Raw genomic sequence first — 57671 nt, 5'->3', positions numbered from 1 at the left:
CTGTTAACGGCTGCCTGACTGTCGGTAAAGGTCAGCGTATCGGTTTGTTTGCCGGTTCAGGTGTCGGTAAATCGGTGACACTGGGTATGATGACCCGTGGTACTACAGCACAGGTGGTTGTGGTTGGCCTGATTGGTGAGCGTGGCCGAGAAGTTAAAGAATTCATTGATGAGATCCTTGGTGAAGAAGGCCGTAAACGCGCTGTGGTTGTGGCAGCACCGGCTGATGCCTCGCCGTTGATGCGCCTGAAAGGCTGTCAGACATCTCTGACTATTGCTGAATACTTCCGTGATCAGGGGCTGGATGTGCTGCTGTTAATGGATTCACTTACCCGATTTGCTCAGGCCCAGCGTGAAATTGCTTTGTCGGTGGGTGAGCCGCCGGCAACTAAAGGCTACCCGCCGTCTGTATTCGCCAAACTACCGGCTCTGGTGGAACGTGCCGGTAACGGGGGAGAGCATCAGGGTTCGATTACCGCTTTTTTCACCGTTCTGACCGAAGGTGATGATCTCCAGGATCCGATTGCTGATGCATCGCGGGCAATTCTTGACGGACACATTGTACTCTCCCGTGAAATGGCGGATGCCGGTCACTATCCGGCGATTGATGTTGAGCGTTCTGTCAGTCGTGTAATGCCGGCGATTGTCAGTGAAGAACATATGCTGATGTCTAAGGCGGTTCGTCAGTTGTTGTCGATCTGCCGTAAGAACCAAGATCTGGTATCGATCGGTGCATATAAACCGGGAACAGATCCGAATATTGATCAGGCTTTTAACCTTAAACCTAAGCTGGATGCTTTCCTGCAACAGTCGATGAAAGAATCTGTACCGTATGACATGTGTGTCAACATGCTGCGTTCAGTGTTGAGTGGTAATTAAGAATGTCAGACAGTGCATTGGAGCTGATTTTAGAGCGGGCCAAAGATGACGAACATAAAGCATCCCTTGCCTTGAATAATGCCAGGATCGAACTGGATAACTATTATCAGCAGTTACAACAAATTGAGCAATATCGCCTGGATTACTGTAAGCAGTTGACAGCTCGCGGACTGGATGGTTTGACGGCCAGTTCTTATAGCCACCTTCAGCAATTCCTCGGCTCCCTTGATGAAACGCTGGCTAAGCAAAAAGCCGCCGGTGCGCAGTTTGAAGAGCAGGTCGAGAAGTGCAGCGAATACTGGAATGAAATGCGTAAGAAGCGCCAGTCGATAGAATGGCTTCTGGAGAAGAAACAGGCTGAGCGCCAGGCCCAGCTTGATAAGCAGGAGCAAAAAATGATGGATGAGTTTGCTACCCTGCAGTTTGCCCGCCAGGCTCGTCGGTAGCCTAATATAATATATTGTATGGTACGGTTTTTGCATTCGTTGTTCTAATCGTATTCAACATGTGAAGAGCCTTTATGTTTTCATCCAGTTTATTGACAGCAAAGCCAGCATCTCCGGCTCCCGCTCAAACCGGAAGTGCTAAAGCCACCCCTGCCTCTTCTTCTGAAAGTATCGATTCATCTGTCGACCGAAATAACAGCAGAAGTGAAGACCGCTTTGACAAAGAGCTTCAGTCGGCATCAAACAGTGATAAAAAAGTCGACAGAAAATCGGTAGACAATAAGCAGGATGCTAATAAAGTCGATGAAGAACAAAAGGTTAAGAAAAAATCACAAGCTCAAGCCGATGATGTGAAGGAAAAGGGGCCGGCATCGGATTCTAAGGTTGTCGATAAGTCTGCACCTCCGGAATCTGAAGCGCATGTTGAAGATGCTGAAACTGGTAAGCGTTTGACTGAAAAGGGTGAAAAAGTATCAGCCCAGCTTCTTGATGAGCAGAATGGACAGAACTCCGCCAGCCAGACAGATGAAGAGATATCTGAGCTTGATTCAGGAAAAAAGCAAAAGATAATGAATGATGGTGAAGAGCTGCTTAACCGCCTTTCAGCATCGAACAAACAATTGACGCAACAGGCTGCCGCGTCTCAGGAAGGCAAAGAATTGCCGCAGGCAGTTTCAGAGTCCGGGCAGGTGCAAAATTTGACTTTGCAAGGACAAACAAAACAGGCAGTAAAATCCGAGCCTGAATTAAAAACTGGTAAATTGACCAGTGTCGAAATGGACGGCGAGTATACTGACGAGCAGGCTGAAGGTTTAAGTCAGGAACAACTGGCTCAAGTGTTTGCAGCTCCTTTAGCTGGACAGGCTGCGGCAAACCAGGATGGCAGTGCTGAGAATACTGATGTTCAGGCTGGGCTTGCTGAACAAAGCGCAGCTGACAGCGGTGAAGGAAGCGATGCCGAACCGGCTTTTGCCTTGGGCTCAACGGCCGCGGCGGTCGCAGCTGAAGTTAAAAATATGCAGCAGCCTGGTGATGCGATACAAGCCGGCTCAAAACTGGCTGAAGTGAATTCCGCTGAGTTGAGCGCCGGAACTCAGGCATCTGCGGATATCCCAGCAGACTTGAAAGCCAAACTCGATAGTGTTTTTGCTACAGGAAGTCAGCAGGCTGCAAATCCAGTTTCCGGTTCTGTATTGGGTGAGGCGGCTGCTACTCCATTGGGAGCCCCTTTAACTCAGGCTCAAACTGCTGCACAGAACCAGGCGGTTCAATCTCAGGCAATGAATGCGTTGACGGCGGGAATGATGGCAGCAGAAGGCGCAAATGTTGATGGTGAAGCCGCTGCGAACGGTATGGCAGCAGGTACAGCGGCACTGGCTGCCGCTGTTGATACGGCAGCTCCTGATAACGGAGCTACTGACGCAAAAGCGGAGTTACAGCATTCCGTATCGGGACTGACTACATCTCACGCACAAGCCGCCAAAGCTGAAGCCGCTCAGGCTGCTCAGGCACAGAGTCCGTTGCAACTGAGTAAGGAGCAGGCCGGGGATCAGTTGGCTGAGCGGGTGCAGATGATGATGTCAAAAAATTTGAAGCACGTTGATATTCGCCTTGATCCACCCGAGCTTGGTAAGTTACAGATTAAGTTGTCATTGAATCAGGATCAGGCTTCGGTGCAGTTTACCGTTGGGAACCAGCAGACTCGTGATTTAGTCGAACATGCGATGCCTAGACTGCGGGAATTGTTAAGTCAACAGGGATTGCAGCTTGCCCAGAGTTCAGTACAACAGGATAATTCAAGGCAGCAGTTTGCCGGGCAGTCAAATCAGGATGCCCAGGGGCAGCAGAGCGGTAACGGTGGTCAGCAAGGTGGAGGTTCATCTCGTCATGGTGACTCAGGAACCGGCAATGCTGAACCTTTAGATATGTACGTGAGTCAGTCATCTGACCGCGTCGATTATTATGCATAAAGACAATGGCTCAACCTCGATTGTCTACAACAATAAAGAAAGGAACATACGTTTATGGCTGAGGGCGCAGAAAATTCAGGCGGAAAGAAAAAACTCTTTATTATCATCGCTGTAGTCCTAGTTCTGTTGATCGGTGGTGGTGCTGGCGCATGGTTTATGATGGGGGACAGCTCCTCGTCAGATGAGGAGGTCGCAGAGACTGTGGAGACCGCAGTACCGGCAAAACTTGAGCCAGCATATTATGTGATTCTGCCACAGCCATTTATCTTTAATGTGACAGGTGATAAACGTGATCGCCTTGTTCAGGTAAAAGTGCAGCTGATGGTGCGTGGTGATAGCAATGAGTCGACAGCTAAACAGCACATTCCTCTGATTGAAAGTACTTTGCTGCAAACATTTGGTGCTGCGACGGTTGAGCAGCTGAGAACGATGAATGGCCGAACCGAACTAAGCAAGCAGGCATTGTCTGCGGTACAGGATGCTTTGAATAAAGTGTCCGGCCAGAAAGTCGTTGAGCGCGTGCTCTTTACTGGTTTTGTAATGCAATAGGCTTAATGTGAGTGACTTACTGACCCAAGACGAAATCGATGCCCTGTTACATGGTGTCGATGATGTTGAAGATGATGAGGATTCCGGCCAGGAGAGTGGTGCCGGGGTCGTCCAATTTGACTTCTCATCGCAAGACCGGATTGTTCGTGGGCGGATGCCCACCCTTGAGCTGATCAACGAACGTTTTGCCCGCCATATGCGGGTGAGCTTGTTTAACATGCTTCGTAAAACGGCGGAAGTGTCGATTAACGGCGTGCAGATGATTAAGTTCGGGGAGTACCAGAATACGCTTTATGTTCCGACCAGTTTGAACATGGTTCGTTTCCGCCCGCTCAAAGGTACGGCGCTGATCACAATGGAAGCTCGATTGGTCTTCATTCTGGTAGAAAACTTCTTCGGCGGTGACGGCCGGTTCCACGCCAAGATCGAGGGTCGTGAATTTACCCCGACTGAGCGTCGTATTGTTCAGATGCTGCTGAAATTGGTGTTTGAAGATTACCGTGAAGCCTGGTCGCCGGTTATGGGCGTCGAGTTTGAATATCTGGACTCGGAAGTAAACCCGACAATGGCAAATATTGTCAGCCCGACAGAAGTGATTGTCGTCAGCTCTTTCCATATTGAAGTGGATGGTGGTGGTGGTGACTTCCATGTGGTGATGCCATATTCCATGGTTGAACCGATCCGTGAACTGTTGGATGCCGGTGTCCAGAGTGACAAGATGGATACGGATGTGCGCTGGAGTAAGGCGCTTCGTGATGAGATCATGGATGTGCCAGTCAATATCCGCGCTAAGTTGCTGGATACTGAGCTGTCTCTACGTGACTTGATGGAGTTGCGTCCGGGAGACGTGATTCCGATTGATATGCCGGAAGCGGCCACTGTCTTCGTTGAAGACTTGCCGACCTATCGGGCCAAGATGGGTCAATCAGGCGATAATGTGGCGCTGAAGATAACTGAGAAACTGAAGCGGCCGGATATGGTGAAAACTGACCTGGCCTTCCTCGATCGTGATGAACTGGGAACGGCATTGCTAGGCTTGCATGACGATAACGACGATTAACTAACAGGTGTAATTTATGTCTCAAAATGATCAACAAATTGCTGACGATTGGGCAGCTGCACTCGCTGAGCAAGCCATTGATGAAAGCGTCCAGCCTGCGCCGTTGGAAGAGCTTACCGATGACAGTGCACCTATTACGGATGACGAACGTCGTAAGCTGGATACGATTTTGGATATTCCGGTGACGATTTCAATGGAAGTCGGCCGAACTCAAATCAGTATTCGTAACCTGCTGCAATTGAACCAGGGCTCGGTTGTTGAGCTGGATCGGGTAGCTGGTGAGTCGCTGGATGTCATGGTAAACGGTACGCTGATTGCCCACGGTGAAGTCGTTGTGGTCAATGATAAGTTTGGTATTCGTCTGACTGATGTGATCAGCCAGACTGAGCGAATTAAAAAGCTGCGTTAAGGTTGGTCATGAAAACTCGTTTTTTGCACAACCTTTCAGCCGCAGTTGTTCTGGCCACGGCAGGTATGCCGGCATGGGCCGCTCCTGCTGATGAAATGAATATTGCTACCACGTTGGCGGCACTTATTTTAGTCGTGCTGCTGATTTTATTCCTTGCCTGGCTGTTAAAGCGAATGAAGCTACCGGGTATTCAGGGAGCAGATGGTTCGATGAAAATCATCCGTCAGCTACCAGTCGGTCAGCGTGAGCGGATTGTGCTGCTCCAGGTCGGAGATGAACAACTTTTAGTGGGGGTGACTCAGCAAAATATTTCCTTGCTGAGCAAGCTTGAACAGCCGTTGTCCATGGAAGAGACTCAAAGTGGTGGTGAGTTTGCCGCCCATCTGAACAAGTTACTGAAAAAGAATGATAAGAAATAGTTTCTTTGCCGCCGTTCTGGCGGTTTTTAGCATCTTACTGACTTTCCCTGCGATGGCTGAAACGGCAGATCCTGGCTTATCTTCGGCTGCCGGCAGTAGTGTTACTGTCAGTGAGATGCAGAATGAATCGGGAGCGACGCGCCTGATGACCACTGGTGGAAAGGGGGGGATCCCTGCTTTCTCGGTGACGGTAAACCCGGATGGTAGTGAAGACTACTCGGTGACATTGCAGATCCTGGCGTTAATGACAGCGCTGGGCTTCCTGCCTGCGATTGTGATCCTGATGACATCCTTCACCCGGATTGTGGTGGTGATGTCGATTCTGCGCCAGGCAATGGGTTTGCAACAGACGCCATCGAATCAGGTCATCATAGGTATTGCGATGTTCTTAACCTTTTTCATTATGTCTCCGGTCATTGACCGGATTAATAATGAAGCGGTTCAGCCTTACCTGAATGAGCAGATGACAGCCCCGCAGGCATTGGAAGCAGCCCAGCTACCGTTACGACAGTTCATGCTAAAGCAAACCAGGGTTAAGGACTTGGAAAGCTTCGTAAATATGTCCGGTTCCGATGCGACAGATCCGCAGGAAGTGCCGATGACTGTATTAATTCCGGCTTTCATCACCTCGGAGCTGAAAACCGCATTCCAGATTGGCTTCATGCTGTTCCTGCCATTCCTGGTTATTGACCTTGTTGTAGCTTCGGTTCTGATGGCGATGGGTATGATGATGCTGTCGCCTATGATTGTTTCCCTGCCGTTTAAACTGATGCTGTTTGTATTGGTTGATGGTTGGAACCTGATCCTGTCGACGTTGGCCGGCAGTTTCGGCTCGTAGTGCTGAAGGGGAATTGCTATGACACCTGAAGCGTTTGTCGAAATTTTCCAGGATGCCCTCTACATGGTACTGCTGATGGTGTGTGCCATTGTTGTGCCGGGCTTATTGATTGGTCTGGTTGTTGCGATTTTCCAGGCAGCAACCTCTATCAATGAGCAGACGTTGAGTTTCCTGCCTCGTTTGATTGTCACCTTGTTGGCTCTGATGTTTTTCGGCCACATGATGACTCAGATGCTGATGGATTATTTCTATCGCATTATCGAGCAGATCCCGCAGTTGCTCTATTAGCACTGTTTATTGAAATCAGAGAGTAAGCTCATGTCATACCCGTCAGCCCTATTACTGGAGTGGATTGCCAATTACTTTTGGCCGCTGACCCGTATCTCATCGATGCTGATGGTGATGACCTTTTTCGGAGCCCGTTTTGTGTCAGCCCGGATCCGCTTCTACCTTTCTCTGACTATTACGTTTGCGGTTATGCCGGTGCTGCCTCAGGTACCGCAGCAGTATGAAATTTTATCTGTCGGTGGTTTCCTGATCACTGCCCAGCAGGTCATTATCGGTATTTCGATGGGGCTGGTAACCCAATTCGTCACTCAGACCTTTGTTTTGTTAGGCCAGATTTTGGGTATGCAGTCGAGTTTGGGTTTTGCCTCTATGGTCGATCCGGCTAACGGTCAGAATACTCCGGTACTGGGTCAGTTTTACCTGTTTCTGGCCATCATGCTGTTTCTTGCCACTGACGGTCATTTGACCATGCTTAATATGGTGGTGATGAGCTTTAAAACCCTGCCGATCGGTGAGGCGATGTTTCAGCAGGTGGATTATCATCAGCTGGCTGGCTGGTTCGGTCACATGTTTAAAGCTGGTTTGAATATGGCTCTGGCCGGAATTATTGCCTTGTTGACAGTGAACCTGTCATTCGGCGTGATGACCCGTGCGGCACCGCAGCTAAATATTTTCTCTCTGGGCTTTTCTTTTGCTTTGTTGCTGGGACTGGTGATTAGCTGGTTCCTGGTTGCGGCTATGGTTCCCCAGTACGAATACAACTGGGATATCGGATTTAGCCAGATTTGTAGTTTGATTAGGGTGGATTGCTGATATGTCAGAAGCTGACGGTCAGGAACGTACTGAAGACGCCACGCCCCGAAGGCTTCAGCAGGCGCGGGAAAAGGGGCAAGTACCGCGCTCAAGAGAATTAGCTTCCGTTGTTGTGCTGGTGGCAGGTGCTGTCAGCCTTATGTGGTTTGGCGAAACCCTGGGTAAAGGGTTGGCTGAAGTTATGATGAATATGTTTTCGCTGACCCGTGAAGAGATATTTGATCTTAACAAACTGTTTTCGGTTATTACGTCCTCAGTCTGGCATATCATGTTGCCGTTGTTAATCGTGCTGGCGTTTTTGTATCTGGCAGCGATTATCGGGGCTGTCGGACTCGGGGGGATCAGTTTTTCGGTTGAGGCTGCCAGTCCTAAATTTTCTAAGATAAATCCGGCCAGTGGTATTAAGCGTATGTTCGGCAAGCAGAGTATTGTCGAACTAATTAAATCGATCCTGAAAGTTTCACTGGTGGCTGGTGTTGCGTTTTACCTGATGCGGGCCAGCCTGGAAGATTTTTTCCAGCTCAGTGTCGAAATTTACCCGCAGAACCTGTTTCATGCCTTGGATATTCTGTCTGGTTTTATCCTGTTGATCTGTTGTTCTTTGCTTATTGTTGTGGCGATTGATGTGCCTTATCAGATCTGGCAACACAACGAACAGTTGAAGATGACCAAGCAGGAAGTGAAGGACGAATTCAAAGATACGGAAGGTAAGCCTGAGGTAAAAGGGCGGATCCGTATGTTGCAGCGTGAAATGGCTCAGCGTCGAATGATGGCTGATGTTCCCCAGGCCGATGTTGTGATTACCAACCCGGAGCACTTCTCGGTGGCCTTGCGTTATGATCCGAAAATTGACGCAGCACCGATTGTTATCGCTAAAGGGGTTGATCATATCGCACTCAAGATTCGTGAAATTGCCAATAAGCATGAGATTGATATTGTTCCGGCTCCGCCATTGGCTCGTGCTCTGTACCATACCACTGAGCTGGAACAACAGATCCCTGACGGTCTGTTTACCGCGGTGGCACAGGTGCTGGCATATATCTTCCAATTGAAGCAATACCGCAAAGGTCGTGGGCAGAAGCCGACATTGTCTAAAGAAGCTGGCAATATTCCGCCAGAGTTACGTTACTAACTTCTCTACATCTGCTTTTGAGTAATTAGCTTGTGGTGTCAAAAACATGGCGTCACAAGAGGAACGATTATTGCTACGAAGGTTCCTGTTTGGAGGCGAAAGGGCTAAAATGCCCGGTACTTCCATTGGTATAACCAACTCGACAATAATTAATTGAATGAAGCTTTCGATACCATTTGCGGATAAGCTGCCGCTTTCTCGCTTACAGTCTATGCCATCTCTCGGCGCTCCTGTCATGGTTCTGGCAACCCTGGCTATGGTGGTGTTGCCGATGCCGCCGTTATTGCTGGATATGGCGTTCTCTTTCAATATCGCGCTGGCGCTGGTGGTACTATTGGTTACCGTTTATACCCGCCGCCCGCTCGATTTTGCTGCATTCCCGACCGTCCTGTTAATCGCGACCCTTTTACGCCTTGCGCTGAACGTTGCTTCTACCCGTGTGGTATTACTTTATGGTCATGAAGGTTCTGATGCTGCCGGTCAGGTTATTGACGCGTTCGGTTCGGTGGTGATTGGCGGTAACTATGCCGTTGGTCTGGTAGTGTTCCTGATCCTGATGATTATTAACTTCATGGTTGTTACCAAAGGTGCAGGTCGTATCTCGGAAGTAAGTGCGCGCTTCACCTTGGATGCCTTGCCGGGTAAGCAGATGGCGATTGATGCCGACCTCAATGCTGGCCTGATTGACCAGGAACAGGCGCGAACCCGTCGTTTTGAAGTAACCAAGGAAGCCGACTTCTACGGTTCAATGGATGGTGCCTCTAAGTTCGTAAAAGGTGATGCGATCGCCGGTATCATGATCCTCTGTATTAACATCATAGGTGGTCTGGTCATTGGTATGGGCCAGCATAATCTGGGATTTGGTGAAGCCATCGAAATCTACAGTCTGCTGACTATCGGTGATGGTCTTGTTGCTCAGATCCCGTCATTATTGCTGTCTATTGCCGCTGCCATGATGGTGACTCGTCAAAATACTGACGAGGATATGGGCCAGCAGATGATCTTCCAGATGTTCAATAATCCTCAGGCCTTGATTATCACTGGTGTGATCTTGTTTGTGATGGGAATTGTGCCGGGCATGCCGCATATTCCGTTTCTGCTGCTGGCCGCTTCAATCGGCGGGATTGCATACTGGCGTATGAAGCGAGAAAAAGCTGCTGCAGAGGCCGAGGCAGAAGAGCCGTCAACAGAACTTGCTGTTCAGCCAAGTCAGAAAGAGTTGTCCTGGGATGATGTCCAGCCTGTTGATATTATTGGACTAGAGGTCGGTTATCGTCTAATACCGATGGTAGATAAAGAGCAAGGCGGTGAGTTGCTTGAGCGAGTTAAGGGTGTGCGTAAGAAGCTTTCCCAGGACTTTGGTTTCCTTATTCCGCCGGTCCATATTCGTGACAATCTGGAGTTACCGCCGAATACTTATCGTATAAGCCTGATGGGCGTTGCCTGCGGTGAAGCGAATATCCATCCAAATATGGAGCTGGCGATTAACCCGGGGCAGGTGTTTGGCTCAATTGATGGTGAAGCGACAACAGATCCAGCCTTTGGTCTTGATGCTGTGTGGATTATGGAATCGCAGCGTGAACATGCTCAGGCGCTGGGTTATACCGTAGTTGATTCTGCGACCGTACTGGCAACGCACTTGAGTCAGCTGCTGACCAATAACGCATCGCAGCTGCTTGGTCATGAAGAAGTGCAGAACCTGCTTGAGATGCTTGGCCAGACGACACCGAAACTGGTTGAGGCGTTTGTTCCTGATCAGTTGTCACTGGGTGTGGTGGTGAAAGTGCTGCAGAACCTGCTGCATGAAGGTATTCCAATCCGTGATATTAGGACAATTGTACAGACGTTGTCTGAATACTCCTCGAAGAGTCAAGATCCTGACATCCTGACTGCCGCTGCCCGAATTGGATTGAAGCGCCTGATTTGTCAGGAAATCAATGGCATAGAGCCGGAGTTACCAGTAATAACATTGGTGCCGGAATTGGAACAGTTATTGCATAAAACTATGCAGGCGGCCGGAGGTGAATCTTCCGGTATTGAACCTGGATTGGCAGAGCGCCTGCAGCGTTCATTGACCGAGGCCACTCAGCAGCAAGAGCTGAAAGGGGAGCCTGCCGTACTACTGACTTCCGGTGTATTACGGTCAACGCTTGCTAAGTTTGTCAAAAACACGATTCCGACACTACGCGTACTTTCTTACCAGGAAGTGCCTGATGAAAAACAAATTCGTATTGTCAGCGCCGTGGGTAATTAACAGTGCTTTAAGCACATCAGCAACACAAATCGATATGACCGGCCTGGCAAGGTGATGCCGTAAGCATGAGCGTAATTAAACGGGAAGACGAGATTGAAAATTAAGCGATTTTTTGCCAAGGACATGCGAACCGCACTGAATGAAGTCAAAGAAGAACTCGGTGCTGATGCGGTTATCATGTCGAATAAAAAAGTGACCGGCGGTGTCGAAATCGTTGCTGCGGTCGATTCCGATGGCGGTGCTAGCGAACAGCCGGCAAAAGGCTCTCAGCCGACCCGTGACGCGCTTGCGGCAAGATTGGGTCAGGCTAAACGCAAGCTTGCTGACGATCAGGTTCAGCTCAAGCAGTCAGCTTCAAGCCGCTTTGCTAATGTGCTGCAAAACTATACCGGTGGCGGTCGTCAGCAGGAGGATGCTGAAGAAACCGAAATCGATTCTCTGTCGGCATTACTCCAGCGTCAGGCTAAGCAGCAGGGGCAAGATTCTGCCCCTCGTGGCTATGAAGGTCCGGATCGTCGTAATGCACCGAGTGATTACTCTCAGCCTGGTCGTGGCTATGGCAGCGGTAGTGCGCTGCGTAAAGAACGTCGCCCGGCTGGCGGAAATAATGACCATGCACCGTCGCGCTCTGGTATGCGCCAGCCTCGTCATGAACTGGATATTGGTGATTATCGTCGACCTCAGGCGAAAAATCAGGAAACGCGCTCGGAGTATTCACGTGGTAACAGCCAAGGGAATGCTCGCGGCGGCAATCGTCTCGACCCGACGCGTTACGATCCTAAGGCCGGAAATCATTCCAGTGACGAAATGGATATGATGCGCAACGAAATGGCCTCAATTCGCCGCCTGCTTGAACACCAGCTTTCCGGTTTGATGTGGCAGGAAGTAGAGCGTCGTGAACCGATGCGGGCGATGATGATTAAACGCCTGGAAAAAATGGGATTATCCCCAGAGTTATCTGATCAGCTGGCATGCTATATTCCTGAAGACGTACCGGCTCATGAAGCTTGGCCGGCCTTGCTGGATTTGCTGTCTGATCAAATTATGACAACCAATGACTGCATCCTGGAAACAGGTGGTGTGGTTGCTCTGCTTGGTCCGACTGGTGTGGGTAAAACCACTACAATCGCCAAGCTGGCAGCTCGTGCTGCAATGGAGTTCGGCCCTGATGAAATTGCCCTGGTGACGACTGATACCTACCGTATCGGTGCGCATGAGCAGCTTTCGACATATGGCCGAATTATGGGTTGTCCGGTAAGAGTGGCTAAAGATGCCGAAGAACTTGCCGATATACTTCATCAGTTAAGACACAGACGTCTGGTTTTGCTTGATACCGCCGGTATGGGACAGCGCGATATTCGCCTGTCAGAGCAGCTTGACACCCTGATGCAAAACAGTGGTTCGCAAATTCGCAGTTACTTGGTACTGCCTGCAACATCACAACGCCGTGTTCTTCACGAGACCATCGAACACTTCCGCCGCATTCCACTATCGGGGTGTGTGCTGACCAAACTGGATGAATCCCTGAGTCTTGGTGAAGTGATTTGTGTCTCGATTCAGAGCGCGCTGCCTATTGCCTACCTGGCTGACGGTCAGCGAGTACCTGAGGACATCAAAGTAGCAACCGGTGACTATCTTGTTGCACGTGCGAATGAATTACTAGAACAAGAATTAAGCCAGCAATCTCATTTCTGGAGTAGCGATAGTTCAGAACATCAGGCGGCAGACTTTTATGATTGAGAACCCAATGTACGATCAAGCGAGCGGTTTACGCCGTATGACAAAATTATCATCAACTAAGGTCATTACTGTCACTGGCGGTAAAGGCGGGGTGGGTAAAACCAACGTAACCCTGAACATGGCGATATCCATGGCCAAGCAGGGTAAGCGTGTGATGGTGCTTGATGCCGACCTCGGCCTTGCCAATGTCGATGTTATGTTGGGGCTGCGAGCCGGGCGAAATCTTTCCCACGTCCTGGCCGGTGTCTGTGATCTGCAGGATATCATTGTTGAAGGCCCGTATGGTGTGAAGATTATTCCGGCATCATCGGGGACTCAGGGGATGGCAGAGCTGTCGCCAAGCCAGCATATGGGGCTGATTCGTGCCTTCAGCAGCCTTGAAGAGGACATTGATGTTCTGTTGGTCGATACAGCTGCGGGTATTTCTGATATGGTACTCAGTTTCTCCCGTGCAGCTCAGGATGTGCTGGTAGTGGTTTGCGATGAGCCGACCTCAATTACGGATGCTTATGCGCTGATTAAGGTGCTGAGTCGTGAATACGATGTTCAGCGATTTAAGATTGTGGCCAACATGGTTCGAAGCTACAGAGAAGGGCGTGAACTGTTTGCCAAACTGACCCGAGTGACTGAACGCTTTTTGCATGCCAACCTTGAGCTGGTGGCCTGTGTGCCGCTGGACGACAGGGTTCGTCAGTCTGTAAGGCGTCAGAAAATTGTGGTTGATGCTTTCCCGCGTAGCCCGGCAGCATTGGCCTTCACGTCCCTTGCGACTAAGGCTCTGACCTGGCCGGTACCGACAAGTGCTGGTGGTCATCTTGAATTCTTCGTCGAGAAGTTATTAGTCAAGCGAGCACCACCAGAAGAGGTTTCTATTGGTGAATAAAGCACTGACATACGGACGTTACCAGGAAAGTCCGCATGCCTTTATTGAGCGTTATTCGTCATTGGTAAAGCGCATTGCCCATCACCTGATGGGAAGACTTCCGCCTAATGTCCTGTTAGAAGATTTAATCCAGGCTGGTATGATCGGCCTCCTGGAAGCACAGCAGAATTATGATCCCGGTAAAGGTGCCAGTTTCGAGACCTTTGCCGGAATCCGGATCCGGGGTGCAATGCTCGATGATATCCGGCGCGGGGACTGGGTACCCCGTTCGGTATACAAGAACAGCCGACGGATCACTGAAGCGATTTCTTTCTTGGAAAATGAGTTGGGCCGAGACCCGAATGATCAGGAAATTGCCGAACATCTCGAAATGACACTCGAACAGTACCACCAGGCCTTAAATGATGTTAATTGTGGTCGCTTAATAGGTATGGATGATCTGGGTGTATCGGAAGATGCAGTCGCAAGTGAGCAATCTCTTGACGAAAATCTTCCATTTCAGGGTGTAGTGGATGATAATTTCCGCCATTCATTGGCTGAAGCCATTAAAACTCTGCCTGAAAGAGAGGCGTTGGTTCTGTCTCTTTACTACGATGAAGAGCTCAATCTCAAAGAGATCGGTGCTGTTATCGGAGTAAGTGAATCCCGGGTATGCCAGATTCATAGTCAGGCAATGCAACGTTTGCGTTCCAAGCTCAAAGCCTGGACCGCATAAATACACATTAGATTAGATAAAAACACTGTGACCTCAGTGGAGGCAACTTTGAACAAAAACATGAAAATCCTCATTGTTGATGACTTCTCAACAATGCGCCGTATCGTTAAAAACTTGCTACGTGATCTGGGTTTTAACAACACCCAGGAGGCGGATGATGGATTGACTGCGCTACCGATGCTGAAAAAAGGCGGTTTTGACTTTGTTGTAACCGACTGGAACATGCCAGGTATGCAGGGTATTGATTTGTTGAAGCACATCCGTGCTGACGATGAATTGAAGCACCTGCCGGTTCTGATGATTACCGCTGAAGCAAAACGTGAGCAGATTATTGAAGCAGCGCAGGCGGGCGTTAACGGTTATATCGTTAAGCCGTTTACAGCCGCAACGCTGAAAGAAAAATTAGACAAAATCTTCGAGCGTATGCAGTAATTTCAAGCGTCAGGCGCGAAGAGGGTAATAACTATAATGATTTCACTCGATCAGGCTAAACAGCTTGTAAGCTTGCTTGAAAGCGGGAAGCAGGATGAAGCCAATACGCTGGTTCAGACTCTGGTGTCTGACAGCCGCGATCCTGTTTATGCCGAGGTGGGTAAGTTAACCCGCCAGTTGCATGACTCGCTGGCAAATTTTCGTCTTGATCCCCGTATCAATGAAATAGCGAAAAACGAAATTCCTGATGCCCGTGACCGTTTATCTTTTGTTATCGATAAAACGGAAGCTGCTGCCAACAAGACCATGGACGCAGTGGATAGTATTCAGCCTATCGCTGACAGAATGAATGACACACTGCTAGAGATTCAGCCGCAGTGGAAGCGACTGATGACTGGGCAGATCGGACTTAATGAATTTAAGACGCTGTGTCATGAAATTGACCGTCTATTGGTTGAGGCAGAAAAGGACAGCAATGTTCTTCGTGGCCAGTTAACCGAAATCTTGATGGCTCAGGACTTTCAGGATCTGACCGGACAGATCATCCGTCGTGTTATCGAACTGGTACATGAAGTTGAAGATCAGTTAGTTGAAATCCTTAAAGCCTTTGGCATGGAACAAGAAGACAGAGCCGCTGAAAAATGTGTGCTTAGTCCGGAAGGACCAATCGTCAACGGAGAAGAGCGTGCTGATGTCATGTCTTCTCAGGATGACGTTGATGACTTGCTGTCGAGTCTAGGATTTTAGGGGAAATATATGAGCTTTGATTTAGACGAAGACATCCTGCAGGATTTTTTAATTGAAGCAGGAGAAATTCTTGAGTTGCTGTCTGAGCAGCTGGTAGAGCTAGAGCGTAGCCCTGATGATTCAGAGCTCCTCAATGCGATTTTCCGTGGCTTCCATACGGTGAAAGGTGGCGCTGGTTTCCTTTCTTTAACTCACCTTGTCGACGCATGTCACGGGGCTGAGAATATTTTTGACTTGCTGAGAACCGGCAAGCGAAGCGTCACACCTGAACTGATGGATGTGATCCTGGAAGCGCTGGATACAATTAATGATATGTTCAGCAAGGTCCAGGAGCGTGAGCCGACTGAGCCTGCTGAGCAGCGTCTGCTTGACGAACTTCATCGTTTCAGCCAGCCGCCAACAGCTGAAGAGTTGGCGCAGGCTGAAGGCCAGACAGAAGTCACTGAACCAGAACCGATTGTTGAGGAGCCTGTTGTTGAAGAACCAGTTGTTCAACAACCTGAAGTGCCAGAGCCAGTTGTAGCTGCTCCGTCTTCTGAAACTGTCATTGCCGGTGATTCCGTTGATGACATGACTCAAGATGAGTTTGATCGTCTACTTGATGAGCTCCATGGCGTTGGTAATGGCCCTTCTGTTGACACCATGCCTGCCGCTGCCCCACAGGTCGCTCCGCAAAACAATGCTGCGGAAGTTATTGATCAGATCAAGTCTGAAAGCGGCGATATTACAGATGATGAATTCGAGCGTTTGCTTGATGAACTTCATGGTGCAGGTAAAGCTCCGGGTAATGGTGATGCACCTGTTGCCCCTGCAGTTTCAGCGCCTGCCCCTGTAGTTTCTGCGTCAACTGTACCTGATGATACCGGCGCCAGTAATGGCGACGATGATCTGATGACAGATGATGAGTTCGAGAAACTGCTTGATGAATTGCACGGTTCAGGCAAAGGCCCTTCAGTAGAAGAGCTGGAGTTCGCAACTAAGCCTGTTGCCGATATGTTGGCTGAAACCAAGCCAGAGCCTAAGCCTGCAGCACCAGTTGCTAAACCCGCTGCGCCAGCGGCAGCTCCGGCTCCGAAAGCGGCACCAGCCCCGGCGACCAATAAGCCAGCTCCAGCACCTAAGGCGAAAGCTGCGGCAGCTGCGAAGGACAAAGTTAAGCCAACGGCAGAAGCTACTGTTCGTGTTGATACTTCAACACTAGATACCATTATGAACATGGTAGGTGAGCTGGTACTGGTTCGTAACCGTCTGGTTAGTCTTGGTTTGAACACCAACGATGAAGATATGTCAAAAGCGGTTGCTAACCTTGATGTGGTTACTGCTGACCTGCAGGGCGCGGTAATGAAAACCCGTATGCAGCCAATCAAGAAAGTGTTTGGCCGCTTCCCTCGCGTTGTTCGAGACCTGGCTCGTAGCCTGAAGAAAGACATCGTGTTGGAAATGCGTGGTGAAGATACAGACTTGGATAAAAACCTTGTTGAGGCACTTGCGGATCCACTGGTCCACTTGGTGCGTAACTCGGTTGACCACGGTATCGAAATGCCTGACATTCGTGAGAAAGCAGGTAAACCACGTGTTGGTACTGTGCTGCTTTCGGCATCTCAGGAAGGTGACCATATCCTGCTAACCATCGAAGATGATGGGGGCGGTATGGATCCGGACAAGTTGCGCGGCATTGCGGTTGAGCGCGGTGTAATGGATGCAGATGCAGCCTCTCGCCTGACAGATACTGAATGTTACAACCTGATCTTTGCTCCGGGCTTCTCGACCAAGAAAGAGATTTCTGATATCTCTGGTCGTGGCGTAGGTATGGACGTGGTGAAGACAGGTATCAGCCAGCTTAACGGCTCAATCAGCATTGATTCGGCGTTGGGTAAAGGTACTCGTATCGATATCAAGGTACCGTTGACTCTGGCTATTCTGCCTACCTTGATGGTTGGTGTTGCTGAGCAGCCGTTTGCTCTGCCTCTGGCAAGTGTGAATGAAATCTTCCATCTTGATCTGCGTAAGACCAATGTGGTTGACGGTCAGCTGACGATTATCGTTCGTGATAAAGCTATTCCGCTGTTCTATCTGCAGGACTGGCTGACAGCTGTCGGTCTGCCTGAACGCGAACGCGAACATGGCCACGTTGTTATTGTTCAGATTGGCCACCAGCGCATCGGTTTCGTTGTTGATGCTCTGATTGGTCAGGAAGAGGTTGTAATTAAGCCGTTGGATGAACTGTTGCAGGGTACGCCGGGTATGGCGGGTGCAACAATCACCAGTGATGGTCACATTGCTCTGATTCTGGATGTACCAAACCTTCTGAAACACTACGCAACACGCTAATTATCCTTAGGGGCGTGAAAACGCCCCTAATTAATAGCGAACTTAACCATTATTTGGCTTGAGGTATACCTAGAGAGATTGCCGCCAGATAATTGTTCAGTTTGTTATAGGCTGGGAAACTCATATATACGGGATAAGAATAATATGGCAGTGAAAGTATTGGTGGTGGATGATTCAAGCTTTTTCCGCCGCCGGGTCAGTGAAATTATTAACTCCGATCCTCGCCTAGAGGTAATTGGTAACGCCGTTAATGGTAAGGAAGCCGTCGAGCTGACTAAGAAGCTTCAGCCGGATGTGATCACCATGGATATTGAAATGCCAGTTATGGATGGTATCACTGCCGTGCGTGAAATCATGAAGAGTACGCCAACGCCAATCCTGATGTTCTCATCCCTGACTCATGAAGGGGCGAAAGCAACACTGGATGCGCTGGATGCCGGTGCGCTGGATTTTCTGCCTAAGAAATTTGAAGACATCGCCCGTAACCGCGATGAAGCGGTAGGCCTGCTGCAAAAACGTGTCGGTGAACTGGCACGTAAACGTGTATTCATGCGCCGTGCTGCGCGTCCGGCTGCAACAGCTACTGCAACTCGTGAAGTGAGTAAACCCGTTGCCGGTCGTACAACGCCTACTGCAGCGACAACCGCAGCTCGTACACCAGCTCGTCCTGCCGTAGCGAAAGCCCCGGCTCGTTTTAAAGCTTCAGGTAAGAAATACCAGTTGATGGCGATTGGTACTTCAACGGGTGGCCCTGTTGCTCTGCAGAAGGTTTTGACCAAACTACCGGCAAACTTCCCTTATCCGATCGTATTGATTCAGCATATGCCAGCAACTTTCACTGCGGCATTTGCTGCGCGCCTGAACAACCTCTGTAAAATCGGGGTTAAGGAAGCTGAAGATGGCGATAGCCTGAAACCAGGCATGGCCTATCTGGCTCCGGGCGGTTTGCAGATGATGCTTGAAGGCCGTCCAGGTGCGGCGCGGCTCCGCATTGTTGATGGCGGTGACCGTATGAATTACAAGCCGTGTGTTGATGTTACATTTGGCTCGGCTGCGAAAATTTACCACGACAAAGTATTGTCTATGGTTCTGACAGGTATGGGTGCTGATGGCCGTGAAGGTGCACGTATGCTGAAGAGCAGCGGCTCAACCATTTGGGCACAGGATGAAGAAAGCTGTGTTGTATATGGTATGCCGCAGGCGGTAGCAAAAGCGGGTATTTCCAGCGAAGATTTACCGCTAGACCGGATTGCAGAACGCATTCTGGTTGAGGTAGGAATGGCGTAGGGAGTTCGCATTGATCGTTTGGAGTATAGCCAACCAAAAAGGGGGCGTCGGGAAAACAACGACGACGATAACCTTGGCTGGGCTGTTGAGCGAGCGTAACAAGCGAGTATTGTTGGTAGACACCGACCCTCACTCCTCGTTGACGACCTATCTCAATTTTGACGCGGATACTGTACCGTCGAGTCTGTTTGATTTATTTCAGCTCAGCGAGGTTAACCGAGATACGGTTCGCCCGCTGATCATGAATACGCAGTTCAAGAATATTGACATTATTCCTGCCCATATGTCACTGGCGACACTGGACCGGGTAATGGGTAACAGAGGCGGAATGGGGCTGGTGCTGAAAAAAGCACTCAAAAGCCTGGAAGATGATTATGACTATGTGCTGATCGACTGCCCGCCGATTCTTGGAGTGATGATGGTAAATGCCTTGGCGGCAAGCCATCGGATCCTTATCCCGGTACAGACCGAATTTTTGGCGATGAAGGGCCTGGAGCGTATGATGCGCACCCTGCAGATTATGCAGAAATCCCGAGCCTCAGAATTTAATGTTACTGTTGTGCCGACGATGTACGATAAGCGTACCCGGGCATCGTTGCAGACCCTGCAGGAACTGAAAGTCAGGTTTCCTGAGCAGGTATGGGCCTCGGCAGTACCGATTGACACCAAGTTCCGTGATGCCAGTATCAAGCACATGCCGCCATCACTGTTTGCTCGCAGTTGTCGTGGCGTTTTTGCCTATAAGACCCTGTTAAATTATCTGGAGCGCCTTGACCAAGATGAGCGATAAACAGCGTCTTACCAGTGAACAAGTACTGGATGATTATTTCTTAGATTTGCTGGTTGAGCCTGAACCGCAAGAGGTTGAGCCACAGGAAGCTGACGAGCCAAAAACAGCAGCAGATTTAGCTGAAGATTCTGTAGCTGATGCCGATAAAGCTGAAAGTCAGGTATCAGAGCAGGCTGCTGATAACAGCACTGAAGGTTCAGACAGTGAGGCACCTGAAGATGAGGGCTCTGATACTAAAAGTGCGTTAGCGCCTCCTCAGAATACAGTAACAGATGCCGAACCGGAGTCTCCTGCACAAGATGATCAGGAGACAATGTCTACGCCTTTTGATTTTGAACGTTTATCGGAATCAACAGAAGATTCTGATGCAGGCTATGACGGTGATATTGATGTCGAACTGAATTTGTCGACACCAATTGGCAAGATACCTGGTTGGGTACCGCAGGTTCAGGAAAAAGTAGAAATTGTGTCGGCAGTACCATTTGCCGAACAACCTGAGTCTGATATGGAAGGGGTGCAACGTCTGCTCAGTCAGCTGAATCGGATGCAGCCCGAACCAAAGGCTGAACCTGAGTCTGAACAGGAACCAGCGGCAACGCTGAAATCGTCTGTAATGACAGACATTTCGGACGCGTTGCCGGAAGAAGCGGACGCGGAACCCGCGGTAATTCCGCAGGAACAAATTACCAGGGCAGAGTCGGAGCCAGAAGCCGAACCTGTCTTGGTTGAACCCGAGCAAGCCGAGCCTGTTTATGATGTCAATCATGAAATTGAACATGCAGAGCCGGAAGTGCTTGTTGAACCGGAAACCCAGGCAGGAGGTGATGAACCGCCGGAACTGTGGCAGGAAAAACAAGAAGCGGGTTCGGAATTCCAGGCCTTGTTCTTTGAAGTCAATGAGGTGACATTCGCCGTACCATTGACAGAACTTGGCGGGATCCATCAGCTGGGAGAGGTGAACCACCTGTTAGGTCGTCCACCTTGGTACCTGGGCCTGATGACCAACCGTGAGCATCAGCTGGATGTGGTAGATACTGCCCGTTGGGTGATGCCGGAAAAACTGAGTTCCGATGAACATCAGGAAAATTATCGTTATATCGTGATGTTGGGGGAAAGTAAGTGGGGACTTGCTTGTGACAAGCTCCACGGCACCGAAACCCTGACGGAGCAAAGTGTTCGCTGGCGGGAGAAGGCGGGGAAACGCCCTTGGCTTGCCGGAATGGTTAAAGATAAAATGTGTGCTCTAATTCATGTTAACGAGCTAATATCTATGCTGAGAGCCGGCTTAGATGTTAAAAGTGTAATATAAGAGCCGAAGAGGAAACATCATGTCTCAGGTTAGTGTAGCCGAAATTCAAAAAGAAGACGGTAACGATCAAGTACTGCAGTGGGTGACATTCCAGCTGGAAGATGAAACCTACGGTATTAACGTAATGCAGGTACGTGAAGTACTGCGTTATTCTGAAATCGCGCCAGTTCCGGGTGCGCCGGATTATGTTCTGGGTATCATCAACCTGCGTGGTAATGTGGTAACGGTTATCGATACCCGTTCTCGCTTTGGCCTGATGCCAGGTGAAATCACAGACAATACCCGTATTGTTATTATCGAAGCTGAAAAGCAGGTAGTTGGTATTCTGGTAGACAGTGTTGCGGAAGTAGTTTACCTGCGCAGCTCTGAAATCGACACCACTCCAAGCGTGGGTACTGAAGAAAGTGCTAAGTTTATCCAGGGCGTGAGCAACCGTGATGGCGAACTGCTAATTCTGGTTGATCTGAATAAGCTGCTTTCTGACGAAGAATGGGAAGAGATGGCGTACCTGTAATGCTAGACCTGCTTTTGCAATGGTTGCCAATTGTCATCGCAATACTCGCTGTTGTGGTTTCATGGCTGCTCGTCAGCCGTGAAAAAAAAGCCCGTCAGGCACTGGAGTCAAAGTTTGCTGCAACTGAGCTGGTACTGAAAAATGCACGGCATCAGCATGAAAGTTTGATCAAACAGTTTAATGAACTGCGTGCCGGTACGATGGGTATGAGCCAGAAGCTGGCGGATATGGCGAATCAGCTTGAGCTACTGGAGGATCGACAGGGGGAAATCTCTATGTTGGATCCTGAGGGTAAGCTGTATACCCGTGCCAGCAAAATGGTTGAGCTTGGTGCCGATGTCAATGAGTTAATGGAAGAATGTGATCTACCGAAAGCAGAAGCTGAACTCTTGTTGCGCTTGCAGCAGAAGATGGCACAGCCCAGACGCCGATAATGATGTTTTCATTTTAGCCGTCGTTGCTATTTGCATTAGACCAGCTCGTCAATACCTGAAAGCCCTTCCCATCCGGGAGGGGTTTTTCCGTTCAGGACCCATGAAAACGCAATCAGCTCTGCAATAATTCGGTAGAGGCTTTCTGGGATTTCATCGCCGATTTCTAGCTGATTAAGGTATTCGCTCAATGCCTCGTCTTCATGGATTAAGCCTCCCTGCTTTTTCACTTGTTCAATAATATGCTCGGCAAGGTGGTTATATCCTTTGGCAGTGACTGTCGGAGTCTGGTAACCGTCATAGTGCAGGGCAATCGCGCGTTTATCTTTCATATCGTCATGTCCTTATACCAGAATCGAAAAGCCATCGATGCCAGTACTATTATCAAGGCATAATGGCTGAGCCAGCTTAAAAGTGGCCGGTTCGGTTTGGATCCCAAGCATTGCCAGTCGCTCTGACAGGAGCGGAGCCAGCAGTTCAGTGCGTTTGAGTAACAGGTTGTTGTCTGATTCGAAAGCCAGGTTAAGCTTCTGCTGATCCCAGATCGCGACAGCCTGAACAGCGTCACTAGTGCCGACCGGTAAGTTTATCTGTACTCGCCAGCGTGGTTTCTGATCATTCTTACGTTTGCTGCCGGATTGATTGTCTTTTTCTATCGATAGCTTCACTTCCCGGCCGTTGGCCTGAAGTAAGTGCAGATGAATGACTGTTGCTTCATTTTCTTTAACTGTCGGTGCCATTCGCTGTTCTGCCGCCAGTTTGAGTAAAGCAGTGAACTCTTCCTGCTTATCGGCAGGGAACTGTTGCAGCCATTGCTTTAGCGGACTGTCTGGTTGGCTGGCCTGTTTTAATAGCAAAGCCAGGGTTTTCTTTCCGGCACCCTGTTGTAGCCACTGGACAATAGCTGATTGATTTTCCGGCACCAAAAGCTGAGACAATAAATTTGTGATAGTGGATTGTGCTGGTGTCTGTGACGGTGAAGAAGGAGATGAATGGGCTATGAAAGTTGTAAAAAACCGTTGCAGCACATTCAGTTGTGTTAGTAGCTGAGTTAGCTGGGAATTTTGTACTGCTGCCTGCGTATTGGTATTTACTGTTTGAGCAAACTTATGATTTGTCTCATTTACTGGCACTATTTTAGGGCTAGTTTGTCCATTCTTAGTTAAAGCAGTAGCTTGCTGGTGATCGATACGCATGGAGGTCACATTTACTTACCTAAGTGATCGAACTATACAACCGGTTGTCTAACAAAATTATAAACCTGTGTGGTAATATGCGATCTTAATTGTGTCACCTAGGATACATCATTTTATATGTTGTCTGTAGAAGAATTAAGCTGTGTCCGCGATGAGCGGGTGCTGTTCGATAATCTGTCATTTCAGGTTTCCTCCGGAGACCTGGTTCAGATCGAAGGGCATAACGGCGCAGGGAAAACGACGCTGCTTCGGATCATTGCAGGTCTCGGGCGGGCAGACAGCGGGACTGTGTGCTGGAAAAATGAAGACATTGAATCGGCACGGGAAGATTATCATCAGGATTTACTGTTTCTTGGTCACCAGACCGGGGTCAAGCGTGAGTTAACAGCTTTTGAAAACCTGGCCTTTTTTCAGGCAATGCACCGGAATTCACAGGATAGTGATTTGACTGGTTTGCCGCAGGTCAGCGGTGAGGATTGCCTATGGCAGGCATTGGCCCATGTGGGGCTTGCCGGTCGCGAAGATGTGCCTGCTGGGCAGTTGTCTGCCGGGCAGCAGCGCCGTGTTGCTTTGGCGCGTTTGTGGATCAGCAACCATAAGCTGTGGATTTTGGATGAGCCTCTGACTGCAATAGACAAACAAGGTGTAAAGGTGCTGGAACGGTTGTTCCTTTCCCATGTTGAACGTGGAGGGATTGTAATCCTGACCACGCACCAGGATATGTTCACCGACAGTAACCATTTACGTAAGATTAAGTTGGGGCTGTAATTTTCGATGTTTGGCGCTATTTTTCAGGTTATACGAAGGGAACTGCTGATAGCGTTCCGTCGTCAGGCCGAAGTGTTCAACCCGTTGTGGTTTTTTATTATTGTTATCACCCTGTTTCCATTAGGGGTGGGGCCAGAGCCAAACTTGCTGGCGCGTATTGCTCCGGGCATTGTCTGGGTTGCGGCTTTGTTGGCGGCTTTGCTATCGCTTGAGCGTCTGTTTCGTGATGACTTCGTTGATGGCTCGTTGGAACAGATGTTGCTGATGCCGACACCTTTGCCGGTGCTGGCTTTTGCTAAGATGGTCGCGCATTGGGTGCTTACCGGTGTGCCTTTATTATTAATCAGTCCGTTGCTGGCTATTTTGCTGTCACTGGATTGGGAAACCTGGAAAGCGGTAGTGCTGACCCTACTAATAGGCACACCGACATTGAGCTTTTTGGGGGCTATTGGGGTAGCTCTGACCGTAGGTTTAAGAAAAGGTGGGGTTTTATTGAGTTTGCTCATATTACCACTTTATATTCCTGTGCTTATATTCGCGACTTCCGCGATTGATGCAGCGAGTCTGGGTATGCCTTTTAACGGTCAATTAGCGCTGATGGGCGCGATGCTGGCAGGTTCAGCAACACTGGCTCCGTTTGCAGTGGCTGCATCGCTGCGCATAAGTGTGAACTAATATTTTTATAACTATATTTCTATTGAGTAGAGAAAATTATTTATGTGGAAGTGGTTACATCCCTACGCAAAGGCTGAAAACTGTTACCGTCTGTGCGGTACCCTGCTGCCCTGGTTCTCTGTCCTGGCATTGCTGGGAATCATTACCGGTACTGTCTGGGGCCTGATGTTTGCGCCAACTGATTACCAGCAAGGTGACAGTTTCCGAATTATTTACCTCCATGTTCCTGCGGCTATCTGGTCGATGGGTGCCTATATGTCGATGGCGATTGCCGCTTTTATCGGCTTGGTATGGCAGATCCGTCTTTCTGATATGGCGGCTGCGGCCATGGCACCGATTGGTGCGGTATTTACCGTGATTGCCCTGCTGACAGGTGCGATTTGGGGTAAACCTATGTGGGGCGCATGGTGGGTATGGGATGCCCGTTTGACCTCTGAACTTATCCTTCTTTTCCTATACCTTGGTGTAATTGCCCTATACAGTGCATTTGATGATCAGAAAACAGCCGCTAAGGCTGCTGGTATTCTGGCGATTGTCGGTGTGATTAACCTGCCGATCATTCATTTTTCTGTGGAGTGGTGGAATACCCTGCACCAGGGAGCAACCATCACTAAATTTGATAAACCGTCGATGGACAGCACCATGTTGTGGCCGTTGCTTCTTAACATCGTCGGTTTTGCCTGTTTCTTTGGTGCAGTAACGTTGGTTCGTCTTCGTAACGAGATTATTGCCCGTGAAAGCCATCGCCCTTGGGTACGTGAATTAATGAAGTGAGGCCATCATGCATTTTGAATCATTTAGTGAATTTCTGGCTATGGGTGGCTACGCGTCATACGTTTGGAGCGCTTACGGCATCTCCTTTGCGGCCCTGCTTTGGATTTTAGTTTCTAGCCTTAATAAAAAACGCCGTTTAGCGGCGGAAATCAAAAATAAAATCGCTCGTGAGCATCGTATTAAAGAAGCGAAAAAACTGGAGAACACACTATGAACCCGAGACGTAAAAAACGCCTGACGCTATTGCTGGCGCTGGTGGTGGGCCTCGGCGCAACCGTCGGTTTGATTCTGTATGCGTTAAACCAGAATATGGACCTGTTCTATACCCCTACAGAATTGGTGCAGGGTAAGCCTGACGGAACCAAACCGGAAGTCGGCCAGCGTTTGCGCATCGGAGGTATGGTTGTGAAAGGTTCGGTACAGCGTGATCCTCAGTCACTGGAGGTACAGTTTGACGTTGCGGATGTAGGTCCGGCTGTAACGATCAAGTATGACGGTATCCTGCCTGACTTGTTCCGTGAAGGTCAGGGTATTGTGGCACAGGGCGTATTGGTTAATGCAACCACGATTGAAGCCCATGAAGTGCTGGCGAAGCACGATGAAGAATATATGCCACCTGAGGTGGCAGAAGCTATGAAGAAAACCCATGAACCGCTTCAGTATTCTGAGGCTCAGCTGCAGGGTAGTGTTCAATGATTGCAGAATTAGGGCATTTCAGCCTGATTGTTGCGTTGGGTCTGTCGATCCTCGCAAGTATCTATCCATTGTATGGTGCCACAGTCGGTAACCAGGCAATGATGAGAATGGCACGACCGCTGACATACGGTGTATTTGGTATGTTGTCGCTCTCGTTTGCCGTATTGTGCTGGGCTTTCTATAGCAATGATTTTACTGTTGCGTATGTAGCCAGCAACTCTAACAGTATGCTGCCGTGGTATTACCGTATTACTGCAGTATGGGGCGCACACGAAGGCTCTTTGTTGCTATGGGTATTGATCCAGGCGACGTGGGCAGCTGCGGTTGCTATGTTCAGCCGTGGTATGCCGCTGGAGTCGGTGTCTCGCGTACTGGCCGTTATGGGGATGATTTCAGTTGGCTTCCTGCTGTTTATCATCATGACATCTAACCCGTTCCTTCGCACTCTGCCTTTCTTCCCTGTCGATGGTCGCGACCTGAACCCGCTTCTTCAGGATCCGGGCCTGATTATTCACCCGCCAATGTTGTACATGGGTTATGTAGGCTTCTCGGTGGCTTTTGCCTTTGCAATTGCATCACTGATGACCGGACGCCTTGATACCGCATGGGCGCGCTGGTCCCGTCCATGGACTATTGCTGCATGGTCATTCCTGACTCTGGGTATTGCGCTGGGTTCATGGTGGGCTTACTACGAGCTTGGCTGGGGTGGCTGGTGGTTCTGGGATCCGGTAGAAAACGCATCCTTCATGCCATGGCTTGCCGGTACTGCGCTGATGCACTCACTGGCAGTGACGGAAAAACGCGGCACCTTCAAAGCATGGACTGTACTGCTGGCTATATCTGCGTTCTCTCTGAGCCTGCTAGGTACCTTCCTGGTGCGTTCCGGTGTGCTGGTATCGGTTCACGCGTTTGCGTCTGATCCGGCTCGTGGTATGTTCATTCTTGGCTTCCTGGTTGTCGTCATCGGTGGCTCGCTGCTGCTGTATGCGTTGCGTGGCAGTCAGATCCGCGCACGCGGTAACTACAGTTTGTTCTCGCGTGAGAACCTGCTGCTTGCAAACAACCTGCTGTTGATCGCTGGACTGGTCGTTGTCCTTATTGGTACCTTGCTGCCGTTGATCCACAAGCAGATTGGTCTTGGTTCAGTGTCTATCGGTGTACCTTTCTTCAACACCCTGTTCACTTGGCTGATGATCCCGTTTGCTTTCATTCTGGGTATCGGTCCGCTGGTTCGCTGGAAGCGTGACAAAGTCTCAAATATTCGTAAGCAGCTGATTGTCTCTGCTGCGGTTACCATTCCTGTGTCGGTGCTGTCTATTGTCCTGTTTGCTGACACTATGGAGCCGCTGGCAATCCTTGGCCTGCTGATGGCGGTGTGGATTGTTATCATGCACGGCTTTGAGCTGTACGGGCGTGCGACGCACCGTCACAGCCTGATGACAGGTCTTCGCAAGCTTGGTCGCAGTCATTGGGCGATGGTGCTGGGCCACATCGGTCTTGCCGTGTCGCTGATCGGTATTACCCTGGTGTCTAACTACGATCTGGAGCGCGATGTGCGTCTGGCTCCGGGGGAGACAGTACAGGTTGAAGGTTATGACTTTAACTTTGTAGGTCTGCGTGATGCTGACGGTCCGAACTACGACGGTTATATCGCTGATTTCCACATTACCCGTAACGGTAAGTTTGTCACCATGCTTCACGCTGAGAAGCGCTTTTACAGCGTAGCCGGTTCGATGATGACTGAAGCGGCGATCGACAGTGGTGTTACCCGCGACCTTTATGTTGCCATGGGTGAGAAACTGGGTGACGGCGCATGGGCTGTCCGTATTTACTACAAGCCATTTGTGAACTGGATTTGGTTCGGCGCTGTTTTGATGGCGCTAGGTGGAGCCATTGCGATTAGTGATAAGCGCTACCGTTTCCGTAAAAAAGCGCAGGCAAATGTAAAAGTGGCCAAACAGGTTGAGGCTAACTGATGAATAAGAAATTATTGTTTGTACCACTGGGACTGTTTCTTACCCTGGTACTGATTTTTATGGTTCAGCTGACCCGTAATGCGGGAGGTGATGACCCAACTAAACTGGAATCCGTACTGGTCGGTAAGCCTGTTCCTGAATTCAAGCTGGAAGATTTGGTTGAAGCCGGCAAATTGTATGAACAGGACATTTTCAAAGGCGAACCATTGCTGCTGAATGTCTGGGCAACTTGGTGTCCGACTTGTTATGCCGAACACCAATACCTGAATGAGTTGGCAGGAAATGGCGTAAAAATCATTGGCCTTAACTACAAAGATGAGCGCCTGAAAGCGGTCAACTGGTTAAATAAGCTGGGTAATCCATATATTCACAGCCTGTTTGATGGTAATGGCATGCTGGGTATGGACCTGGGCGTTTATGGCGCACCGGAGACTTTCCTGATAGATGCTAACGGTATTATTCGTTACCGCCATGTCGGTGATGTAAATCCACGTAATTGGGCTGATACACTAGAGCCTATGTACAAGGCTCTGCAGGAGGAAGCGAAGGGATGATCAAACGAATCACAGCTATGCTTCTGGGCATCGGGCTGGCTTTAGCTGCAGCATTGCCTGCGACAGCCGCAATTGATGTTTATGAATTTGAAACAGCAGAGCAGGAGCAGGTTTTCCATGAACTGACTGCGACTTTGCGCTGCCCGAAATGTCAGAACAATAACATTGCAGATTCTAATGCCGAACTTGCTAAGGACATGCGTCAGAAAGCGTATGACATGCTGAGCGAAGGTAAGAGCAAGGATGATGTTATTGATTACATGATTGCCCGTTACGGTAACTTTGTAACCTATGACCCGCCACTGATGCTATCGACCATGATTCTGTGGATTGCCCCGGTGCTGTTTATTCTGGTGGGCTTTACTGTGTTAGTTGCCCGTTCGCGTAAGAGTGGGGAAAAGCAGTCAGAGCCAAAGCTTGACGCAGGTGAAGAGCAACGTCTGAAAGCGCTGATGGAAGAAATGGAACAACAAAAACCGAATGACGGGAAGGTGAAATAATGACGTTGTTTTGGATTGTAACCGTTGTTCTGATTTTAATTGCAGCGGCTATTTTTGTGGTGCCAATCTTTGGTAAGTCACAAGATGATATTGCCAGTCGTGATGAGCTGAATAAGGCGTTCTTTAAAGATCGCATCACTGAGCTGGAAAATGAGTCCAGTGAAGGCTTGGTGAATAATCGTGATGAGTTGGTTACTGAGCTTCAGCAATCTTTGCTTGATGACGTACCGGCTAACAGTGAGGAGCATAAATCCGAGGTCAGCCCACTGATGTTGTTGCCGGGTGTGGTTCTGCTGGTGGCGGTTTGTTACGGCATGTACTTCAGCGTTGGTAATATCGGTAAAGTTGAGTCATGGCATCAGACCGTCGCGCAGCTGCCTGAGCTGACCCAGCGTCTGATGGACGAGCAGGGGGCAGAGCCGCTTAGTGATGCAGAGATGACCGATCTGACTTTGGCGCTTCGTACCCGTCTTCATGAGACGCCGGATGATGCGACAGGTTGGTTGTTGCTGGGCCGTATCGGTATGGCTAATCGTGATGCAAGCACGGCTGACGGTGCAATGCGACGCGCTTATGCGCTAGACCCGGAGAATCCGGAAGTACAATTGAGCTATGCACAGTCGCTGATGATGATGGGGAATCCGCAGCAAATCGATTTTGCCCGTCAGCTTCTGCGTAGTGTTATCCGTCAGGATCACACCAATCTTCGCGCAATGTCACTGCTGGCGTTTGATGCTTTTGAAAATGGTGAATACTCAAAGGCCGTGTCTTACTGGACCATGATGAAGCAGATGGTTGGCGAAGACGATCCTCGTGCTGAAATGTTGGAGCGTAGTATTGAACGCGCTCGTTCTCAGGTAGCTCAAGAGTCCAACACAGCAACCACTGTTTCTGTTGAAGTTGCACTGGACCCGACAGTGAAGTTGCCATCAGAAGGGCTGGTGATAGTGTCTGTACATTCTGCGGACGGTGCGCCTATGCCTGTTGCTGCAAGACGTATTCCGCTGTCACAGTTTCCAATCAGCCTGACGATGACGGACAATGACAGCATGATCCCGGAACGTCTGATGTCATCATTGCCGGAGATGGTCGTTAAGGCCCGTATCGATACTGACGGTAACGTTATGACTAAGAAAGGCGATTGGTATGGTCAAAGCGATGTTGTTACGTTAGGTGGTACAACAAAAATTGTGATTAACGCCCAATACTAATCTCAAGGCTGGTACAAACAAAGCAGGCCGGATATCATTGTCCGGTCTGCTTTTTCTATTTATGGAATAACCCGTTGAAAAGAATAACCATTTTTTCTCTGCTGTTAATTTTAGGGCTGACTGGCTGTGCAGAGACGCCGAATGATGAAAACCTGAATCAAACAACAGTTGAGACTAATACCGACTATCAGAATACTGAAGATGATTATAACGCGGAGGGTGTTTATGACCCATTTGAGGGCTTTAACCGCGCAATGTGGACCGTAAACTACGATTATCTTGATCCCTATATTGCTCGTCCGGTTTCACTTGCATACGTAGATTATGTACCGTCCCCTGTACGAAGCGGTATCCGCAATTTCCTTTCCAATCTAGATGAACCAGCCAGCATCATTAATAGCCTTATCATGCTTGATGGCGAGCAGGCCGTAACCCATTTTAACCGTTTCTGGATTAACAGTACTTTTGGTTTGTTCGGTTTGATTGATATCGCAACAGCAGCTGACATCCGTAAACCTGGTGATCGTGCATTTGGTGATTCTATGGGTTATCACGGCGTCGGCAACGGCCCGTACTTTATGGTTCCAATGTATGGACCGGTAACACTGCGTGAAGGTGTTGGTGATACAGTTGACGGCTTGTACTTCCCGCTTAACCTGCTAACTTTTTGGCAAAGTCTGGGCAAATGGGCCTTCGAAGGTATGGAAGATCGCGCTGCACTGGTATCTCAAGAAGCATTGCTGAAAGACTCTCCTGACCCATACGTATTTACCCGTGATGCCTACATCCAGAACAAGAACTTCCGTGCTACCGGCGGCAAATCCATTGAGGAAGAACCTGCCGATGAAGAGTTCCTAGATGAGTTTTTGGATGAGGTGGACGATTACTAGCGCCAACCAGGTAAGTATTAACTAATGCAACATGATAAGAGTTTGAGATTTTTAATAACCGGAGGTGCTGGTTTTATTGGGTCAGCACTAATCCGTCACCTTATAGCAAATACTGAACACTGTGTTTTAAGGAGCGATATTGTTAAATGTGAGCGTCAATTATTTGATGCTAAGTGTCGGAAAAACCTGAGCGGGGTTATCGATATGTGGTTGACTTTTCAAAGTTAGAAACAGAATTAGGTTAGGAAACCTAAATAAACATTCGATTCTGGTATTACCAAAACAGTACCGTGGTATGTCATAAGTGATCGAAACATAGAGCTTTGCTTGTATCAGCCAAAAAAAGCAAATAGAGAAACTTTTGATTTTGCTCTCTAAGGGGAGGATTTGTTATAGTAAACAACCTAATTTGACGCAACTCGCAGAAAAGTAATGCTAGCTGACTGTTTTTTCGTCTTTTTTTCTTCGTTTACTGCATTGCTCTTGCTCCGAAAGCTGGCTAAACGAATTGGCTTAGTTGATGTTCCATGTAGCAGAAAACAGCATCAAGGGGCTATACCATTGGTTGGAGGCCTTGCTGTTTGTTTTAGTATTGTACAGTTTTTCTATTATAACCCCGAGTGGATCAGACACTCTAATTTTTACATCTTATCCATCGCTGTACTGACAGTTGTTGGGGCGGTTGATGATAAATTCGACGTGGATTTTAAGCTGAGAATTCTGTTACAAGGTGGTTTGTCTGTTTGTATGATGGCCTTAGTTGGACTTGAACTTCAAAGTCTCGGTGACCTTTTGGGATTAGGGGCGATTAAGCTTGGTTTTTGGGGCTATCTTATAACGATTCTTGCTGTTATAGGTGCAATTAATGCGTTTAATATGGTTGATGGTATTGATGGATTGCTTGGGGGGTTGTCGATCGTCACATTTGGTAGTTTAGCACTAATTTTGTATAGCCAAGGGCAAGAAAATCTTGCTTATGCCTTAGTCATTATTATTGTTGCTATTATTCCTTATGTTTTATTGAATTTAGGTATTTTGGGTGAAAAACGAAAAGTCTTTATGGGGGATGCCGGAAGTACTCTGATTGGCTTTACAGTAATATGGATGCTCTTGTTGGCAAGTCAAGATGGAGCTAAAGCACCTTTAAGACCTGTTACTGCCTTGTGGCTGATTGCGATTCCTTTGATGGATATGGTGACGATTATTTCACGGCGTTTGTATCGAGGCGTTTCGCCTTTCAAGCCAGATCGTGAGCATTTACATCATACAATTCAGCGTTTGGGACTCAATCCTAAGCAAACCCTATTGGTTATCTGTTTTTTTGCATCTTTATGTGCGGCCTTTGGCATATTTGCCGAAATAAAGCAGATACCAGAATACATCATGTTTAGTTTATTCATATTGTGCTTTTTTATATACAACTTTGTTGCTACTAAGCTGACAATTTCATCTAAGCATATGACTTTTGATTAAAATTGTGATTTTGAAATCATGAATCTTTTATTAACATACTATAATTTTATACAATTGACACTGGGAACAGGATGCAAAGCGTGACCGATAATCTTATGCATAAAAAACCATATTCAATGACTGTTAATCCTGAAATTAACGACATTCGGTCAATGCTTATGAATCAAGATGAAATTGATTTGAAAGAATTGGTTTTAGCTCTTTGGGAGAGTAAGCTATTAATTGCCATTACAGCTATTATTTTCGGACTAGTAGCGCTGATTTACGCATATGCAGTACCTGAGGTTTGGACATCAAGTGCGAAAGTCATGCCGCCTAAAATTAATGACTTTTATCAATTAAGTCGTGAGGTCAATAAGTTCCAGCCAGTTTTATCCTCACAGACAGATGACGTTATCAATGCTGGTAATCAGTCGAGTGATTTGACAGCGTTGATTCAACCTGATGAGCTTTTTAAGCAATATATTGATGCTTTTAATTCATCGATAAATAAGAAAGCATTTTTAGATGGTAATAAGATTTACCAGCGATTTTTGGCTGAAAATGGCATTACTGAAGTAAATGAAAAATTCATAATGAGCCAGTGGTTGAGTAATATCCAGGCTCAACCGGAAGCTAAGAAACGAGGAAAGCCAAATTATTATACTCTTGCAACTTCTAGCTATTCACAGCAAACAAGTTATGAGCTTCTTGAACAATATTCTCTTTATATTTCTAACTTAGTAACTAAAGATGTTATTCAGGGAATAAATAATATCATAGCTGCTTACAAAGCTGATTTGTTGGCAAGAGCAGCTATTCTAAATCAACAGGCAAAACAAAAGTTGGTTTTAGAAAAGAAGAAAGTCGAAATCGCTGTTGATATTACATCAAAGGCCTCTATAGATAAGCCTTTTTTAAATTATTCAAACAATGATTTATTTCCAATTAACTTAGGTAAAGATGCAAGTGTTGCTAAAAAAGCTGCGTTGGATAAGATTACTGATCTGACTTTTTTTGAACCAAAGTTAATAACGGTTAACACTAAGTTAAATATTTTGCATGGTGAGTCAAAAATAAATGATGATATCAAATTTGACACAGTTCATTATATTGATGAAGTTTCAATTCCGCTGAGTAGGGATAATCCAAAGCGTGCGCTAATTGTAATTCTTGGTGTTTTATTGGGCATGATGGCGAGTATCGCTTTTGTTCTGGTTAAAAAAGCATTTAAAGTAGATGATTAACTCGTTTATAGAAGCGTCACTCTAGGAGGGTGGCCTTATAATGATGTAACGTAATAGTGTACTGGATAACGAGAATTAAAATGAATCAGCAATACGAAGAGAAACTGCTAAACCTCATTGACAGAATGGTTGAAACGGCATCTGATGATGAGTTATTTGCTGGTGGTTATTTACGTGGGCATATTTCACTTTCTGCTGCTAACTGTGAGATGTGTGGAAAAACGTCAGTAGATGCGATGAATAACGCGGTAGAAAACAGTTTAAAAGAAACGCAGTCTGAGTTGAATCCAGCTGATCAGTTGATCGTCAACGCAATGTGGGAAAAGTTACGGCAAGAGGCTTATAATAAGTGACTTACCCTTACTTTTATTAAATGTCTAGTCCTAAAATAGGTTGACGCTTTTTTATGAAGCCAGTAGGAAATCCCTGCTGGCTTTTTCATGCACTTCACTCGGGGTTTTCATTCCCAAGCTCATATGCGGCCTTAAGTCGTTATATATTGATATCGACTCTTTCACTAACACCATGAGCTCCTTCATCGTATTGCATTGATAGAGCAGGAGCTCATTCTTTAGTATCCCGTTAACCCGTTCTGCAAGGGCGTTTTGATAACAGTCATAACCATCCGTCATTGAAGGGGTCATGCCGTTGGCATTTAACTTTTCCTGATATTCTGACGAACAGTACTGTAGTCCTCTATCTGAGTGATGGATGGTGGCAGCATTAGTTCAGCGGTTCATGATTGTCATGTCTAACGCCTTTACCACATCACTGGCCTTCATTTCATTACTCAGCTCATAACCCAGTATCTTTCGAGAGTAAGCATCCGTGACTAACGAAAGGTAGTGCGTCCCTTCATCGGTTTTTACATAGGTGATATCGCTGACAACAACTTCTTCTACATGGCTAACTGTTCTTTCTTTTAGCAAGTTAGGATGCTTTCTAAGCCAGTGTTTGCTGTTAGTTGTCTTGGTGTAATTCCTTCTTGGCTTGACCAACATATTTTCGTTTTTTAAATACTTAAATAAGCCGTCTCGCCCCAACTTTATTCCTTGCCGCTTAAGCTGGGGCTTAATCAACAGATATAGCTTACGAGTGCCGACTCGTGGCATAAACTGCCGCCAGTACATCCCCATTTTTTTCACTGGCAAAAGCTCGTCAGCACGCGCCTCCAGACGGCGTTTGCTTGCCGGGATAAGTTGAACTGCCTGCATGCAGAAGCCAGTTTTACTTTCCCTTGTTCTTTGGCAAGCCAGAGCGTTCGGCTAAGTACTTTTTTTCTAAATCTATGCCATGTTCTTTCTTAAGAATTTCCACCATATCGCCATAAATCATGTTCTTCATTTCGGCGTTGGCGAGGGCTTTTTCAAGTCGCTTAATTTTTTGCGCTGGCGTTTCTTTGGATTTCGACATAGAAGGAAAGTGCTCAATTGGTTTCGACCAATCCAACTTACCATGCTTTCTCAGCCAGACAAGAACTGTACTTCGCCCTTGGATGCCATAGCACGTTTGAGCTTGTTTGTATGTCATCTCGCCTTTTTCAACTTGGGCTACGACAGCCAATTTAAAGCCCATTGTGTAATCTCGCTGGGTGCGCTTTTTTGTTGAGTTACTTGAAGAATTCATAGATAAGTCTCCAAAGTGTCAACTTATCTCAGGACGGGACAAAACTAGTTTAACAAAAAGCGCCTAATTTAGGCGCTTTTTTTATTTGAAGATATTACTTATCTGTACCCAGATATTTCCTTTTATAATCAGATGCTTTAGAAAAAACAATTAAAGGTAGCATCACAAAAATAAAACCTGCTGCATATTCAATACTTTCATTGGCTAGAAGTTGATAGCAACTTATTACAAAAATGCTCAACACTAACAATAAGTTAGTCTTGTGCATCAAGGGGTGATTCACTGAGAAGTGAGCATACGACCTGAACACGCTTTATTAACCTCATCTACTACAAAATAGTTTACAGTGTTGTTTATTTTTATTATGTGTCACTTTGGTGACAAAAGTATTAGTAGGTTATTTTAGTATGTTTTTAAAGCATGTCTCCTGTTTTTTACTTTTTTTTGCCGACAGTATCACTATAACTTGTGAGACAAATGGATAATCATGAGAGGTGAGAGGTGAGAGGTGAGAGGTGAGAGGTGAGAGGTGAGAGGTGAGAGGTGAGAGGTGAGAGGTGAGAGGTGAGAGGTGAGAGATGAGAGATGAGAGATGAGAGATGAGAGGCGAGAGGAATTCACCTCTCGCTACTTTCGCTCTATCGCGATTTTAGTCTATCTTCGGTTCTGTTAATTCAACGCTTTGCGGCCGTACCACGGATAGCGTGCATCCGTCACACTAAACAACTCATATTTGCGGTTTAGCATTTGCCCGCCGTCACGGCTCAGTGGTAGCCATGATATGGTTGCGCGGTTAGTACTCGGCTTCACAGTCATAATGTCGAAAGGAATTGAAACGTAGAAGCCTTTGTTGTAACTCCCTTCACCGAATTCTTCTGCTGACAGGTTAGTGATAGCAGCAAAAGCTCCGGCAATGACACCACTGTCAAATTGCTTTGAGAAGTCAATGGTTATCCCTTTATCTTCAGTTAGGTACTGGCCGGCACTGACTTTAAACAAGGTATTTGGTAGCCATTCCCATTGCGGCTGGTAGTAAACAGTGGCATGGCCTGTAACGGCACCCGTTTGTACGCGATAGTTTCGGCCAGTCAGAGGGTCAAACTGTACTTCTTCGGTGAAGAAACCAAACTGAGAGTCTGGATCGCGTTGAATAACATAGTTGGCGTCAACACCTAAAGCCCAGTTACTGTTAAGCGGGCGGTAAAGCACTTCACCACCGACACCACCAAACATCATTTCCAGATACCCACCATAAGCCTGGGCATACCAGTCATCGGTCAAACGATCCATCCAAGTTAACTGGAGGTTATTCATTTTTACTGGGTTGTCATTAATATACTGGCGAACCAACGTACGGACACGCTTAAGATCAGTGCCATCAGGCGGTACTTCGTACAGGAACTTGTCATAGTTATCATAAAGGTTGAAGTACATTGAACCACCCAGCTCAACATGGTCCCCGAACCAGTAGTTTGCCCCGGCATTAATACCAATGTTGAACATATAGAAGTTCTCAGAACCGCCGAAGGATTGCTGAAGGGTTGGAGCGACACTCACATCCCAGGCTTTATCAGATTTCGCAATAAGTCGACCTTCTGGTGAATCAAGGGTGCCTGTTGTTGTTGCATCATCAATGCTGGCTCCGAAGTATTCATTGCGAGCATATTTGGCAAACTTATCACCATCAATGCGGGTTTCTGTTACAACTTGGGAGTTGGCGGTTTCAATTAACCGGTATTCATTCGCCTTCGGTACCTGATTCGCTATCAGAGTAGCTGCTCGTTCATGTGCTTCGGCGCGTTCTCGGTATTTTGTTTGTGGTGCAACAACAGTCACTATTTCATCGGTTGCATAGATGGTCGGGTCATCGTAACCGGCTATTTGGTGTAGATCCTGAGCCAACTTTAGCCATTCATCGTCATTAAGTTCTGGCCCTTTACTGTCAGTAGATACTCCCGACTGGCGTTGGTAGGTAGGTGCAGGCTCATCACGCCAGATCGCTTTTAAATCATTGAAGTTGGTATTCAGGTTAAAACCAAATGTCCAGGTGTTGCCGCGCTCATAGCTGACACGTACATCACCCCAATCTCCCAATCGGTAGAGTGCGCCATAGTTGATTTTACTGTCCTGGGTCATATCAATTCCACCACGGGTCACAGGAAAATCACTTTGATAGTCGTTACCTTCATACTCAACTTTCAGGCGAAGTGGTTGCCATGGGGTTTGGTATTCGACACCGCCAAAAATAGCACTACAACCGGTGAACCAGCGGTCAAAGTCAATGCTGCCGCCTTTGCCTTTGTATTCGGTATTTCGGTCGCAATCATTCCCAAGTGATTTATCACCGGTAAGATTACCGCTATTACCTATATATCCCCAGCCGACACCTAAGGTAAAGTCAAAAGGACCGATGTGTTTGTTGGCGGCAATAAACTCACCATCGAACAGGCCGGTACCACCAAAGTCTCGAATACCGATAGAGGTTTCAGGTAGCCAGTAGCTCTCTTTCAGTAAGCGGATTTTAAAATCAATTCCTTTGTCGGTGTACTTGGTGTCACCACTGAAGCTTGGGTCATCACTATAGAGTAAGTCCTGCACCAGAGTGTAACGGACAGTAGATTCCAGCCAGGGAAGTAGCTGAAGGGAAACCGTATAATGATGATATTCATCATTATACGTCGCTCCAATAGTAAACTCGCCTTCCGGTGCCATGCGCCCTGATGGCATCTGTATAAGTCCTACGCCGCCGAAGTCTGACTGTGAGGGCTTAAATGCTGGGTAGTCGAACTCATCGGCATGGCTATGAAGAACTGGAAGCATTGCCAAGGTAATGGCTGATAATGAGGTGGTAAGTTTTGTGTTCATTACAGTGTCCGGTTCCTTAGCAGGTTAATAAGCTCCTCGTTCAGAGTCTCCAGTTCATCAGGAAGCGATGTAAAGCCCAAATAGATGATGGCACCTGGTGCGATATCACTATGCTTTCTGTTCCAGTACGCAACAGGGTGTTGCTCGACCTTACCATCGGGCTGGATAACCCAGGCGTAGCTGTTATCTGCGTTGTTAATTGGTGAGCTTTGGGCTAGGTATTTATCCGCACCCCAACGCTCACGCCAACTTAATTCCTGTGGCTTGTCAACCGCACCTACAATCCACACTGAGTTTGGCCGAGGTGGCAAAATAACTGTGATGTCCTGGCTAATTAGTGGGTTTTGCGTTAAATCGATTCGCACTTGATCATAATCAAGAGAGTTAAATACTCGTTGTCCGATTTGCTCTTTTTTCAGGAAAGTTTGTAAATTCAAAACAGCTTGTCGTTCTTGAGCTTGCCAGTGATTGCTAATAGCATCTAATTTATCCAAAACTGTTTTTTGCGCAGAGTTGGTTTTAGCTACTAGCAGAGCCGCGCCTTGCCAGTAAATCTTTGCATTAGTGGATATTTGTTCTGCTTGGCTTTGGTTTAATGGCAGTTTGCTCAAATTTGTAATACTGTCGGCTAAAACTTGTTGTAAGCGAACAGGTGCTTGGTAGCTTAGCTTTATGTGTTTTGTATTCTTCGCTGAAGCTGTTAGTTGAACGTCTATTGGTTTAGCTGTTATAGCGCTGGTGGCAAATAGCGCGGAAAGCGTAAGCGCCAAAAGCGCAACCGATTTGGTATGATTGAAAAAGGAAGTGAGCTTGGTCATTATCTTTCCGTACTTATGAATAAGGCTTCAAAAGGGTAATTTCAATATATGGCAGGCCCGGAGCTAACTTTTGTTTGCTCTTTAGTACTTTTCCAGTCTGCGGATGGAGCCAGAAATTATTCTGATAGCTGTTATCAAGGCTCTTAACTGTGACTTCTTCAGTAAAGTGTAAGGTTTCAATCGGCTTTTCATTAACCATTATGACCGCGTTGGGCTGGCGAATAAATGTAGATTCAAGCTTATAGCCACCATGGTAGCCGGGCTGCCAATCTATCGTTCGCTGCCAGTGTTTAGGTGTGTTTGCCTTTTGAAGCCCTAACTGTAACGGGTCAGGTTGAGTGCTGTGTGTGTTAAGCAAGTTACCTTGAGGAAGATTGAGCGTTTTAACTAAACGACCAGACTTAGTAACCAGCATTCCCTTGTCTGAAGAAAGCCATTTCAGCTGAAGAGCGGAGGATTGTTTTTGAACACCAAACTTAGCTGGGTATTCTGCTAATGCCAGAACCATAAATGCTTGAGGGCCATCGCCGATACGGGCGTAAATACTGGCATAGGGTAGGTTGATAATATCGACGTTTTCAAGTTGAGTATCTTTATCACCAAACAAGGCGATATTCAGGGTGTCGTTAACGTCGTTAAACTTTTGACTACAACCGGAAATTACGGCGGTAATCATAAGCAGAGTGAAAGTATGAAAAGCTCGATGAAATAACCGCATTGCAGAGGCAAGTTCCATTTACTGAGTTTAGATACGCGAAATTAGGGCCAAAACTGTTGATTTAGAAACAGCAGCGCGCTAATGCCGCTAGAACTGTGTTTTAAAATAGCCGCACCCTTAGGCGCGGCTATGAGATAACACTGCTGTTTTTAGCAATAATACTTAAATTCTAACGAATTAAGATTTTGCAGAAACAGAAGTAGTAGTACCGTTGTTATTGCTTGAATCAGCAACGGCTACAGCCGCTACAGAGGCAGCAACACCAGCCGCTACTGCCGTCGCTGTGATACCGCCTGCCGCCGCAGCTGTTGCGCCAGCAGTACCTGCCGCCGCACCAGTTGAAGCAGCAGTAGTTGCAGTTGCGCCAGCTGTTGATGCTGAAGAAGTAGCGCCAGCTGCACCAGCGGTTTCAGTGGCAGCAAACGCTGAGCTAGCCATAGACATTGCTGCTAGCAGGGCAATTGCAGTTTTTTTCATCCTATTCCCTTATTTTTATAAATAAACGTAAAAAGAGCGAAGTTAAACTTCTTTGCAATGATATGGTGATATCTGCTGAATCGCAACGAGTCTAAAGCAGTATCATAAAAATATTATATTGAGTATGAGCAAAATTATTGTCAAAACAAGACACTTATCCCAAGAATTTGATGAGCTTAAAAAATATTCAGGTTAGGGTGTGTTTGAATGTGTTCCCTGTGCTACTTGGTGATGCTATGATATTTATCATCTTATATATCAACAGCTTGTTTTGCTTATTTCGCTAAGGGGCGATTGCCACTGATAAATTTTTCAGTTTCTATTTACTTGCCATTTATGTAAAATACCACTCTGATATTGCTTTGGTCATGATATCGGTTGGTGGCTTATGTTCAATTTTTTGCTGATATTCGCTTTCAAACAATCTTGCCATATAACAAAGCAATAAAATCCAAAAATCAAACAGTTTGAATGCCATTGGGAGCTACAACCCAAGGGCGGTAGCATGGATAAATCATGCTCAGGGAGTGAGAACTGAGCAGAACGAGTTAAGTCATGAGTTGTGGTAACTTTTGCTTCTACTCTCTTCTAGAAACTGAATTCTCCCTCTATATTTCAGCTTCGGTTTGCGTTTGAAACCGGGACTAACTTAATTGCCTCGGTACTCAGTACTCGGCTTTACCTTTTACCTTTAATATCTTTCAAACCAAAATATGCATTTCACAAAGAAGCTTCTGATATCTGCAATGGCATCGTCCATGCTGGTAGGGTGCACAGTGCCCGGCTCACATTTGAATATCGACAATAAAAATAGGGTCGCAACAAGTAGTGAGCAGCAAACTGATATTTCTGAACAGGTCAATGTTTATCCGCTTACCGCTAGTACAGTCAGTAAGATGAAAGCCCCAAGGGTGGTATCAAAGAGTAACCCTGCGCTGGACGCTGAAGTTGTCGGCTATCAGTACAGAATTGGCCCAGGTGATATCCTAAATGTTACTATTTGGGATCATCCTGAATTGACAATTCCAGCTGGGTCTTATCGAAGCTCAAGTGAATCTGGTAATTGGGTTCATGCAGACGGCACTATTTTTTACCCATATATCGGTTTGGTAAAAGTGAATGGTAAGACGGTAACGGAAATTCGTGATGAAATGGCCAGTCGTTTGAAAGCCTATATTGAAAGCCCACAAGTTGATGTTAATGTTGCTGCTTTTCGTTCACAGAAATCTTATGTTACTGGTGAGGTTAATAAGCCGGGTCAACAGGCCATCACCAATGTGCCGTTAACATTGCTTGATGCCATTAACCGTGCAGGTGGTTTGGCAGAAAATGCCGACTGGCGCAATGTAACACTAACCCGTAATGGTGTCGAAGAAACGCTTTCACTTTATGCATTAATGCAACGTGGTGACCTTACACAAAACCGTTTGTTGAGACCTGGTGACATTGTTCACGTTCCTCGTAATGATGCACAGAAGGTGTTTGTTATGGGGGAAGTTAACGATCCTAAATTGTTAAAAATTGATCGCGCCGGCATGAGTCTGACTGAAGCCCTCAGTTCGGTAGGTGGTATCAATGAACTTGAGGCTGATGCAACCGGCATTTTTGTTATTCGTGGTAACCGTCAGCAAGTTAACAGTGCCGATACCATAGCTAATATTTATCAACTAGACATCAAAGATGCCTCAGCACTTGTTATTGGCACAGAATTTGACCTGAAACCTTACGATATTGTCTATGTAACTGCTGCCCCAATATCGCGCTGGAATCGAGTGATCAAACAGCTACTACCGACTATTAGTGGATTTAACGATTTAGGTGAAGGTGTATTGCGGATTAGGAATTGGCCATAGAACCTACTTTCAAGATTTGAGATATAAGCATATACAATAGCGCCACTCTACTGATACTCGATAGAAAGTTTGATGTAACTATATGAAGAAAAAGTAAATGATTTAGGCACTGAATCTATAGGTCAGAGCATCAAAACGAGTTTTAATGAAAATTATATTAGTACCTTGATTGTTGAGTTGTAAGCAGGGGTACTATAGATATACTTTGTTAATCTCGAATCTAAATTCACTTAACAGGTGTATTATCCAATGTTCCAAAAAATCCTTGTCGTCTGCGTTGGCAATATTTGCCGTTCTCCGTCGGGCGAATATTTGTTAAAGAAACTATTGCCTAATAAATATGTTGCATCTGCAGGTATTGGTGCGCTGGTTGGAAAATCTGCTGATAAAACTGCAGGTGAAGTTGCACTAGATAATGGTATTTGTCTTGACGGACATATAGCTCGACAATTGACAGATGACCTCTGTAGGGAATACGACCTTATTTTAGTTATGGAGAAGGGGCATATTGAATCGGTTACAAAAATTGCACCAGAAGCTCGTGGTAAAACGATGCTCTTTGGTCAGTGGATTGACCAAAGAGATATTCCAGATCCATACCGCCAAAGCAGAGAAGCTTTTGAGTATGCGTATAGCTTAATTGAAGATGCAGCTCAAGCTTGGGCGAAGAAGTTATAATATGAGACAGGTTTAGTAGAAAGTGTGTCAGGGAGAGCCTCTTTCTACTTATATTTAGTCTCATCAATATCGCCTCTAGTTTAAATACTCATTATTGGAATTTTAAATGAGCATTACACAAAACCTTCAAAACAAACAACCCGATTCAGACGAAATCGATTTAGGTAAACTTTTTGGTATTTTGGTCGATAATCGCTGGAAGATTGTCGCTATTACCTTCATTTTTGCAATACTGGGCATTGCATATTCATTGTTAGCAACGCCAATTTATAAAGCCGACGCGCTAATTCAGGTTGAACAAAAAAGTACTGGTATGCCAGCAATTGGTGATATGGGGGAGCTGTTTTCCAGTGAATCATCAGCAACAACAGAGATTGAAATTATCAAATCTCGTATGATCTTGGGCAAAACTGTTGATAAGTTGAACCTAACTACAGTTGTTACACCTGAGTACTTGCCTGTTATTGGTAAAGGCTTGGCGCGTATTGAAGGTGTCCAAAACCATATTGAGATCAGTCGTTTTGAAGTATCAGAAGCAGTTGAATTTCCAGTATTTAAATTAACTGTATTGGATGCCCAGAGTGGAACTTATCAGTTACAAGACAAGAGTGAGCGAGTAGTTTTACAAGGGCGTGTCGGTGAGCTGGTACAAGAGGGAGAATTTAAGCTGTTTGTGACTGACCTTTATGCCTCTAATGATGCAATCTTTAAAGTGCAAAAGCGTTCTCGTATTGATGCTATTCAATGGTTGCAAGAAAACTTAGCTGTAAGTGAACGTGGTAAACAAACTGGTATTCTGCAGCTTTCATTTACTGGTGAAAACAGAGCAGATATTGAAAAGATCCTGAATGACGTCAGTCAGAACTATTTTTTGCAAAACGTTGCACGAAATTCAGCTGAAGCTGAAAATAGCCTTGATTTTTTAAGAGGCCATTTACCAGAAATAAAATCTCAGTTAACCGTATCTGAAGATAAGTTAAACCTATATCGTCAGGCTAATGAATCTATTGATTTAGGATTAGAGGCTAAATCAACTTTGGATGTGATGGTAACTATCGAAGCGCAACTTAATGAGTTAACATTTAAAGAAAGCGAAATATCCCAGCGATTTACTAAAGAACACCCAGCTTATCAATCACTGTTAGATAAGCGAAAGACTTTACTGGCAGAGCGTGAAAGACTTAATAGTCAGATTCAAAAATTACCCAAAACACAGCGTGAAGTATTACGTTTGACACGCGATGTGGAAGTTAATCAACAAATATATGTTCAGCTTCTTAATAAAGTTCAAGAGTTGAATATTGTTAAGGCAAGTACTGTTGGCAATGTCCGTATACTTGATAAAGCACAGTCATACACTAAAGCCGTGAAGCCTAGAAAAACATTAATTGTTATTTTCGCAACATTATTTGGTGGTATCTTAGCTGTAGTATGTGCGTTACTCAATGACGCTTTTCATCGTGGTGTTGAAAGTCCAGATGAAATTGAAGCTATTGGTTTACCAGTATATGCCAGTATACCGATGTCTGACTGGCAGATAGAGCTGGAGAAAAAACAAAAATCAAGGAAAAAGCTATCAGTTGAAGAGACTCTATTAGCCGTATCAAATCCTGCTGACCTTTCAATTGAAGCATTACGTAGTCTTCGCACTAGTCTTCATTTTGCCATGATGGAAGCTAAAAATAATATATTGATGATCTCAGGTCCAAGCCCTGGTATAGGCAAATCATTTGTCTCTGCCAATATGGCGGCAGTCGTGGCAAAATCCGGTTCAAGAGTGTTGGTGATTGATGCGGATATGAGAAAAGGTCGAATGGAGCAACAGATGGCAGTTTCTCACAAGCCTGGGATTTCGGATTACTTATGCGGACAATCAGAGATAAAGTCAATAATCAAAACAACAGGTGTTGATAACTTGGATTATATTGCTCGTGGAGATGTACCTCCTAATCCATCTGAGCTACTGATGCATCCTCGATTTAAAGGTTTAATGGAGTGGGCTTCTGAAAACTACGATATTGTGATTGTAGATACCCCTCCTATTTTGGCAGTAACAGATCCAGCAATTGTAGGGGCTCACGCCGGCACGGTATTATTAGTTGGAAGATTCGGTCAAAATGCTGTGAAAGAGATTGAAATAACCAAACAACGTTTTGAACAAAACGGCATTGAAGTGAAAGGATTTATTTTGAATGCGGTAATAAGGAAAGCCAGTAGCTATTATGGTGGTAATTATGGTTATTACAATTATAGCTATGAGTCAAAAAATTAGGTTTAAGCTCTTCTATTTAGTTAGAGTAGAAAATTTCAAGTTACATTTCACTACAGTTAGCCTTTTATTAGAGAAAGGTCTATGTGCAAAGAATACTGACCTTCGTTTTCTATTGTGTGTTATAGGTAAGAACACTTTCACCTCAAATACTGTGATGAATGTATTAATATTAAAAATATACATATTGGAGGTGAAATGAATATTGGATTGATTACAGCTCGCGGTGGTTCAAAAGGATTACCGAGAAAGAATATATTAGAGCTAAATGGGATGCCATTAATCGCATGGACAATACTTGCAGCTAAAGAGTCAAAAAATATAGATAGAGTTTTTGTCACGACTGAAGATGCTGAAATAGCTGAAGTAAGCAAAAGCTACGGTGCGGAAATTATACCTCGACCAATGTCACTTGCCGAAGACATGACAAGTAGTGAGCCTGTTATAGAACATGCAATTAACTACTTAGTAGATAAGGATCTTGCTGTAGATAATGTATGTTTATTGCAGCCGACTTCTCCGATGAGACACTCTCATCATATAGACTTAGCTTTTGACAAATTCGCCCAAGAAAAAGCAGATTGTGTATTGAGTGTTTTTGAACCTAAACATAGTGCAGCAAAAGCCTATCAAGTGGAAGAGGATGGCTCTATAAAAGGTTTGTTGTTTGATGATGCGCCATACTGTAGACGACAAGATTTACCTATGACACTACAACCGAATGGTGCGATTTATTTATTTAGCGCTGAACAGTTTATTGAAAATGTTCAGATACCAAGGAAACATGTTTTTCCTCTAATTATGTCTGAAAATGACTCTGCAGATATCGATACAGCAGAGGATTTAAAAGATGTAGAACTATTAATGAAGAGAAAGCAGAACCATGACTAATCCAGTATTTGAAATTGCCAACCGTAAAGTAGGATTGAACTATGATCCTTTAGTAATTGCAGAAATCGGTATTAACCATGAAGGTTCGCTAAAAACTGCCTTTGAGATGGTTGATGCGGCGATTGAAGCCGGAGCAGAAGTCATTAAACACCAAACTCATGTAGTTGAAGATGAGATGAGTGGTGATGCGAAAAAAGTGATACCTGGTAATGCGGATGTATCAATTTATGACATCATGGAGCGCTGTGCATTAAATGAAGAAGATGAGACAAAACTGAAAGAGTATGTTGAGTCAAAAGGTGCAATCTTCATTAGTACCCCATTTTCTCGTGCTGCAGCATTACGTTTAGAACGGATGGGCGTTCAAGCATATAAGATTGGATCAGGCGAATGTAACAATTATCCACTGTTAGACTTAGTCGCCAGTTTTGGTAAGCCGATCATTTTGAGTACCGGAATGAACGATATTCCTTCAATCAGAAAATCGGTTGAAATTTTCAGAAAACACAGTGTACCGTATTGCCTTCTGCACTGCACAAATGTTTACCCAACACCTGATAACTTAATTCGTCTTGGTGGTGTTGAAGAACTACAGCGAGAATTTCCGGATGCAGTAGTAGGGCTTTCTGATCATAGCATTGACAATTTGTCATGTCTTGGAGCGGTTGCTGTCGGCGCATCAGTTCTTGAACGTCACTTTACGGATTCGAAAGATCGTCCAGGACCAGACATTGAATGCTCAATGGATATTAAAGAGTGTTCTGAACTTATTAAACTATCAAAGCGCATGAAAGCGATGCGTGGTGGTTCAAAAGGCGCAGTAGAAGAAGAACAGGTAACGATTGATTTTGCATATGCTAGTGTTGTTACAATTGCTCCAGTCAAAGCTGGCGAAGTCTTTTCTGTTGATAATCTTTGGGTTAAACGACCTGGAACAGGTGAATTTTTAGCTGATGACTTTGAGAGCTTATTAGGTCGAGCTGCTTCTCAAGACATTGACATAGATACTCAACTAAAAAAAGAACATATTGTATATGAGTAAGAAAATTTTATTTTTAACTGGGACTCGTGCTGACTTTGGTAAGTTGAAAAGTCTTATCAATAAGGTAGAACAATCAGATGAGCTGGAGGCTCATCTTTTTGTTACTGGCATGCATATGTTATCCCAGTATGGTATGACTTCAATTGAAGTAGAGAAATCAGGTTTTAAAAATATATACAAATATATAAATCAAAATAGCCATGATTCAATGGATAGTATTCTTGCAAAAACCATTCATGGTTTATCTGATTATGTTAAAGAGTTAAAGCCAGATTTAATAATAGTTCATGGTGATCGTGTTGAAGCAATGGCTGGAGCGATTGTCGGCTCTTTAAATAATGTTTTAGTCGGACATATTGAAGGTGGTGAAGTTTCAGGCACGATTGATGAGTTAATCCGACATTCTGTTTCAAAGATGTCTCATATACATTTTGTTTGTAATGATAAAGCAAAGCAGCGTCTTATTCAGCTAGGTGAATTAGAGTCATCAATATTTGTTATTGGCTCACCTGATTTAGATATAATGACTTCTACTTCATTGCCAAATATTCAAAAGGTTAAGTTGAGATATAATATACCATATGACGATTATGCATTGTTTATGTATCATCCAGTCACAACAGATGTGAAAAACTTAAAGGAAAAAATACGAAAAGTCATCGATGGGATGATTTCTACCGATGATAATTATGTAATTATATACCCTAATAATGATCATGGAAGTGAAATTATCATTCAAGAGTTAGAAAGGCTTAGAAATAATCCACGCTTTAGAATCTTTCCAAGTATAAGATTCGAGTACTTTTTGACTTTACTTAAAAATGCAGACTATATGTTAGGTAATTCTAGTGCAGGTGTAAGAGAAGCCCCATTTTATGGTTTACCTTCAATAAATTTAGGCTCAAGACAGGACAACCGTTCAAAGGCGCCATCAATAATAAATGTACTAGAAAACCAAGAGCAGATATATAATGCTGTTGTTGACGCAAAAAAGAGTAAATTTGAGCCAACTAAAGAATTTGGACAGGGTGATAGTGATTTACGTTTTATTGAAATAATTAACAATAAAGACTGTTGGAGGACTAATGTACAGAAGGTTTTTGTAGACCTTGTGATTAATTAAGAGAGGTTTTTTGTGAGAAAAAAAACACTGTTCTTGCTTGAGTCACCCTTGCAAGTGTCCAATGCTATTGCTTCGAAAGAAATTAACGATGAAAGTACGCTACTAATACGTCTTAATGATTTTAAGAATAATGATGAGTTAATCTTAAATGAAATTAATGGTTTTGAATCAAGATTTATTTTTAGTGCAAAAAGAAACTCAAAAGTTAAATTAATGTTATGGGTGTTGTTCTTTTTTGTTTTCTTCTCTTGGAGAACACACCGAATATATTTGGGTGATGCAAGAAGCACATGGATGAAACTGGTTGAGAAACTTTTTCTAATGTCAGAAATCATATATTTAGATGATGGAATGGCTACAATTAAAATTTATGAAGACGTAATAAAGAAGAACAGTAAGGTTACTTTTTTAACAAGATTTCCATTAAAGCCTACAAATAATGTTTCAATAAGAAAAATTCAAGAAGTTGATGACAAACAATTTATAACCAGGCATAAAGAAGTTTATTTTATTGGGGCGGCATTGTCTGCAAATAGGTTATTAGACACGAAATGTTATATTTCAATTATTAAAAATGAAATCGAATCCTATAAAAGCAAGGGATATGAAATTGTTTTTTTCCCACATAGATATGAATCTCTAGATGTAATTGAAGCATTAAGTGAAGTATGTATTATTAACAGCATAGGGACCTCTATAGAGAACTATGTAATCGACTCCAGAAATGTCCCAGAAGTTATTATTTCTTTTGCATCAACAGCTCTTTTTAATTTGTCTGATAAATTATGTTCCACCGAAATAATATCTTTGAACTTTTTAAAGCATTGTCTCTTAGATGAAAGGGTTTGTGATTTTGAGTTGGTATATTCTTTCTTCGAGAGACACTGTGATAATATAAAGGTAAGAAATGTTTAAGAGATTTGTTAAATTTTTTTTCTCCTATTGCTTTAAAAAAATGGCTGAAATATCCTTAAATAAGAAGCTTGATAATAAATCTAAGGTTCACGGTTATACTAGGCTAACCCATCGTACAATGATCGGAATAAACTCACATTTCAATGGCTTGCATATATACGGAGCGGGTCGTGTTTTTATTGGGAAAAATTTTCATAGTGGTAAGGGGCTGAAAATCCTTACACAAAATCACAATTATCATGGTAGCAAGTTACCATATGATGATACATATATTATAAAAGATGTGCATATCGGTGATAATGTTTGGGTAGGGCTTGATGTGATCATCTTACCAGGTGTCCATATTGGTGACGGAGCTATTATTCAGGCGGGTTCTGTTGTATCGAGAGATATTGAATCGTTAGCGATAGTCGGTGGAAATCCTGCTGTTAAGTTTTCATCTCGTGATATAAGTCATTATCGTCAAACCAATGAAAACTTGTGTTGATTGGTGACTATGGTATGAAAATATTACATTATTCATTTTATGTATCCGTTGATAATGATTCTATAACCAGAAGGAAAACTGGTTATGGATATATGGTGATGGATATCATAAATTCAATAAAAAAGAAAAATAGTAAAATTTATGTTCTCACATCAACAGGTATAACAAGCGAAAGAAAAATAGCAAGTGTAGAATTCATTAGTAATAAATGGGTGGACTTTTTTTCTAATATGAGATTTTTTGATCTTGTTGAAGCAATTAAAGTAATCATTACTAATAAAGTGAGCTTTCATGAGTCTATACGAATATTTTACTCATCTTTGCAACGAGGATATTTTAATAAAGTAGCGAAGAGCTATGATATCCTACACTTTCATGGCGTTGGCCCTACGAATATAGATGTTATAAAAGATTTTGTAAAGCAAGGGCGTAAGGTTATAGTAACGTTACATGGTCTGAATTCATTCGATCCCATTGTAAATGTTACTGATTATGCTAATAAAGTTGAAAAGGATTTCTTATTATTTGCTAGTGAATGGAATGTACCTGTTTCAGTGATTAGCTCAGGTGTTAAGAATGAAATTGAGAGATATCTGAAAGGTGTGGATGTTTCTAACTTTGTGGTTATCACTAATGGAACGAGCTTGATTAATGAATATTCTCCTAAAGTTGATATTAGAAAGAAACATAGCATTCCCAAGAAAGCGAAAATTGCAATTTGTGTGGGCAATATTTGTGAAAGGAAAAATCAAATTGAAGTAGTCGAAGCATACAATACATTAGAATCACTATATCAAGAAGATTTATATATAATTTTTCTTGGTAATGAGTTTGAACCTTATCCTGTATCTAAGCGGGTTAAAGAGCTTAAATTTGAAGATAAATTAATATTTGCTGGAGCTATTCCTAAAGAAGAGATGCCTAATTATTACTTAAATTGCGACTTTACAATTTTGGCAAGTATTAGTGAGGGGTTTGGTCTTTCTATTATTGAGGGTTTTCAATATGGAAAACCGAGCTTAACCTACTCAGATATTGATGCTATCGACGATATTTACTCAGACTGTAGTATCATTAAAATAGAATCAAGGTCTTCTGAGAGCTTGGCTAATGGAATTAAAGCAATGCTAGATAATGAGTGGGAGAATGATAAGATTATTGAGCACTCAGAAAGATTTTCTTTATCAAAAATGGCTGATAAATATATGAGATTGTACAACGAGGTAAGATAGTGCAGACTTCGAATGCGATTATATGGAATAAAGTTATTAGCTATTCAGTGCCAATATTTATAGTAGTAGCTCAATATAAACTTGTTGGTTATGTGAATTACGGTACTGTGTTTTTATTGCTATTGTCTCTGATAGCTTTTTTGGGCTCCAAGAATAAAGTATTTACTATATATAAGCCTTTGCTTAATTTTGTTTTTGTTCTTATTTTTGCTTTATTTCTGTCTATTATTAGAGATTTCAATGTTGAGTTTGCTACGATAAATTGGATGTTACAAGGTTTAGCTATTATATTTATTATCATGGTTGTTAGTAAATATTCTAGACTTCAGTTCATTTATGAATCGTATGCTGTTATTGGTTATATATCAATATTTATATTATTTGTTCAGGCTTATCAGATATATATAATTGGACACAGTGTATCACCGATTTCTATTTTACCAATAGCGGAAAGTGATATAAGGTTATGGCAACCAGCTCCGCGGCCTTCTTCGTTGTTTACTGAGCCGCAGGCATATTGTAGCTTTATTTTCCCTTTGTTGTTACTGGCTGATAAATACAAGAACAAGAAGTTGTCTTTCTTGGTTTCCATATCCATGCTTCTATCAGGTTCAAGTTTCGGAATATTAGCTTTGTTTTTGTATTTGCTGTATAGAACATTCTTTTTAGAGCGAGTTTTATCAAACAAACTTATTGTTATATTTTTTGGTTTGTTTTCTCTTTTGCTCTTGATGAATTTAAGTTATTTCGATGCGGCCATTTCTAAAATTGAGCGAATAGACTTAACTTATGATATACGTTTAACTAAAGGGTTTATACTCTATTTTGATATCCCCATTTTAGACAAAATTATAGGTTTAAAGGGGGAGGTTAGTGATTTTATATTGTCAAATATACATAACTATCCTTGGGCATATAGATATATGAATGAAAGTTCAATTCACTTGCTCAATTATGTAACAACATATTCCAGTGTTTTTCTGAACTTTGGTTTGATTTCAGGGGTGTTTTTTTCAATTTTAATTTATAAATTATTCGATAACAAGTGTAGTTTTGCTAAAGGAATTGCCTTTTTAATTGTTATAACAAGTTTTACAGCAACAATATTGTTTAACTCTTGGTTTTTATTTTATTACCTGCTCTACTTTTCTAGGTCTGAGTTTTTGGGTTCTAATGCTTTTTACCACTTTAAATTTAAGGTATCACAATGAATGTTGGGTTGATAACTACTCACTTTACAATCAATTATGGAGCTGTTTTGCAAGGATACGCCTTACAAAAAGCAATAATTAATTTAGGTTATAATTGCGAGACGATTGATTACTCACCAGAAGGTGATAGTTATGGTAAAAAAAATAAATATAATTTTTCAACTTTAAGAGGTTCTATTGGAAGTGTTCTTCAGTTGATTAACTTTAAGTATCGTCATGATTTGAGCAAAAAAAGAGAACTGTTTAATGAGTTTGTATCTAAAGAATTTAATTTGTCAAGTGCTAAATTTTCCGATTACTCAGATTTAAAGAAAAATGTAAGTGAATATGATGTGTTTGTGTGTGGGAGTGATCAAATTTGGAATCTTAACTTAATAGATGACTTGTCATTTTTCCTAAAGTTTGATTGTGTTTACCCAAACTCTAAGTATGTTGCATATGCCCCTAGTGTATCAGAGGCCCTTTCCGATGAGCAATATGATGAAATTACCAAGAGAGTTAAGCATTTTTCACATCTCTCCACTAGAGAGGAAGATGCGTCAATAAGACTGGCTAATCACTCTAATCGTAAGGTTGAAAATGTTATAGATCCAACATTCTTGCTTACTCAACAAGATTGGGCTTCACTGGCAGAGGGCATAAAAATAGATGAGCCTTATATTCTTTGTTTTGAAGTTGCAAGTGATAGTCATTTTTCAGCAAGATTAAAGGAATTACGAAAAAAGCTGCCATACAAGTTGGTAACCATTAGTACAAAACCATACAACAAGCATTCTGCAGATTACAACTTGACTGATATATCTCCATATCAATTTCTTGGACTCATTAAAAATGCTAAGTTCGTAATTACAAGCTCATTTCATGCTACAGCTTTCTCTGTTATTTTTGAGAAAGATTTTTTAGTTATTCCAAATAAATTCAGATCTTCTAGGCATGTAAATCTTCTAAAAAAATTCGATCTTGAGAGTCGTATTCTCTTTAGTGGGGATGATCTGTCAAATTTTGTAAGCCTTGAAAATATTAATTATGAAAATGTTCGGAATAAAGTGCGTGATATTCGAGCTAATTCCCTGAACTACCTAGAAAATGCTTTGAAAGGATAATAAAAATGAGGCTTGTTAGAAAGTTCTTTCCGTGGTTCTTCCCTGCGTTTAACATTATTGCGGGCTATGCCTTTGATTGCTACAGGTTTGTGAGGTTTAATACTAATAATGCATATCGTTTAGATAATGCGAAACATGAAGCGATTATACGCAGAAGATACCATGGCATAGAAAAAGCTTTTTCTTTACCAAATGTAAGGAAAGGGTTTGGTGTTAATAACTGCTCTGATTTAGCTGACGAGTTGATTATTTACTATGGTAATAATGGTTATAATGGGTTAGTTGAATCAACTTTGGATGTGTTTAATAATTATATTGATTTTCATCGTGATTACAACTCGAAGGAAGTTCATCTGCTGACTTGTAAGCTTTCGAAAGTAATAGAGAGTATAAGCGAGTATAAAAAAAGGAGTGATTCATTAGGGGGAACGATAAAAGTTAATCACGATAGCTCCTTGTATTCCAATAAAGCGTTCGACTTTGATACATTCTGTAAATCAAGGTATACGGTGAGAGATTTTTCGGATGATCCAGTAAATCAAAAGATCATTAGTAAATCTATTGAAACTGCCATTAAAACCCCATCTGTTTGTAATCGACAAGCATGGAAAGTTCATGTTTTTCAAGGTGATGCAGCTAGCCATGTCTTGGAGTATCAAAATGGGAGTAGGGGGTTTAAGTCGCATGTTGATACGGTTTTATTAGTAACAGGATTGGTTTCATCTTTTTCTAATTCTGAAAGAAACCAAGTCTTTATTGATGGCGGGTTATTCTCTATGTCTTTAATTTATGCACTCCATGATAATAACCTTGCTGTTTGTGCTTTAAATACGGCCTATAAAGTCAAGGCTGAGTTAGCGCTTAAGAATGCAATTGAGCTACCAAATAATGAAGTCCCTATTATGATGTTAGCAGTAGGTAATTACAAAAAGGATTATAGTGTAGCGAAGTCGTACAGAAAATCATTGTGTGAAGTTGCTGTTTATCATTAATTTAGCCCCCTCTTAAGAGGGGGTATTATGAGCCCAAAAATAGGGGTGCTTAGCATTGAAAGATTTCAAGAATTTCTTTGTTTATACCATGATGACAGTTTTACAAAAATCAATTTCTTTTTTGTTTGTTCCTTTTGTAACAACGTTTTTGACACCAAAAGAGTTTGGTTTTGTAAATCATTTGACAGCAATATCATCCGCATTTGTTTTATTCTTGTTGTTTGCTCTTGATGAGGCAACATCTCGATTATATTTCGAAAATAGAGCTAATAAAAAAGAACTATCACAAGTGATTTCTACTAATGTGTGTATTAGTGCTGCTATTTCAATTGTTTTTATATTGCTCGTTTTTCTGTATGTGTTTTTTGCGCGACCTGATACATTATTAGGTTTCGAACTAAAGTATTTTGGTATCATTTTTTGTATATCGTTATCAACACCAATATATTATATTCAGCTTAAGGTCTTTCGAATAAAAAGTCAGGCTTTTTTATTTTCATTGTTTTCTGTCTTGAATATTTTGATACAGATTGGATGTTTTTTAGTGTTTGTTGTTTGGTTTAAATATGGTGCCTTGGGGTATTTGTATTCAATAACTATAGCAACAATAACTGTCTCAATCCTATCTGTAATATCTTTATTTTATGGGTTGTCTTTTTCACCATCAATAGTGATGGCGAAGAAATCAATATCTTTTTGTTTGAAAGTCTTTCCTCATACTGTTTCTTCATGGGGACTGTATAGTTTAACAATAATAGTTATTGGTAACTTTTTGAATGATGCTAGCGTGGGGCTTTTTAGTGTAATTAATTATCTATCAATTGTCATGGCTGTAATAACCAACGCAGTTTTGTATTCATTTCAGCCCTGGCTATATTCTAAGTTAGAGTCTGAAGAAAAAGATATAGCATTGTCAGTAATATCCTTTCTTTCGTATTTCTTTGCTGTCGTTTCTAGTGTTGTTTCATGCTTTTCAGATTACTTCATTGAGTTTGTTTTTTCTAGTCAGTATCATGAAAGTCTATATATTGCACCTGTTGTTGTAATAACCAATGTTGTTTTATTTTTAGGTTCACTTCACACTTATATCTTATATTATTCTAAGGTATGTACGTCAAAAGTGGCTTATGCAACAATTATTGGTACGTTAGTTAATGCACTTTTAGTTTTTACTTTGATAAAACCCTTTGGACTATTGGGAGCAGCATTTAGTTTGTTAATTGCACATTTGTGTATTTCACTTATTAAGCAATATTATTCATTGAAGTACTTAAAGGTAAAAATGACTTTCGATTTTAAAGTTTATCTTCTTTGTATTTTTAATGCATTTGTGGTGTCTGGCTTTGTATACTATGAAAGCCCCTTGATTTTACGAATCGTGTTTGCTTTCTGTGAGGTCTTTCTTTTTGTTATATTTTTCAGAGTACCTATTGCCTTATTCCTGGATAGGTTTCATTTAAAATCTTTTCTAAAGTGTTAGGAGCTTGTTTTGTCTACTGGCGTTTCTATTATTACAGCAACTTTTAACTCTGCTGCTTATATTCGAGAGACTTACGAGTCTATTTGTAATCAAACCTATACAGATTGGGAATGGTTAGTTACTGACGATTGTTCTACTGATGATACGCTCAAAGTGCTTAATGAAATTGCAGCAAATGATCAGCGCGTATATGTTTTCAAAAACCCTGTAAATTCAGGTGCCGCGATTTCAAGAAATGTATCTTTGTCTAATGCAAAAAAAGAGTATATTGCTTTTATAGATAGTGATGATTTATGGGATCGACGAAAGCTTGAATTGCAGTTAAAATTTATGGGTGATAGTGGTTCGTTTTCTTTTACAGCATATCGGCTCGTTGATGAAAAAGGGCTTCCTTTAGAAAAGACTGTTGACTCAACTAATGTTGGCTCTTTCTCTTACGAAGATATGTTAAGAAAAAAGGCTACTATTGGATGTTCCACTGTAATTTTACGTTCATCTTCGTTTGTAGATATATCAATGCCATTAATTAGAACTGGGCAAGATTATGCGTTGTGGTTGAAATTATTGAAAACGGGAACTAATGCGACGTTATATTCTGATGTTTTGACAAGCTATAGAATTACACCTGGTTCGATCTCTAGAAATAAAATCAAAAAAGCAATGAGACAATGGCAAATATACCGTGGTATAGAATGTTTACCTCTTGCTAAATCGCTTGAGTGTTTTTGCTTTTATGCTTGGAGAGCTGTTTTTAAAAGATAAATTGGAGGTTTGTTATGAAAATTGCTATTGTTGGTACAGGCTATGTTGGTCTGTCGAATGCTATGCTTCTAGCACAGCATAACGAGGTTGTTGCTGTAGATATTGTCGAAGATAAAGTACAACTTCTTAATGATAAAGTATCTCCAATCGTAGATAAGGAAATTGAGGACTTTCTGAAAAATAAAGACCTGAACTTTGAAGCAACCTTAGATAAAGAATTAGCTTATAAAGGTGCGGAGTATGTCGTGATTGCGACACCTACTGATTATGATGTTGAGCACCATTATTTTAATACATCGTCTGTTGAAGCCATAATTAAAGATGTGATGGAAATTAACTCTGATGCAGTAATGGTTATAAAATCAACTATTCCCGTCGGCTATACTAAACAGATTAAAGAGGAATTGGGTTGCGAAAATATTATCTTCTCACCAGAGTTCTTACGAGAAGGTCGTGCTCTTTACGATAACTTGTATCCATCACGTATTATTGTTGGCGAGCAGAGTGAGCGTGCAAAAGTCTTTGCAGACTTGCTGGTTGAAGGTGCGATTAAAGAAGATATCGAAGTCTTGTTTACCGACTCAACCGAAGCAGAAGCTGTGAAATTGTTCTCGAACACCTATCTGGCAATGCGTGTAGCTTACTTCAATGAGCTGGATTCTTATGCTGAGACACACGGTTTGGACAGTCGCCAAATCATTGAAGGCGTTGGATTAGACCCTAGAATCGGTAATCACTATAACAACCCATCTTTTGGTTATGGTGGGTATTGCTTACCCAAAGATACCAAACAGCTTCGTGCCAATTATAAAGAAGTCCCTAACTGCCTGATTGGTGCTATTGTGGATGCTAATACGACTCGTAAGGATTTTGTTGCCGATTCTATTATCAACCGTAATCCTAAAACAGTCGGTATTTATCGACTGATCATGAAATCGGGATCGGATAACTTCCG

58 protein-coding genes and 1 pseudogene (2 of these 59 cut by a window edge) are annotated in these 57671 nt (G+C 44.0%); 52 read left to right on the top strand and 7 right to left on the bottom strand.

What is annotated here, in order from left to right; all coding sequences use genetic code 11:
- The 23 genes from fliI to AACQ93_RS12785 all read left to right on the top strand — a co-directional run.
- Positions 1–878, top strand: the 3' portion of a protein-coding gene (gene fliI, locus AACQ93_RS12895; protein ID WP_064605438.1) for a flagellar protein export ATPase FliI. The gene continues 448 nt to the left of window position 1, outside the view; the window shows 878 of its 1326 coding nt (coding positions 449–1326); its start codon lies off the left edge, out of view; its stop codon occupies positions 876–878.
- Between the two features lie 2 nt (positions 879–880).
- The gene (gene fliJ, locus AACQ93_RS12890) at positions 881–1324 is read left to right on the top strand and encodes a flagellar export protein FliJ (protein WP_064605436.1); all 444 of its coding nucleotides are present in this window, start codon (positions 881–883) and stop codon (positions 1322–1324) included.
- A 74-nt stretch (positions 1325–1398) separates the two neighbouring features.
- Positions 1399–3294: a flagellar hook-length control protein FliK gene (locus tag AACQ93_RS12885; RefSeq protein WP_064605434.1), complete on the top strand. Its 1896-nt coding sequence runs from the start codon at positions 1399–1401 to the stop codon at positions 3292–3294.
- Between the two features lie 54 nt (positions 3295–3348).
- Positions 3349–3843: a flagellar basal body-associated protein FliL gene (gene fliL / locus AACQ93_RS12880; protein WP_064605432.1), complete on the top strand. Its 495-nt coding sequence runs from the start codon at positions 3349–3351 to the stop codon at positions 3841–3843.
- 7 nt (positions 3844–3850) lie between these two features.
- Positions 3851–4903, top strand: coding sequence for a flagellar motor switch protein FliM (gene fliM / locus AACQ93_RS12875; protein ID WP_007466487.1), 1053 nt, complete (start codon positions 3851–3853; stop codon positions 4901–4903).
- A gap of 16 nt (positions 4904–4919) precedes the next feature.
- A complete protein-coding gene (gene fliN / locus AACQ93_RS12870) occupies positions 4920–5312 on the top strand; it encodes a flagellar motor switch protein FliN (protein ID WP_064605430.1) in 393 nt (130 codons plus the stop codon).
- An 8-nt stretch (positions 5313–5320) separates the two neighbouring features.
- Positions 5321–5731 carry a flagellar biosynthetic protein FliO gene (gene fliO / locus AACQ93_RS12865; protein WP_084419151.1) on the top strand — a complete coding sequence of 137 codons (411 nt, stop codon included), beginning with the start codon at positions 5321–5323 and terminating at the stop codon, positions 5729–5731.
- A complete protein-coding gene (fliP, locus tag AACQ93_RS12860) occupies positions 5718–6569 on the top strand; it encodes a flagellar type III secretion system pore protein FliP (RefSeq protein WP_064605429.1) in 852 nt (283 codons plus the stop codon). Before fliO ends, fliP begins: the two co-directional genes overlap by 14 nt.
- Before the next feature lie 18 nt (positions 6570–6587).
- Positions 6588–6857, top strand: a complete 270-nt coding sequence (gene fliQ, locus AACQ93_RS12855; RefSeq protein ID WP_007466483.1) for a flagellar biosynthesis protein FliQ — start codon at positions 6588–6590, stop codon at positions 6855–6857.
- 30 nt (positions 6858–6887) lie between these two features.
- On the top strand, positions 6888–7670 hold the full coding sequence (gene fliR, locus AACQ93_RS12850; protein ID WP_007466482.1) for a flagellar biosynthetic protein FliR: 783 nt from the start codon (positions 6888–6890) through the stop codon (positions 7668–7670).
- A gap of 1 nt (position 7671) precedes the next feature.
- Positions 7672–8802: a flagellar biosynthesis protein FlhB gene (gene flhB, locus AACQ93_RS12845; RefSeq protein WP_064605427.1), complete on the top strand. Its 1131-nt coding sequence runs from the start codon at positions 7672–7674 to the stop codon at positions 8800–8802.
- A gap of 157 nt (positions 8803–8959) precedes the next feature.
- Entirely contained in the window at positions 8960–11056 is a 2097-nt protein-coding gene (flhA, locus tag AACQ93_RS12840) for a flagellar biosynthesis protein FlhA (RefSeq protein WP_036800140.1), read from the top strand.
- A gap of 93 nt (positions 11057–11149) precedes the next feature.
- On the top strand, positions 11150–12796 hold the full coding sequence (gene flhF / locus AACQ93_RS12835) for a flagellar biosynthesis protein FlhF (protein WP_064605425.1): 1647 nt from the start codon (positions 11150–11152) through the stop codon (positions 12794–12796).
- Positions 12789–13679: a MinD/ParA family protein gene (locus AACQ93_RS12830; protein WP_064605423.1), complete on the top strand. Its 891-nt coding sequence runs from the start codon at positions 12789–12791 to the stop codon at positions 13677–13679. The genes flhF and AACQ93_RS12830 overlap by 8 nt, the downstream gene beginning before the upstream one ends.
- The gene (locus tag AACQ93_RS12825) at positions 13672–14394 is read left to right on the top strand and encodes an RNA polymerase sigma factor FliA (protein ID WP_064605421.1); all 723 of its coding nucleotides are present in this window, start codon (positions 13672–13674) and stop codon (positions 14392–14394) included. Before AACQ93_RS12830 ends, AACQ93_RS12825 begins: the two co-directional genes overlap by 8 nt.
- 60 nt (positions 14395–14454) lie before the next feature.
- On the top strand, positions 14455–14826 hold the full coding sequence (gene cheY / locus AACQ93_RS12820) for a chemotaxis response regulator CheY (RefSeq protein WP_036800231.1): 372 nt from the start codon (positions 14455–14457) through the stop codon (positions 14824–14826).
- 36 nt (positions 14827–14862) lie between these two features.
- Positions 14863–15573, top strand: a complete 711-nt coding sequence (locus AACQ93_RS12815; protein WP_064605419.1) for a protein phosphatase CheZ — start codon at positions 14863–14865, stop codon at positions 15571–15573.
- Between the two features lie 9 nt (positions 15574–15582).
- The gene (locus AACQ93_RS12810) at positions 15583–17904 is read left to right on the top strand and encodes a chemotaxis protein CheA (protein WP_064605417.1); all 2322 of its coding nucleotides are present in this window, start codon (positions 15583–15585) and stop codon (positions 17902–17904) included.
- 144 nt (positions 17905–18048) lie between these two features.
- Complete coding sequence (locus AACQ93_RS12805; protein WP_064605415.1) at positions 18049–19191, top strand: protein-glutamate methylesterase/protein-glutamine glutaminase; 1143 nt, start codon at positions 18049–18051, stop codon at positions 19189–19191.
- Positions 19192–19201: 10 nt separating this feature from the next.
- Complete coding sequence (locus AACQ93_RS12800) at positions 19202–19981, top strand: ParA family protein (protein WP_064605413.1); 780 nt, start codon at positions 19202–19204, stop codon at positions 19979–19981.
- Complete coding sequence (locus tag AACQ93_RS12795; protein WP_064605411.1) at positions 19971–21290, top strand: chemotaxis protein CheW; 1320 nt, start codon at positions 19971–19973, stop codon at positions 21288–21290. Before AACQ93_RS12800 ends, AACQ93_RS12795 begins: the two co-directional genes overlap by 11 nt.
- 19 nt (positions 21291–21309) lie before the next feature.
- Positions 21310–21804: a chemotaxis protein CheW gene (locus tag AACQ93_RS12790; RefSeq protein WP_064605409.1), complete on the top strand. Its 495-nt coding sequence runs from the start codon at positions 21310–21312 to the stop codon at positions 21802–21804.
- Positions 21804–22238 carry a DUF2802 domain-containing protein gene (locus AACQ93_RS12785; protein WP_007466468.1) on the top strand — a complete coding sequence of 145 codons (435 nt, stop codon included), beginning with the start codon at positions 21804–21806 and terminating at the stop codon, positions 22236–22238. Before AACQ93_RS12790 ends, AACQ93_RS12785 begins: the two co-directional genes overlap by 1 nt.
- A gap of 35 nt (positions 22239–22273) precedes the next feature.
- Here AACQ93_RS12785 and AACQ93_RS12780 read toward each other — a convergent pair whose 3' ends face one another.
- Together AACQ93_RS12780 and AACQ93_RS12775 are read right to left on the bottom strand one after the other, a co-directional pair.
- Positions 22274–22567, bottom strand: coding sequence for an EscU/YscU/HrcU family type III secretion system export apparatus switch protein (locus AACQ93_RS12780; protein ID WP_007466467.1), 294 nt, complete (start codon positions 22565–22567; stop codon positions 22274–22276).
- Positions 22568–22579: 12 nt separating this feature from the next.
- Positions 22580–23431, bottom strand: a complete 852-nt coding sequence (locus AACQ93_RS12775) for a hypothetical protein (protein WP_064605407.1) — start codon at positions 23429–23431, stop codon at positions 22580–22582.
- A 117-nt stretch (positions 23432–23548) separates the two neighbouring features.
- On the opposite strand from AACQ93_RS12775, the gene ccmA reads away from it, so the two are divergent.
- The 14 genes from ccmA (at position 23549) to AACQ93_RS12705 (ending at position 34527) form a co-directional block, all read left to right on the top strand.
- Positions 23549–24199, top strand: a complete 651-nt coding sequence (gene ccmA, locus AACQ93_RS12770; RefSeq protein ID WP_064605405.1) for a cytochrome c biogenesis heme-transporting ATPase CcmA — start codon at positions 23549–23551, stop codon at positions 24197–24199.
- Positions 24200–24205: 6 nt separating this feature from the next.
- On the top strand, positions 24206–24874 hold the full coding sequence (gene ccmB / locus AACQ93_RS12765) for a heme exporter protein CcmB (RefSeq protein WP_064605403.1): 669 nt from the start codon (positions 24206–24208) through the stop codon (positions 24872–24874).
- A 42-nt stretch (positions 24875–24916) separates the two neighbouring features.
- Positions 24917–25648: a heme ABC transporter permease gene (locus AACQ93_RS12760; protein ID WP_064605401.1), complete on the top strand. Its 732-nt coding sequence runs from the start codon at positions 24917–24919 to the stop codon at positions 25646–25648.
- Between the two features lie 7 nt (positions 25649–25655).
- Positions 25656–25862 (top strand): heme exporter protein CcmD, encoded by a 207-nt coding sequence (ccmD, locus tag AACQ93_RS12755; protein WP_007466462.1) that lies wholly within the window; start codon positions 25656–25658, stop codon positions 25860–25862.
- Positions 25859–26344: a cytochrome c maturation protein CcmE gene (gene ccmE / locus AACQ93_RS12750; protein WP_007466461.1), complete on the top strand. Its 486-nt coding sequence runs from the start codon at positions 25859–25861 to the stop codon at positions 26342–26344. The genes ccmD and ccmE overlap by 4 nt, the downstream gene beginning before the upstream one ends.
- The gene (locus tag AACQ93_RS12745; protein ID WP_064605394.1) at positions 26341–28320 is read left to right on the top strand and encodes a heme lyase CcmF/NrfE family subunit; all 1980 of its coding nucleotides are present in this window, start codon (positions 26341–26343) and stop codon (positions 28318–28320) included. The genes ccmE and AACQ93_RS12745 overlap by 4 nt, the downstream gene beginning before the upstream one ends.
- Positions 28320–28874: a DsbE family thiol:disulfide interchange protein gene (locus AACQ93_RS12740; RefSeq protein WP_064605392.1), complete on the top strand. Its 555-nt coding sequence runs from the start codon at positions 28320–28322 to the stop codon at positions 28872–28874. Before AACQ93_RS12745 ends, AACQ93_RS12740 begins: the two co-directional genes overlap by 1 nt.
- Entirely contained in the window at positions 28871–29374 is a 504-nt protein-coding gene (locus AACQ93_RS12735; protein WP_007466458.1) for a cytochrome c-type biogenesis protein, read from the top strand. The genes AACQ93_RS12740 and AACQ93_RS12735 overlap by 4 nt, the downstream gene beginning before the upstream one ends.
- Positions 29374–30585, top strand: coding sequence for a c-type cytochrome biogenesis protein CcmI (ccmI, locus tag AACQ93_RS12730; RefSeq protein WP_064605390.1), 1212 nt, complete (start codon positions 29374–29376; stop codon positions 30583–30585). The genes AACQ93_RS12735 and ccmI overlap by 1 nt, the downstream gene beginning before the upstream one ends.
- A 74-nt stretch (positions 30586–30659) precedes the next feature.
- Entirely contained in the window at positions 30660–31475 is an 816-nt protein-coding gene (locus AACQ93_RS12725; RefSeq protein WP_064605388.1) for an MlaA family lipoprotein, read from the top strand.
- Between the two features lie 24 nt (positions 31476–31499).
- Positions 31500–31703 (top strand): NAD-dependent epimerase/dehydratase family protein, encoded by a 204-nt coding sequence (locus tag AACQ93_RS12720; protein WP_255377130.1) that lies wholly within the window; start codon positions 31500–31502, stop codon positions 31701–31703.
- 204 nt (positions 31704–31907) lie between these two features.
- Positions 31908–32948 (top strand): UDP-N-acetylglucosamine--undecaprenyl-phosphate N-acetylglucosaminephosphotransferase, encoded by a 1041-nt coding sequence (gene wecA, locus AACQ93_RS12715; RefSeq protein ID WP_064605386.1) that lies wholly within the window; start codon positions 31908–31910, stop codon positions 32946–32948.
- A gap of 80 nt (positions 32949–33028) precedes the next feature.
- Positions 33029–34174, top strand: coding sequence for a Wzz/FepE/Etk N-terminal domain-containing protein (locus AACQ93_RS12710; protein ID WP_198160130.1), 1146 nt, complete (start codon positions 33029–33031; stop codon positions 34172–34174).
- An 80-nt stretch (positions 34175–34254) separates the two neighbouring features.
- Positions 34255–34527 (top strand): YfcL family protein, encoded by a 273-nt coding sequence (locus AACQ93_RS12705; RefSeq protein ID WP_064605382.1) that lies wholly within the window; start codon positions 34255–34257, stop codon positions 34525–34527.
- 51 nt (positions 34528–34578) lie between these two features.
- Here the strand turns inward: AACQ93_RS12705 and AACQ93_RS12700 are convergent.
- The 5 genes and pseudogenes from AACQ93_RS12700 to AACQ93_RS12680 all read right to left on the bottom strand — a co-directional run bounded on the left by AACQ93_RS12700 (position 34579) and on the right by AACQ93_RS12680 (position 40678).
- A pseudogene (locus AACQ93_RS12700) lies at positions 34579–35800 on the bottom strand (IS3 family transposase).
- Between the two features lie 669 nt (positions 35801–36469).
- Positions 36470–38665: a YjbH domain-containing protein gene (locus tag AACQ93_RS12695; protein ID WP_064605378.1), complete on the bottom strand. Its 2196-nt coding sequence runs from the start codon at positions 38663–38665 to the stop codon at positions 36470–36472.
- On the bottom strand, positions 38665–39483 hold the full coding sequence (locus AACQ93_RS12690) for a capsule biosynthesis GfcC family protein (protein ID WP_064605376.1): 819 nt from the start codon (positions 39481–39483) through the stop codon (positions 38665–38667). The genes AACQ93_RS12695 and AACQ93_RS12690 overlap by 1 nt, the downstream gene beginning before the upstream one ends.
- A gap of 13 nt (positions 39484–39496) precedes the next feature.
- Complete coding sequence (locus AACQ93_RS12685; protein WP_064605374.1) at positions 39497–40201, bottom strand: YjbF family lipoprotein; 705 nt, start codon at positions 40199–40201, stop codon at positions 39497–39499.
- A 177-nt stretch (positions 40202–40378) separates the two neighbouring features.
- Entirely contained in the window at positions 40379–40678 is a 300-nt protein-coding gene (locus AACQ93_RS12680) for a hypothetical protein (protein WP_064605372.1), read from the bottom strand.
- Positions 40679–41391: 713 nt separating this feature from the next.
- Between AACQ93_RS12680 and AACQ93_RS12675 the strand changes: the two genes are divergently transcribed.
- The 15 genes from AACQ93_RS12675 to AACQ93_RS12605 all read left to right on the top strand — a co-directional run.
- A complete protein-coding gene (locus AACQ93_RS12675) occupies positions 41392–42531 on the top strand; it encodes a polysaccharide export protein (RefSeq protein ID WP_064605370.1) in 1140 nt (379 codons plus the stop codon).
- 249 nt (positions 42532–42780) lie between these two features.
- Positions 42781–43209: an arsenate reductase/protein-tyrosine-phosphatase family protein gene (locus AACQ93_RS12670; protein ID WP_064605368.1), complete on the top strand. Its 429-nt coding sequence runs from the start codon at positions 42781–42783 to the stop codon at positions 43207–43209.
- Positions 43210–43315: 106 nt separating this feature from the next.
- Complete coding sequence (locus tag AACQ93_RS12665) at positions 43316–45481, top strand: polysaccharide biosynthesis tyrosine autokinase (RefSeq protein WP_064605367.1); 2166 nt, start codon at positions 43316–43318, stop codon at positions 45479–45481.
- A gap of 195 nt (positions 45482–45676) precedes the next feature.
- Positions 45677–46369: an acylneuraminate cytidylyltransferase family protein gene (locus AACQ93_RS12660; RefSeq protein WP_064605362.1), complete on the top strand. Its 693-nt coding sequence runs from the start codon at positions 45677–45679 to the stop codon at positions 46367–46369.
- A complete protein-coding gene (locus AACQ93_RS12655) occupies positions 46362–47411 on the top strand; it encodes an N-acetylneuraminate synthase family protein (RefSeq protein ID WP_064605360.1) in 1050 nt (349 codons plus the stop codon). The genes AACQ93_RS12660 and AACQ93_RS12655 overlap by 8 nt, the downstream gene beginning before the upstream one ends.
- The gene (gene neuC, locus AACQ93_RS12650; RefSeq protein ID WP_064605358.1) at positions 47404–48534 is read left to right on the top strand and encodes a UDP-N-acetylglucosamine 2-epimerase; all 1131 of its coding nucleotides are present in this window, start codon (positions 47404–47406) and stop codon (positions 48532–48534) included. Before AACQ93_RS12655 ends, neuC begins: the two co-directional genes overlap by 8 nt.
- Before the next feature lie 12 nt (positions 48535–48546).
- Positions 48547–49449 (top strand): hypothetical protein, encoded by a 903-nt coding sequence (locus tag AACQ93_RS12645; protein WP_064605356.1) that lies wholly within the window; start codon positions 48547–48549, stop codon positions 49447–49449.
- On the top strand, positions 49442–49936 hold the full coding sequence (locus AACQ93_RS12640) for an acyltransferase (protein ID WP_064605354.1): 495 nt from the start codon (positions 49442–49444) through the stop codon (positions 49934–49936). The genes AACQ93_RS12645 and AACQ93_RS12640 overlap by 8 nt, the downstream gene beginning before the upstream one ends.
- A gap of 14 nt (positions 49937–49950) precedes the next feature.
- Positions 49951–51168 carry a glycosyltransferase family 4 protein gene (locus AACQ93_RS12635; protein WP_157097568.1) on the top strand — a complete coding sequence of 406 codons (1218 nt, stop codon included), beginning with the start codon at positions 49951–49953 and terminating at the stop codon, positions 51166–51168.
- On the top strand, positions 51168–52379 hold the full coding sequence (locus AACQ93_RS12630; protein ID WP_064605350.1) for a hypothetical protein: 1212 nt from the start codon (positions 51168–51170) through the stop codon (positions 52377–52379). Before AACQ93_RS12635 ends, AACQ93_RS12630 begins: the two co-directional genes overlap by 1 nt.
- A complete protein-coding gene (locus AACQ93_RS12625; RefSeq protein WP_064605348.1) occupies positions 52376–53482 on the top strand; it encodes a polysaccharide pyruvyl transferase family protein in 1107 nt (368 codons plus the stop codon). Before AACQ93_RS12630 ends, AACQ93_RS12625 begins: the two co-directional genes overlap by 4 nt.
- 5 nt (positions 53483–53487) lie before the next feature.
- The gene (locus tag AACQ93_RS12620) at positions 53488–54474 is read left to right on the top strand and encodes a nitroreductase family protein (RefSeq protein ID WP_064605346.1); all 987 of its coding nucleotides are present in this window, start codon (positions 53488–53490) and stop codon (positions 54472–54474) included.
- 55 nt (positions 54475–54529) lie between these two features.
- The gene (locus AACQ93_RS12615) at positions 54530–55954 is read left to right on the top strand and encodes a lipopolysaccharide biosynthesis protein (RefSeq protein ID WP_157097567.1); all 1425 of its coding nucleotides are present in this window, start codon (positions 54530–54532) and stop codon (positions 55952–55954) included.
- Positions 55955–55963: 9 nt separating this feature from the next.
- On the top strand, positions 55964–56716 hold the full coding sequence (locus AACQ93_RS12610; protein ID WP_064605342.1) for a glycosyltransferase family 2 protein: 753 nt from the start codon (positions 55964–55966) through the stop codon (positions 56714–56716).
- Between the two features lie 14 nt (positions 56717–56730).
- Positions 56731–57671, top strand: partial view of a nucleotide sugar dehydrogenase gene (locus AACQ93_RS12605; protein ID WP_064605340.1) — the 5' portion only. The gene runs 226 nt beyond the window's last position; 941 of the gene's 1167 nt are visible here — the first part of the coding sequence; its start codon is at positions 56731–56733; its stop codon lies off the right edge, out of view.

Source organism: Photobacterium sp. J15 (assembly GCF_963870815.1).
GTDB lineage: Bacteria > Pseudomonadota > Gammaproteobacteria > Enterobacterales > Vibrionaceae > Photobacterium > Photobacterium marinum.
The sequence above is the reverse complement of the archived record's forward strand: the minus strand, read 5'-3'. Positions and strand labels throughout refer to the sequence as shown.

What these genes read in the sequence shown, in the direction of transcription:
- fliJ (WP_064605436.1), top strand. Translation starts at nt 881, where the DNA reads ATGTCAGACAGTGCATTGGAGCTGATTTTAGAGCGGGCCAAAGATGAC.
- AACQ93_RS12885 (WP_064605434.1), top strand. Translation starts at nt 1,399, where the DNA reads ATGTTTTCATCCAGTTTATTGACAGCAAAGCCAGCATCTCCGGCTCCC.
- fliL (WP_064605432.1), top strand. Translation starts at nt 3,349, where the DNA reads ATGGCTGAGGGCGCAGAAAATTCAGGCGGAAAGAAAAAACTCTTTATT.
- fliN (WP_064605430.1), top strand. Translation starts at nt 4,920, where the DNA reads ATGTCTCAAAATGATCAACAAATTGCTGACGATTGGGCAGCTGCACTC.
- fliO (WP_084419151.1), top strand. Translation starts at nt 5,321, where the DNA reads ATGAAAACTCGTTTTTTGCACAACCTTTCAGCCGCAGTTGTTCTGGCC.
- fliP (WP_064605429.1), top strand. Translation starts at nt 5,718, where the DNA reads ATGATAAGAAATAGTTTCTTTGCCGCCGTTCTGGCGGTTTTTAGCATC.
- fliQ (WP_007466483.1), top strand. Translation starts at nt 6,588, where the DNA reads ATGACACCTGAAGCGTTTGTCGAAATTTTCCAGGATGCCCTCTACATG.
- fliR (WP_007466482.1), top strand. Translation starts at nt 6,888, where the DNA reads ATGTCATACCCGTCAGCCCTATTACTGGAGTGGATTGCCAATTACTTT.
- flhB (WP_064605427.1), top strand. Translation starts at nt 7,672, where the DNA reads ATGTCAGAAGCTGACGGTCAGGAACGTACTGAAGACGCCACGCCCCGA.
- flhA (WP_036800140.1), top strand. Translation starts at nt 8,960, where the DNA reads ATGAAGCTTTCGATACCATTTGCGGATAAGCTGCCGCTTTCTCGCTTA.
- AACQ93_RS12830 (WP_064605423.1), top strand. Translation starts at nt 12,789, where the DNA reads ATGATTGAGAACCCAATGTACGATCAAGCGAGCGGTTTACGCCGTATG.
- cheY (WP_036800231.1), top strand. Translation starts at nt 14,455, where the DNA reads ATGAAAATCCTCATTGTTGATGACTTCTCAACAATGCGCCGTATCGTT.
- AACQ93_RS12815 (WP_064605419.1), top strand. Translation starts at nt 14,863, where the DNA reads ATGATTTCACTCGATCAGGCTAAACAGCTTGTAAGCTTGCTTGAAAGC.
- AACQ93_RS12810 (WP_064605417.1), top strand. Translation starts at nt 15,583, where the DNA reads ATGAGCTTTGATTTAGACGAAGACATCCTGCAGGATTTTTTAATTGAA.
- AACQ93_RS12805 (WP_064605415.1), top strand. Translation starts at nt 18,049, where the DNA reads ATGGCAGTGAAAGTATTGGTGGTGGATGATTCAAGCTTTTTCCGCCGC.
- AACQ93_RS12795 (WP_064605411.1), top strand. Translation starts at nt 19,971, where the DNA reads ATGAGCGATAAACAGCGTCTTACCAGTGAACAAGTACTGGATGATTAT.
- AACQ93_RS12790 (WP_064605409.1), top strand. Translation starts at nt 21,310, where the DNA reads ATGTCTCAGGTTAGTGTAGCCGAAATTCAAAAAGAAGACGGTAACGAT.
- AACQ93_RS12785 (WP_007466468.1), top strand. Translation starts at nt 21,804, where the DNA reads ATGCTAGACCTGCTTTTGCAATGGTTGCCAATTGTCATCGCAATACTC.
- AACQ93_RS12780 (WP_007466467.1), bottom strand. Translation starts at nt 22,567, where the DNA reads ATGAAAGATAAACGCGCGATTGCCCTGCACTATGACGGTTACCAGACT.
- AACQ93_RS12775 (WP_064605407.1), bottom strand. Translation starts at nt 23,431, where the DNA reads ATGCGTATCGATCACCAGCAAGCTACTGCTTTAACTAAGAATGGACAA.
- ccmA (WP_064605405.1), top strand. Translation starts at nt 23,549, where the DNA reads ATGTTGTCTGTAGAAGAATTAAGCTGTGTCCGCGATGAGCGGGTGCTG.
- ccmB (WP_064605403.1), top strand. Translation starts at nt 24,206, where the DNA reads ATGTTTGGCGCTATTTTTCAGGTTATACGAAGGGAACTGCTGATAGCG.
- AACQ93_RS12760 (WP_064605401.1), top strand. Translation starts at nt 24,917, where the DNA reads ATGTGGAAGTGGTTACATCCCTACGCAAAGGCTGAAAACTGTTACCGT.
- ccmD (WP_007466462.1), top strand. Translation starts at nt 25,656, where the DNA reads ATGCATTTTGAATCATTTAGTGAATTTCTGGCTATGGGTGGCTACGCG.
- ccmE (WP_007466461.1), top strand. Translation starts at nt 25,859, where the DNA reads ATGAACCCGAGACGTAAAAAACGCCTGACGCTATTGCTGGCGCTGGTG.
- AACQ93_RS12745 (WP_064605394.1), top strand. Translation starts at nt 26,341, where the DNA reads ATGATTGCAGAATTAGGGCATTTCAGCCTGATTGTTGCGTTGGGTCTG.
- AACQ93_RS12740 (WP_064605392.1), top strand. Translation starts at nt 28,320, where the DNA reads ATGAATAAGAAATTATTGTTTGTACCACTGGGACTGTTTCTTACCCTG.
- AACQ93_RS12735 (WP_007466458.1), top strand. Translation starts at nt 28,871, where the DNA reads ATGATCAAACGAATCACAGCTATGCTTCTGGGCATCGGGCTGGCTTTA.
- ccmI (WP_064605390.1), top strand. Translation starts at nt 29,374, where the DNA reads ATGACGTTGTTTTGGATTGTAACCGTTGTTCTGATTTTAATTGCAGCG.
- AACQ93_RS12720 (WP_255377130.1), top strand. Translation starts at nt 31,500, where the DNA reads ATGCAACATGATAAGAGTTTGAGATTTTTAATAACCGGAGGTGCTGGT.
- wecA (WP_064605386.1), top strand. Translation starts at nt 31,908, where the DNA reads ATGCTAGCTGACTGTTTTTTCGTCTTTTTTTCTTCGTTTACTGCATTG.
- AACQ93_RS12705 (WP_064605382.1), top strand. Translation starts at nt 34,255, where the DNA reads ATGAATCAGCAATACGAAGAGAAACTGCTAAACCTCATTGACAGAATG.
- AACQ93_RS12695 (WP_064605378.1), bottom strand. Translation starts at nt 38,665, where the DNA reads ATGAACACAAAACTTACCACCTCATTATCAGCCATTACCTTGGCAATG.
- AACQ93_RS12690 (WP_064605376.1), bottom strand. Translation starts at nt 39,483, where the DNA reads ATGACCAAGCTCACTTCCTTTTTCAATCATACCAAATCGGTTGCGCTT.
- AACQ93_RS12685 (WP_064605374.1), bottom strand. Translation starts at nt 40,201, where the DNA reads ATGCGGTTATTTCATCGAGCTTTTCATACTTTCACTCTGCTTATGATT.
- AACQ93_RS12680 (WP_064605372.1), bottom strand. Translation starts at nt 40,678, where the DNA reads ATGAAAAAAACTGCAATTGCCCTGCTAGCAGCAATGTCTATGGCTAGC.
- AACQ93_RS12675 (WP_064605370.1), top strand. Translation starts at nt 41,392, where the DNA reads ATGCATTTCACAAAGAAGCTTCTGATATCTGCAATGGCATCGTCCATG.
- AACQ93_RS12670 (WP_064605368.1), top strand. Translation starts at nt 42,781, where the DNA reads ATGTTCCAAAAAATCCTTGTCGTCTGCGTTGGCAATATTTGCCGTTCT.
- AACQ93_RS12665 (WP_064605367.1), top strand. Translation starts at nt 43,316, where the DNA reads ATGAGCATTACACAAAACCTTCAAAACAAACAACCCGATTCAGACGAA.
- AACQ93_RS12660 (WP_064605362.1), top strand. Translation starts at nt 45,677, where the DNA reads ATGAATATTGGATTGATTACAGCTCGCGGTGGTTCAAAAGGATTACCG.
- AACQ93_RS12655 (WP_064605360.1), top strand. Translation starts at nt 46,362, where the DNA reads ATGACTAATCCAGTATTTGAAATTGCCAACCGTAAAGTAGGATTGAAC.
- neuC (WP_064605358.1), top strand. Translation starts at nt 47,404, where the DNA reads ATGAGTAAGAAAATTTTATTTTTAACTGGGACTCGTGCTGACTTTGGT.
- AACQ93_RS12640 (WP_064605354.1), top strand. Translation starts at nt 49,442, where the DNA reads ATGTTTAAGAGATTTGTTAAATTTTTTTTCTCCTATTGCTTTAAAAAA.
- AACQ93_RS12635 (WP_157097568.1), top strand. Translation starts at nt 49,951, where the DNA reads ATGAAAATATTACATTATTCATTTTATGTATCCGTTGATAATGATTCT.
- AACQ93_RS12625 (WP_064605348.1), top strand. Translation starts at nt 52,376, where the DNA reads ATGAATGTTGGGTTGATAACTACTCACTTTACAATCAATTATGGAGCT.
- AACQ93_RS12620 (WP_064605346.1), top strand. Translation starts at nt 53,488, where the DNA reads ATGAGGCTTGTTAGAAAGTTCTTTCCGTGGTTCTTCCCTGCGTTTAAC.